This is a genomic window from Colwellia sp. BRX8-5, from assembly GCF_014077325.1.
GTDB lineage: Bacteria > Pseudomonadota > Gammaproteobacteria > Enterobacterales > Alteromonadaceae > Colwellia_A.
Genome location: NZ_JACGVR010000037.1, coordinates 1 through 42622 on the forward strand (window position 1 = coordinate 1; position 42622 = coordinate 42622).

The following is a 42622-nucleotide window of genomic DNA, read 5'->3' on the forward strand; positions in this document are numbered from 1 at the left end:
GATGTAGATAACTTATCAAAACAGCTCTTTCGTGGTTCGTTTTGACTGAACCCCTTGGAACTGGAGCGCATTCTAGACATTTCTCGCTGGGCGTCAACCCTTTTTTGTAATAACTTTGAAATAAACGTTTGTTCGCTTATTTATCGAACAATTTAGCTAATATACGCGCTAGCTTCGCTAATTTTATTGATACGGTCTGCTTTAATCGCCTCATTATCGCTATATTGATCAACAAGCAATATCCTACTTTTTATACCAGCACGCTCAGCAGCCTGCATATCTGATACTTTATCACCAATAAAAATACTCTTTGCCAAATCAATGTCATGCTTTTTAGCAGCTGATAAAATCATACCAGGTTCTGGTTTTCTACAATCACAGGCCACCTTGTATTCACCAACGCCTTTATCTGGATGATGAGGGCAATGATAGACATCTGCAATTACGATCCCTTTCGATTTAAATTGCTTTACCATCCACAGAGTCAGTTGATTAAATTGCTCAACAGTATATTTGCCTCTAGCAATACCCGATTGGTTAGTAATGACAAATATTTCATAACCTTTATTGTGCGCATCCAAACAAACAGTAAAGATATCTTCGACAAATTCAAATGCTTCTTTTTTATAAACGTAACCATGGTCAACATTGATAATGCCGTCCCTGTCTAAAAACAGTGCTTTTTTCATAGTTAATTTCTTTTGACTCAGCGGCTAATGATAGGTTTTTTGATAGATTAATTAATTAAGCCATCGCTCTTAAATATTTTGCTGCACGAATTAACAAATGATTTGCAGCATAGATATCTAAGAACGACATTTTGCTCAATATCTGCTGTTAATAAACAGCAGATAATTGTTACATGCAAAGACCGCCATCAATTTCTACGACACGGCCGGTAAAAAACTCATTTTCAAAAATATACTTTACGGTGTGAGCAATTTCATCTGCTTCACCTAAGCGGCCAACAGGTTTCATTTTTTCTAAACGGTCACGCATTTCTGGTTTCATCGCATCAGTCATTGCGGTGCGAATAACACCAGGGGCAATAGCACCAACGCGAATACCATGACGCCCTAACTCGCGCGCCCAAGTAACGGTCATCGCGACAACACCCGCTTTAGATGCAGCATAATTGGTTTGTCCCATATTACCGGCTCTTGCGATGGACGACATATTAATAATGACACCTTTACGTTTACCTTCAATCATGTGAACAGCAGCTTCGCGACCACATAAGAAAACACCCGTTAAATTAACATCGATGACTGATTGAAACTGATCCAATGACATTTTCTTAGCAACGACTCCATCTTTAGCTTTAACGAACATACCGTCACGTAAAATGCCGGCATTGTTAATTAAGCCGTCGATACCCGAAAAATCATCATTAATCTGGCTAAAAATAGCTTCTACTTCACTTTCATTGGTGACGTTGGCTAAATAATACTTTGCCGATGAACCTGCTGCTTCAATAAGTTTTACTGTTTCTTGTAGTAACGTTTCATTTAAATCGATTAACGCTAATTTAGCACCATTCGTTGCTAAGCTAATAGCCATAGAACGTCCTAGGCCTTGTCCACCGCCGGTGATGACGATAACTTTATCATTCAAATCCATTGTTTTTCCTTTATCTCTATTATATTTTTTCGTTGATAGCGCTAAAAAACCAATCAACTAATTTATGGTCAACATCACTAATATTTGAAAAAGCCCAATTTGGATTTTTGTCTTTATCGACTAATAATGCCCTAATACCTTCGCGAGCTTCAGTATACTGACAACAACGAAGGATTAAATTTAACTCTGAAGTAAAACATTCACTCAAACTTAGCGTTTTAGTCGTTTGTAACTGCCTATATATAATACAAGCACTCAATGGGCTACCCGCCAGTAATTTGTTTTTTGCCTTATTCAGCCAATTATTGTCTGTTTGTACATTTAAAATCGCTGTGTGTATATCAGCAATATTATCGAAAGCTAATAATTTTGCTATAGCCACTTCATTGTTTTTTACCTCATTGGGTAAATGGTGTTCAAAACGGTTCGAAAACTCGGTCAATGCTTGCTTTAGCAGAGAGTGATTTCGATTATTGTCTTGCCAGTCAACTGTTAGTAAGTGATCAAAAACACCATTTTTAGATGAACTATCAATAATATAATCCGACAAGCCAAGATAATTAGCATCTACGGCATTAAACACAGCACCGGTGATCCCTAAAAACAAACCAAGATCTTCTGGTGTTTTATTTAAAAACCAACTCGACCCTACATCAGGAAATAGCCCTATTGATACTTCTGGCATTGCCATCAAAGTGCGCTCTGTGGTTACACGATGACTGGCACCAGCAAATAAACCTATGCCGCCGCCCATGATATAACCATCTCCCCAGATCATAATGGGTTTATTAAAATTATGAATTAATTGGTCAAGTACATATTCTTCACTAAAAAATTCATTAGCGAAGCCTGATGTAATGACATCATCATCTATTGGTGTGTCTAGTTCGTGTAAATAGTGATACAGGCTAACAACATCTCCACCAGCACAAAACGCTTTTTCACCCGCGCCCTGTAAAATAACCATCGCGATATTGTCATCTTGCTGCCAAGACGACAGTTTTTTGGTTAACAGCTTAATCATCGAAAGATTTAATGCATTAAGCGATTTAGGCGCATTAAGTTCTGCTATAGCTATCAGTTTATTATTATTGCTGCTTAACTCTTTAAATATCACATCTGTCATTTAATTTAGCTCCGATTTTTTACGGGTTAATGTTCTCTTTGATAGCTATTTAAAGACTAGCATCAATCGCTACGACAGTTCGTCCGGTAACCGTGCCATCGACGTAAGCGTCAAATGCATTCCCTAAGTCTCGAAATTCAATGGTCGTAGGAGAAATCAGATCAAGTTTTGTTGGTTTTAAATCTGTTGCTAATCTTTTCCATCCTTGCGTGCGCACTGAAAGTGGCATTTCGACTGAGTTAATACCAAGTAGGCTCACGCCTCTTAATATAAAGGGCATAACAGTGGTCTCTAATTTGAAGCCACCGGCTAAACCAATTGAAGCAATATTTCCCCAAACATGAGTGGTGCGTGTTAACCAAGCTAACGTTTCACCGCCAACACTATCGACCGCCCCACCCCACTGTGCATTTTCTAGCGGTTTGCTGCCCATTTCAATATCATGACGACTAATAAGTTTAGCCGCACCGAGCGCTTTTAAATAATCTTCTTGTTCTGTTTTACCCGTAAAAGCAATCACTTCATAACCAATATTTGACAGCATATTAATAGCAAAACTACCAACACCACCGGTAGCGCCAGTGACGACAATAGGACCTCGCTCTGGAATTTGACCATTATCTTCCATACGCTGAATAGCAAGAGCGGCAGTATATCCTGCGGTACCGAGTGCCATCGCATCACGTAAACTCATGCCTGTTGGCAATGCCACGACTGAATCTGCTTTTACCCGCGCATACTCACTGTAACCACCATCATAGAGTTCAGATAATTGTGCGCCGCAAACCAGCACTTTATCGCCGGCTTCAAACCTGTCATCAACAGAGCTAACCACAACACCCGACAAATCAATACCGCCTACTAAGGGATAAGTACGTAAGATTCTTCCTTTCCCTGTGGCAGCTAGAGCATCTTTATAATTAATGTCTGAATAGGCGACTTTAATAACCACTTCACCTGCGGTTAAATCATCAATACCAACTTGCTCAAACCCACTGGTGATTTTTTTCTTATCACCCTCTTGTATTTGATGAATACGAAAAGCCGTAAATTTTTCTGGTACTTGCCTTAACTCCGTGATCAACGTTGACATAATTATTCCTATTCAATTATCTAAATAAAGGTGTATGAAGAATTAACATCAAAGCATAAGTAGTGCACAGGCACTACTTTACTCTAATCTAATAAACTGACTATCTACTAGTGTTACATATTGCGACGATATTGACCGCCTGCTTCAAATAACGAACTAACAATTTGCCCTAAAGAACAAACCTTACAAGCATCCATCATTAATTCAAAAATATTTTCATGATTAATGGCGGCTGTTTGTAAACGCTTAAGTAAGACTTCTACTTCTGCTGCATTAGCTTTGTTTAAACTCGCTAACATATCAATTTGATAAGTTTTTTCTTCTTCGGTAGCGCGAATAACTTCTTCAGGCACAATCGTTGGCGAGCCCGTTGAACTAAGGAAAGTATTTACACCTATAATAGGATATTCACCTGAGTGCTTTAAATGCTCGTAATACATACTTTCTTCTTGAATTTTACCACGCTGATACATAGTTTCCATGGCACCAAGTACACCACCACGTTCGTTAATACGATCAAATTCAGTTAATACCGCATCTTCAACTAAGTCAGTTAACTCTTCAATAATGAACGCGCCTTGAATAGGGTTTTCATTTTTAGAAAGTCCTAATTCACGGTTGATGATTAATTGAATCGCCATCGCACGACGAACACTGTCTTCGGTAGGCGTAGTAATAGCTTCATCATAAGCATTAGTATGCAAAGAGTTACAGTTATCGTTTATCGCATAAAGTGCTTGTAATGTGGTACGAATATCATTGAAATCAATTTCTTGAGCATGCAATGAACGACCTGATGTTTGAATATGATATTTCAACATTTGTGCACGAGCATTGGCACCATATTTATTCTTCATCGCTTTTGACCAAATACGACGAGCCACTCGGCCAATGACAGCGTATTCTGGGTCGATACCGTTTGAGAAGAAAAACGATAAGTTAGGACCAAATTCATTAATGTCCATACCGCGGCTTAAGTAATATTCAACAAAAGTAAAACCGTTTGCCAACGTTAACGCCAATTGAGTGATCGGATTCGCACCAGCTTCTGCTATATGATAGCCAGAAATAGACACTGAATAGAAATTACGCACACCTTTTTCAATAAAGTACTCTTGCACATCACCCATTAAACGTAGGGCAAATTCAGTGGAGAAAATACAGGTATTTTGCGCTTGATCTTCTTTTAAAATATCGGCTTGTACCGTGCCACGCACTAGCGTTAAGGTTTTAGCTTTTATCGCTTGATATACCGCTGGAGGTAAAACTTGATCGCCAGTAACACCAATTAACATCAAACCTAAACCGTCGTTGCCATCGGGTAATTCACCTTGATAGCTTGGACGTTCACAGCCTTTGTCTTTATAAATTTTAGCTATGGTTGCGGCTACTTCTTTTTCCAAACCATTTTCGGTAATAAAACGCTCACATTGTTGATCGATAGCGGTATTCAAGAAAAAACCTAACAACATCGGCGCAGGGCCATTAATGGTCATGGAAACTGACGTCATCGCATGGGCTAAGTCAAAACCAGAATACAGTTTCTTGGCATCATCTAAACAACAAATAGAAACGCCGGCATTACCTATTTTTCCATAAATATCAGGACGAATAGCTGGATCGTTACCGTATAGGGTCACTGAATCAAATGCTGTTGATAAGCGTTTAGCCGGCATACCTTTTGAAACATAATGAAAACGACGGTTGGTTCTTTCTGGGCCGCCTTCACCCGCGAACATACGTGTTGGGTCTTCGCCTTCACGCTTAAAGGGGAATAAACCAGCGGTATACGGAAATTCACCCGGTACATTTTCTTGTAAGTTCCACTTTAAGATATCGCCCCACCCCTGATATTTAGGCATACTAATTTTAGGGATATCGCTACCAGAAAGTGATTTTGAATGAGTGGCTATCGACAGTTCTTTGTCTCGTACTTTAAATTTAAATTCAGGGTCTTTATAACGCTGAACTTTAGTCGCCCATTGCTCGAGTAATAATTTGTTTTTAGGGTCTAAGTCTAATTCGACTTGAGTATAAAGCGCTTCAAGTTGCGTCACTAAATCAGCAGAAACCACCGTTTCAGTGTCTTTTGCCGTTTCAATCGCCTGATGAATACCATAAAGTTTTTGTGCAACCGTTGTTTGTTTTTCAACCCAAGCATCATAACCGCGATTACTTTCTGATATTTCAGATAAATAACGAATACGATTACCTGGGATCACGCTACTTTTATTGGCTAATGTGCCTTCGGTAGAGAGAATATCGCCAACAATTAAGCCCGCTTTAGTGTTTAATGCTGTGATCACCGCATTATATAATTCGGTCATACCACGGTCGTTAAATTGTGAAGCTATCGTGCCGTAAACGGGTACTTCATCATCACCGGCTTCAAACATGCCACGGTTACGTTTATATTGTTTTTTCACGTCACGCAAGGCATCTAAAGCGCCCCGTTTATCAAATTTATTGAGCGCAATAATATCAGCAAAATCGAGCATATCGATTTTTTCTAATTGTGTTGCCGCGCCGTACTCTGGCGTCATTACATATAAAGAAACATCGGAATGTTCTTCAATTTCGGTATCTGATTGACCAATACCCGAAGTTTCTAGAATAATTAAGTCGAAATCGGTCGCTTTTAAAATTTCTAAAGTGTCATTAACATAAACAGACAATGCCAAATTTGACTGACGTGTGGCTAACGAACGCATGTAAACGCGATCATTGTTTACCGCATTCATACGAATTCGGTCACCGAGTAATGCACCACCGGTTTTACGCTTAGACGGGTCAACCGAAACAATGGCAATTTTGCTGTCTGCTGTTGCCATTAAAAAGCGGCGAATTAATTCATCAACTAGCGAAGATTTACCTGCACCACCGGTACCGGTAATACCTAATACCGGTGTTTTACTTGCTGAAGCAATTTTACGAATTTTCTCTAAATCGGCTTTATTTTCTTTTGGCGCATTTTCAGCCGCTGAAATTAAACGCGCAATCGCTTGTTTGTCATTTTTCTTTAAATTAGCAACATCGTCTTTTTTAACATTGACGCCAGTTTTAAAATCACAGCGCTCTAACATGTCATCAATCATGCCTAATAAACCCAGTGCACGGCCGTCATCAGGAGAATAAATACGGGTAATACCATAATCTTGTAGCATTTTAATTTCGTCAGGTAGTATCACGCCACCGCCGCCGCCAACGATACGAATATGTTCACAACCTCGTTCTTTAAGTAAGTCGTACATATATTTAAAATATTCGTTATGCCCACCTTGATAAGAAGTCATCGCAATAGCATTAGCATCTTCTTGAATCGCGGTATTAACCACTTCTTCAACACTGCGGTCATGGCCCAAATGAATAACTTCAGCACCACTTGATTGTAAAATTCGGCGCATAATATTAATCGCAGCATCGTGCCCATCAAAAAGTGATGCGGCAGTGACAATTCTAATTTTATTCTTGAGTTGGTATCTTTCAGTTGTCATTTTGAATTCTCTTTTATTAACTTACTCACCATTATAGGTGTAATATTTGTAGGTGTAATTTTTGGTGCTGAATTGCTATTTAAATTTTTTATTAATAATATTAAATCATAAAGAAAATGGTATTAACATTGATTTTATTGCTAATTTGATGGACTATCTTGTTATGGAATAAAAACGCGTAGCTTATTAATTATGCTTCAACAATCAAAGTCAGCAAAGCCGATAAAAACAGCAACTATCATTGATGATATTCGTTTACTTATTCCCGTTTTTTTATTGAAAAAATTGCAAGTTCATCCGCTAACCTCCAGTCTTTATCCATTATCGCTTGGGAAGCATTCAGATATTTCTTATCAAATAAATAAAAAAAACAGTGACCATCACAGCTTACTTTATTGTCAATCAACTAGCGCAACTCTAGACTATAAAAACAAAGTTAGAGAAGTTAAATCGGGCGATCTTGTTATTATACCAGCCAATGCGAGTTTTAAATTTACCGCCATTAACAGAGAAAATAACAGTGAAATTAAAAACAAGTCAGGAAAAGTCTATTGGTTAAATTTTAAAGGCGATCTCGCCAGTAATTTTGCCGAACGTTTATTAATGAAAATGGATGATGGCCTCGCACACGTCGGGAATGTAGATGAAGTGATCCGAGATTTTGACAATTTATTAGCGCTAGGTCGCCGCGGCTATACCGCTACTAATGTTATTCACGCGGTACATATTTTACAGCAAACCTTAAGCTTTTTAGCATTACAGTTGCGTTTAACTGACTTTAATAAAAGTTCTACTTTTGATATTGATGCGGTCGAACGTTTAATGCGCAATAATCTTCATCAAGAATTGAGTTTGGATACATTAGCGCATTACAGCCAGCTATCTAAATTTCATTTTTCAAAGAAGTTTAAAGAACTCACCGATACATCACCAATACAGCACTTTATTAATATGAAAATTCAACGCGCCTGCTCTGAGCTTGATAATAGCTCACAGACTATTAAAGATATTAGTGAGGGCTTGGGATATAGCGACCCTTACTATTTTTCACGCCTGTTTAAAAAATCGCTAGGAATGTCACCAAAGCAATATCGTGACTCTCGTCACAGTGCTTAAAAAAATAACTAGCAGTACGAGTATTAGCAATTTATTTAGCCAATAGCTAACTGTTGACCACAATAGCAAAGCGTTAACTATAGTAGTCTAATTTTACTCACCTTCATTTATAACGGCGTTGATGATACCTTTATCATATAATTGCTCGTTAAAAGTAAATAATCATTGCCTGCTATACTCAAGGTTACGCGATAACATCATCTATACTTAACTTTTAACCCGCTATTTAATACTCACCACTTAATATCACTTAATCTATGCTATTTAATTTCACTGACTTGTCTAGCGTTAAAAAGGAAATCAATATGGATATCAATACGGCAAAATCGGTTTTACAAAATACCTTTGGTTACGCTGACTTTCGACATCAACAAGCGAAAATAATTAGTGAATTAATCAGTGGCGCAGATGTTTTTACGCTTATGCCAACCGGTGGTGGAAAGTCATTATGTTATCAAATACCAGCGATAGTCCGTGATGGCGTAGGCATAGTGGTGTCGCCACTAATAGCGTTAATGAAAGATCAAGTTGATGCGCTAAAACTACAAGGCGTAAAAGCAGAGTTTTTAAATTCGTCGCAGGACCATGAAGAACAAAATCGTGTCGAGCAGCTAATAAGATCAGGCAATGTCGACTTATTGTACGTTGCGCCAGAGCGACTATTGAGTGATTATTTTCTAAACCTTATTGATAATATTACCATTGCACTCTTTGCCTTTGATGAAGCACATTGTGTTTCACAATGGGGTCACGATTTCAGACCTGAATACCAACAACTGTCCATTATCAGCCAGCGATATCCCCACACGCCTAAAATTGCCTTAACAGCGACAGCGGATATGAAAACGCGAGATGAAATTGTTCAAGTATTAAATTTAACGGCTGCTAAAATCTTTGTTCATAGTTTTGACAGACCCAATATTCAGTATCGGATCAGTGAACAAAAAAATAACAAAGAACAGCTCCTTAAATTTATCAATACCGAACATAACAATGATGCTGGTATCGTTTATTGTCTTTCAAGAAAATCTGTTGAGGCCACAGCTCAATGGCTGAGTGAACAAGGAAAAGTTGCTTTGCCTTATCATGCAGGTTTGGCCAATAATATTAAAGATAGCAATCAACAACGTTTTCTCAGAGAAGACGGCATCATAATTGTTGCCACCATTGCCTTTGGTATGGGTATTGATAAGCCCGATGTTAGGTTTGTTGCCCATTTAAATTTACCTAAAAGTATTGAGGCCTACTACCAAGAAACTGGCCGAGCAGGCCGTGATGGTATGCCCGCCAATACTTGGTTAGCGTATGGCATGCAAGATGTTATTAAGCTAAAACAAATGACAAGTCAAAGTACTGGTAATGAACAGTTCAAGTTTATAACTCAACGTAAAATTGATGCCCTGCTTGGTTATTGCGAAGTGTGCTCTTGCCGCCGGCAAGTATTACTCAATTATTTTGGTGAAACGTTAGCTGAGCCTTGTGGGAATTGTGATAACTGTTTGAATCCCCCCATAACATGGGATGGCACTGCTGCCGCTAGAAAAGCACTTTCAACGGTTTATCGAACGGGCCAAAGATTTGGCGTAGGCCATCAAATTGATGTCTTGCTAGGTAAGCAAACCCCTAAAGTTATCCAGGTCAACCACCAACAACTTTCTACCTATGGTATTGGTAAAGAGCACAAAGCAGAGGAATGGCAAACGGTGTTTAGGCAACTCATTTCAATGGGATATTTAGCTGTAGAAATGGAATATGGCGCTTTAAAACTTACTGAAAAATCTCGACCTTTATTAAAAGGCGAACTGACCATACAACTCAAAGTAAAAGAATACGGTAAGGCGAAGCTTGCGCGAAAATCAAAACAACCTAATGCCAGCAATTTATCAGCACAAGAAGAAAGCGTATTTGAAAAGCTCAAGCAACAAAGAGCATTATGGGCAAAAGAGAGAAATGTACCATCATTCGTTATTTTTCATGACGCTACCTTAATGGATATAGCCAGAGCTAATCCCAAAAACTCAACGCAACTATTAAACGTTAATGGTATAGGTAAAACAAAACTTGAGCTTTATGGTGAAAAAATTATCGCACTACTCCACTAGCTAAAACCCTTGTCTTTGTTCAAAATACCTCTGTGCAATCAATTGAGCATTAATAAAAAAGCCGCAATGACTTAACATAGCGGCTTTAAAAATTTAATTTTTATCAGCATTACCTGAAAATAACAGCGAACTTAATGGTCTAAAACATTTCAACCGCAATCGCTGTAGCTTCACCACCACCAATACAAAGAGAGGCTAAACCTTTTGATAAACCTTTGTTTTTCAATGCATGGATTAACGTTACCATAATACGAGCACCACTAGCACCTAAAGGATGACCCAGTGCACAAGCGCCACCATTGACATTGACTTTTTCAACATCTAAGGCTAATTCTTTAATCGCTAACATGGTAACCATGGCAAATGCTTCATTAATTTCCCATAGATCAACATCTGCAGCCGTCCAGTTTGCTTTTGCTAAAACTTTATTCATTGCGCCAACGGGTGCTACCGTAAATTCTTCAGGTTTTTGTGCATGCGTTGCATGAGCAACAATTTTACATAAAGGGCGTAGACCACGTTTTTCTGCTTCTGACTGTTTCATCATCACTAATGCCGCAGCACCATCTGAAATAGAGCTAGAGTTTGCAGCCGTAATAGTCCCGTCTCTTTTAAAAGCGGCACGTAATGAAGGTATTTTATCAGGGCGGGCATTACCCGGCTGTTCATCTATTGCAAAGACAGAGTCGCCACGACGAGATTTAATCGTTACTGGCGATATTTCATTTTCGAAAGCACCAGCAGCAATCGCTGCATTGGCACGTGCTAATGAGCGAATAGCATATTCATCCATGTCTTCACGAGTAAACCCAGCATCATCGGCAGTTTCTTGTGCGAAACACCCCATAGCTATACCATCATAGGCATTTTCTAAACCATCAGTCATCATATGATCAAGAATTTGACCATGTCCCATTTTTATACCACTGCGACCTTTAGGTAAAAGGTGCGGTGCATTAGTCATGCTTTCCATACCACCGGCAACAGCAACATTAATAGAGCCAGCCATCAGTGAGTCATGTGCTTGCATTGCTGCTTTCATTCCAGAGCCACAGACTTTATTAATGGTGGTACAAACTGTTGATAATGCCAAATCAGCCGCCAAAGCTGCTTGACGAGCAGGCGCTTGTTTTAAACCTGCAGGCAATACACACCCCATGATTACTTCATCAACTTGATCGTTAGCAATATTTGCCGCAGCAAGTGCGCCGCGTATAGCCGTTGCGCCTAAGTCAGGTGAAGTTACAGCAGATAATCCGCCCATAAAACCACCCATAGGGGTTCTAGACGCTGAAACAATAACAATAGGATCTGTAGTAGACATGAAAGCTCTCCGAGATAAAAATAAAAAGGGATAAATTAATGATTAACACCATAACTTATATTTGACGTTTACGCCAACGTAAACTTTAATAGTAAGGACACAATTATAGCCAATTTATATAGTAACGATTTTAACTGAGCGGGTAAATTATTGACGGGATATTTATTAGCAGCTTGATGAAAAAAGCTCTTACTTTACGTTAACGTAAACTTCCTGTAAGGTGAGTGCATAACATAAATGTAGAGTTTTTCATGGCAGAATTAAAAGCACGGACTTTTTCAATCAGCGATCTTTCTAAAGAGTTCGATATTACGACTCGCAGTATTCGTTTTTACGAAGATCAAGGCTTGCTTGCCCCGACTCGCAAAGGACAAACTCGAATTTATAACCAAAGAGATAAAGTTCGACTAAAGTTAATTTTACGCGGTAAACGCTTGGGGTTTTCATTAGCCGAAACAGGTCGCATCTTTGAATTATACGATTTAGACAATACCAGCGCCAGCCAATTAAAACTGATGATGGATATTATTGAACAAAAAAAATCAGACTTACATCAACAACTCGACGATATAAAAGTGGTGTTGATGGAATTAACAAATTTAGAAGAAAGCTGTTTAGCTACTTTATCAGCTATCGACAATACAAAAACCTAACGCATAACTTTACGTAGCTAACTAAGCTAAGGAAATAACATGATTTCTACTTTTTCATCATTAAACTTTAATCTAGGCGAAACCGTTGAGATGATCCGCGAGTCAGTTAACGCTTTCTCTCGTGACGAAATTGCTCCACGTGCCGCACAAATAGATATTGATAACGAATTCCCAAATGATTTATGGCGCAAATTTGGTGATTTAGGCTTATTAGGCATGACCGTTGACGAAGAATATGGCGGTTCAGGCTTAGGCTATTTAGAACATATGGTGGCAATGCAAGAAATTTCACGTGCGTCTGCTTCTGTTGGTCTAAGTTACGGTGCTATGTCTAACCTTTGTTTAAATCAATTAAACAAAAACGGTTCGCATGAACAAAAAGCTAAATATTTACCAAAACTTTGTAGCGGTGAGCATATTGGCGCATTAGCGATGAGTGAACCTAATGCAGGTTCTGATGTAGTCAGCATGAAATTGCGCGCCGACAAAAAAGGCGACAAGTATATTTTAAATGGCAACAAAATGTGGATCACCAATGGTCCTGATGCCAACGTTTATGTTATTTACGCAAAGACTGATACTTCAGCGGGTTCAAAAGGCATTACTGCTTTTATCGTTGAGCGTGATTACCCAGGTTTTTCTCGTCATCAAAAATTAGACAAATTAGGTATGCGCGGTTCAAACACCTGTGAATTAGTTTTCCAAGACTGTGAAGTACCAGCAGAAAACATTTTAGGTGAAGAAGGTAAAGGCGTTCGAGTCTTAATGTCTGGCCTTGATTACGAGCGTATCGTATTAACCGGTGGACCTTTAGGTATTATGGATGCGTGTATGGACTTAGTTGTTCCTTATATTCATGACCGCAAACAGTTCGGTCAATCCATTGGTGAGTTCCAATTGATCCAAGGTAAAATTGCCGATATGTACACCCAAATGAATGCGGCTAAATCTTATGCTTATTTATGTGCACAAGCGGCCGACAGAGGTGAAACCACACGTAAAGATGCGGCCGGTGTTATCTTAGTTGCTGCAGAACTTGCGACAAAAATGGCCTTAGATGCTATTCAATTACTTGGCGGAAATGGTTACATCAATGAATTTCCAGCAGGTCGTTTGTTACGTGATGCTAAATTATATGAAATTGGCGCAGGTACTTCAGAAATTCGTCGTATGCTAATAGGTCGAGAGTTATTCGCCGAGTCTATATAAGGTTATAACTTGCTACAGCCTCTCGATTTAGAGAGGCTGATGAGAGCCACACTGCTCTTGTTTAGCGCGTAACATTAAAGCTAATGTTCTTACTGATAAAATTCCATAATAAAGGCAAATATCGTGGCTAAAATAATTTCAAAAATCAATGTACGCAGCCCAGAATTCATTGAAAACGCTGCTCATATGCAAGTTCAAGTAGACGATTTAAAAGTAAAGCTTGAGCAAATAAAATTAGGTGGCGGACAGCGCAGCCGTGATCGTCATTTATCTCGCGGTAAATTATTACCACGCGATCGCGTTAATGCCCTACTTGATGCTGGCTCACCATTTTTAGAATTATCTCAACTAGCCGCTTATGAAGTTTATGAAGCAGATGTTCCCGCTGCTGGTATTATCACCGGCATTGGCCGAGTTGGTGGACAAGAGTGTGTTATTGTCGCTAACGACGCTACCGTAAAAGGCGGAACCTATTTTCCGCTAACGGTAAAAAAACATCTTCGCGCACAAACGATTGCCCAAGAAAACAACTTACCCTGTATTTATTTAGTCGACTCTGGTGGCGCTAACTTGCCTAACCAAGACGAGGTTTTCCCTGATAGAGAACACTTTGGTCGCATATTCTTTAATCAAGCAAATATGTCAGCACAAGCCATACCGCAAATTGCTGTTGTTATGGGCTCTTGTACTGCAGGTGGCGCTTATGTACCCGCAATGGCCGATGAATCTATTATTGTTAAAGAACAAGGCACTATATTTTTAGCTGGACCGCCGTTAGTTAAAGCCGCGACTGGCGAAGTCGTTAGTGCTGAAGACTTAGGTGGCGCAGACATACATTGTCGTACCTCTGGTGTCGCCGATCATTACGCACAAAATGATCATCACGCTTTAGAAATTGCCCGCAGTATCGTTGGTAATTTAAATCGTGTTAAACCGGTAACCATGAATATTCAACCTATTGTTGAGCCCGCTTACGACGCACAAGAAATATACGGTGTGGTACCCAAAGATGCCCGCCAACCTTTTGATATTCGTGAAATTATCGCCCGTGTCGTTGATGGTAGTAATTTTGATGAATTTAAAGCCCTTTATGGCACGACTTTAGTCTGTGGTTTTGCACGGATATTTGGCTACCCCGTAGGCATTATCGCCAATAACGGCATTCTCTTTGGCGAATCAGCTCAAAAAGGTGCTCATTTTATTGAATTATGTGCACAACGAAAAATTCCTTTAGTCTTCTTACAAAACATCACCGGATTTATGGTCGGTAAGCAATACGAAGCAGGCGGTATAGCTAAGCATGGTGCAAAAATGGTCACCGCCGTTGCCACGGCACAAGTCCCCAAATTTACCGTGCTAATTGGTGGTAGTTTCGGCGCAGGTAACTATGGTATGTGTGGTCGTGCTTACGATCCACGCTTCTTATTTATGTGGCCAAATGCCCGTATTTCAGTGATGGGCGGTGAACAAGCGGCTGGCGTTTTAGCACAAGTTAAACGTGACCAAAAAGACAAACTCGGTGAACCGTGGAGCGAGCAAGAAGAAGCTGACTTTAAACAACCGATTATTGATACTTATGAGCATCAAGGCCACCCTTACTATGCTTCAGCTCGCTTATGGGATGATGGTATTATTGACCCTGCTGATACTCGTCAAATATTAGGTTTAGCCATTTCTGCTTCGTTGAATAAACCTATTGAGGATACCAAATTTGGTATCTTTAGAATGTAGGGCTGAACAAGATGACACCATTAAAAGAGATCAATACCGGTCAAGTATTATTTAACGTAGACCGTTACGGGGTAGCAACAGTTACCTTAAATAATCCTGACAAGCACAATGCTTTTGACGACAAAATTATCGCCCAATTAACGATGATATTTATCGAAATAGCCCAACGCGACGATATTCACCTGATGATACTCGCATCGACTGGCAAAAGTTTTTCTGCTGGGGCTGACTTAGCGTGGATGAAGCGCATGGCCAGTTACTCATATGAAGAAAACTTACGTGATGCTAACGCGCTTGCTCAGATGTTACATGCACTTAATTTTCTACCGCAAACCACTATTGCACAAATACAAGGTGCTGCTTTTGGCGGCGCAGTGGGTTTAGCCAGTTGTTGTGACATTGTTATCGCCAGCAATAAAGCCAGCTTTTGTCTCAGTGAAGTTAAATTAGGTTTAATTCCTGCGACCATCAGCCCTTATGTCGTCAATGCTATTGGCCAAAAAGCCAGTCGTCGATACTTTCAAACGGCAGAACGTTTCTTTGCAGACAAAGCGCAACAGTTAGGCTTAGTTGATGAGATTGTTTCGTTAGAAGCGTTAGAAAGCACCGTTATTGATATGGTGAGTACAATATTGAGCAACGGCCCGAAAGCCGTTCGTCAAGCAAAACAACTTGCTTTAGATGTCGCTTATCAAGAAATTAATCTTGAATTACTTAGCATGACCAGTGAACGCATCGCATCAATTCGCGTTTCTGCAGAAGGCCAAGAAGGCTTAACTGCTTTTTTTGAAAAACGACCAGCAAGCTGGCAAAAAGAACCGACGAGTGAAGGATAAAAACATGTCTCAACTAACAACTAAAACAGCTAAAATGTTTACTAAAATTCTTATTGCCAACCGTGGTGAAATCGCCTGTCGCGTAATTAAAACTGCTCGTAAAATGGGTATTTTAACCGTTGCCGTATATTCTGATGCTGATGCTGACTCGCTTCATGTCAACATGGCTGATGAAGCCATTTACCTTGGTCCATCGCCCTCTCGCGAAAGCTATTTATTATCAGAGAAAGTGATTGAAGCAGCAAAACGTACTGGCGCTCAAGCCATTCACCCTGGTTATGGTTTTCTCTCAGAAAATGCTGACTTTTGTCGTCGATGTAGCGATGAAAACATCGTTTTTATTGGTCCGCCCGTTGCGGCCATTGAAGCGATGGGGTCAAAGTCTGCCGCTAAAAACATTATGGAAAAAGCCAATGTTCCCTTAGTCCCTGGTTATCATGGTGATGATCAATCCGAAGCCATCATTAAAAAAGCGGCTGACGATATGGGCTATCCGGTATTGTTAAAAGCTACCGCCGGTGGTGGTGGTAAAGGCATGCGACAAGTGTGGAGCGAAGCTGAGTTTAGTGAAGGTTTTGCTGCCGCTAAACGTGAAGCAATGTCATCCTTTGGTGATGATAGAATGCTGGTTGAAAAGTATCTAACACAACCTCGCCATGTTGAAATTCAAGTATTTTGTGATAATCATCAACATGCCGTTTACTTATTTGAACGTGATTGTTCAGTGCAACGCCGTCATCAAAAAGTTATTGAAGAAGCGCCAGCCTTTAAAATGAGTGAAAAGCTACGTAAAGCGATGGGCGAATCTGCGATAAAATCTGCCCAGGCTATTGGTTATCAAGGCGCAGGCACGGTAGAATTTTTACTGGATGTTGACGGTTCATTCTACTTTATGGAAATGAACACTCGCTTACAAGTAGAGCACCCGGTGACTGAAATGATCAGTGGCCAAGATCTAGTCGAATGGCAATTAAGAGTTGCTGCTGGTGAAGTTTTACCAAAAGCACAAGAACAGTTAGTCATTAATGGCCACTCTTTTGAAGCGCGAATTTACGCTGAAGACCCAAATAATGATTTTTTACCCGCAACGGGCACGCTAGATTTTTTACAACCGCCAGCAGAAAGCGCACATGTTCGTGTTGATACCGGTGTTCGTCAAGGTGATGAGGTGAGTGTATTTTACGATCCTATGATAGCCAAGCTAATTGTCTGGGATGAAAATCGTGAAAAAGCACTGCAACGCTTAACAAAAGCCTTGTCGGAATATCGTATTAAAGGTGTTACCACCAATATTGATTTTCTTTATAACTTAGCGACATCAAAACCGTTTATTAATGAAGAAATAGATACCAGCTTTATCGAGAAATACGACAGTGAAATATTTCATGATAACAAACAAGCGTTAGCCGACGAATTACCGATGGCAGCTTTGTATTTAGTGCTTTCACTGGCTGAACAAGCGAAACAAAAAGCAGCAACGACCAAAGATCCTTTTTCTCCTTGGAATAATACCTCGGCGTGGCGCTCTAACGAAGCGCATAATCACCGAGTAGTTCTTGCTCATAATGATATTGAATATCCAGTGACTGTTGAACAGAAACGTCAAGGTAATCGTAGTTACTATTTAATTTCAGTTGCAGGACGAACAGTTGATTGCCAAGGTCGAATTGCCGGTGACACACTCCATGTCAGTATTGATGGCTATCGCAGTCAAGCCACTATCGCCCACAACATTGACAGTTCAGGTGATCAAATTAGCTTATATCGTCAAAATGGCGTTTTTAACTTTATTCATATTAAACCTGATTGTGGTGACAACAATGCTGATGATAATCATGGCGGCCTATTAGCACCGATGAACGGTACTATGGTCAGCGTGTTAGTCAAAGCCGGCGATAGTGTGACTAAGGACCAACCCTTAATGATCATGGAAGCGATGAAAATGGAGCACACCATTCGAGCACCTGAAGACGGTACCATTGATACCTTATTCTACGCCGAAGGTGACATGGTTGATGGCGGCAGCGAATTACTTGCTTTTACGCCACAGGAATCATAATGAGCTCCCTTGCTAATAATACCTTACCTAAAAAAGTAAAAATCGTTGAGGTTGGCCCGCGTGATGGCCTACAAAATGAAAAACAACAAATCAGTGCCGAAGATAAAATTGCCTTAATTAATCTGCTCAGTGATGCCGGAGTCACTTACATTGAGAGTGGCAGCTTTGTTTCTCCGAAATGGGTGCCTCAAATGGCAACATCGACTGATGTTTTCAATGGAATAGCACGTAAAAAAGGGGTCACTTACGCTGCCCTCACGCCAAATATGAAAGGTTTTGAAGCGGCTGTAGCGGTTAATGCCAGCGAAGTTGCCATTTTTGGCGCGGCCTCTGAAGCGTTTAGTCAAAAAAACATTAACTGTTCAATTGCTGAAAGCCTTGAGCGATTTGAACCGATAATGGCTGCAGCCAAAAAATTAAACATTCCGGTACGAGGCTATGTTTCTTGTGTTGTCGGTTGTCCTTACGAGGGTGAAGTATCACCAGAAAAAGTGGCTGAAGTGGCTGAAAAACTTTACCAAATGGGCTGTTATGAAATATCGCTTGGCGATACGGTTGGTGTAGGCACACCTGTTAATGTACAGAAGATGTTACAAGCGGTTAGTGCCCGTGTACCTAAGGCTAAACTAGCGGTTCATTTTCATGATACCTATGGTCAGGCGTTAACTAACATTTACACCGCTTTACAAAATGGTATTGCCGTTATTGATAGTGCCATTGCTGGATCGGGTGGTTGCCCTTATGCTAAGGGCGCTTCAGGTAATGTTGCCACTGAAGATGTGGTTTATTTACTCAATGGTTTAGGTATTAATAGCGGTATTAATTTAGATAAATTAGTCCATGCCGGTTGGTTTATCAGTGATAAATTAGGTAAAACCCCGGCATCTAAAGTTTCTAATGCCTACCGTGCACAGTAATAAATATAATAATAAATGACGATGTATGATAAATACTCTATAGAAATAAATGTAATGAGGATTAAATAATGGCCGGATTTGACAAAGTAGTAGCAAGCTATGAAGAAGCGATGGCAGGACTTGAAGACGGCATGACCGTTATCTCGGGTGGCTTTGGTTTATGTGGTATCCCAGAAAATCTAATTAGTGAAATAAAGCGCAAAGGCACTAAAGCATTAACGATGGTTTCAAATAACTGTGGTGTCGATGATTTCGGTTTAGGTGTGTTACTGCAAGACCGTCAAATCAAAAAAATTGTTGCATCATATGTTGGTGAAAACGCTGAATTTGAACGTCAAATGATGAATGGTGAATTAGAAGTAGAACTCACACCACAAGGCACTTTAGCTGAAAAAATGCGAGCTGGTGGTGCTGGTATACCTGCTTTTTTTACGGCAACAGGTTATGGAACACCGGTAGCAGAAGGTAAAGAAGAGCGTGAAATAGACGGTAGAATGTATATCCTTGAGCCCGCAATTAAAGGTGACTTTGCAATTGTTAAAGCCTGGAAAGCCGACCGTTACGGTAATTTGGTTTTTAGAAAAACAGCACGTAACTTTAATCCTATGGCAGCAACGGCAGGCAAAATTACCGTCGTTGAAGTTGAAGAGATAGTTGAACCTGGCGAGCTAGACCCAGACCAAATCCATACACCAGGTATCTATGTTAATCGATTGATTTTAGGTACATTTGAAAAACGCATTGAACAACGAACTGTTCGTACTGCTCAGTCATAAATAATTCCGGAGACTAAACAATGGCTTTAACAAGAGAACAGCTAGCACAACGTGTAGCACAAGAATTACAAGACGGTTATTACGTTAACTTAGGTATAGGTATTCCAACGTTAGTTGCTAACTATATTCCTGCGGGAATAGAAGTGATGCTTCAATCTGAAAATGGTTTACTTGGCATGGGACAGTTTCCCACCGAAGACGAAATTGATGCAGATTTAATTAATGCCGGTAAACAAACGGTCACGATGGCAAAAGGTGCCTCTATCTTTGATAGTGCCGAGTCATTCGCAATGATACGTGGCGGACATGTCGACTTAACAGTACTAGGTGCCTTTGAGGTCGATGTAAACGGTAACATTGCTTCATATATGATCCCAGGCAAGCTGATTAAAGGTATGGGCGGTGCTATGGATTTAGTTGCGGGTGCTGACAATATTATTGTTACTATGACTCACGCTTCTAAACATGGTGTTTCAAAACTTTTATCTAACTGCACTTTACCGTTAACAGGTAAGGGTTGTATTAAAAGAGTACTCACTGATTTAGCCTTTATCGAAATTAAAGATGGCAAGTTTCATTTATTAGAGCGAGCACCAGGGGTCAGTATTGAGGAAATAATAAAACTCACTGAAGGTGAATTAATTGTTCCTGAGCATGTCCCTGAAATGAAATTTTAATAACCTAGCGGCATATTAATCATACGATTAAATAAAAAAAGAGCTTTAGCTCTTTTTTTTTACTCTATATTTTAACATTACATTAAAGTTCACTTAATGGTTTTGATAGTCACCATTCGATTAAGCACATGTTCTATTTGAAAAAAAATTGATAAAAGTGTTTTTTTTATTAAATTTCTTTACGCATGTCACTAGCGTATTACACATTTTTCTTGCATTTATTGGCTCAATTCGCAATACTAAAAGGGACAAAGAAAAGGCAAAACACGTGAAATCGTGTTACGCAAAACCACCGGTCTAAGGGATTTATGTTTTATATATAAATTCTATGACAGCGGAGTCACCTCGTTATACAAGGTACATCCCGTGGTTTTTTCCTTTACTAACTAAATTAATTACAAGGTTACTAAAATGAAAAAATTATTACTAGCTTCTACCATCACTATTTTAACATTAACGTCTGTTGTATCGGCGCCGAAAGCACAAGCTGCTGACATCGCTCAAAGCGTTTGCCAGTATGTAGCTGCAGACGACAAGAAACGCATGCGTTCGTTCTTAAAAACGAATAGATTAAAAATTCGCACTATCTTTCATGGTATTGAGTGTAATGGACAGAATCTGTTGGCGTTTGCATCGTCTAATGGTTCAGTTAAAACAGGTTCTTTGATGATTTCAAAGTTACCAAAGAAAGTTGTTTCTGAAAACTTAGCTATTTTGCAAACCGGATCGCAACCATTGATAGACGCAGCTAACGAACGCGTTAGCAGCTAAACTTATTTTTTAGTAGATGTTATTTGTTCAATCAAGTGTACTGTTTTACTAGATAATAATTCTATGTCATTTTAAAAAGCCTGCTTCTGCAGGCTTTTTTTTGCCTTAGTCATTTCAATCTATTTTTTGACTCGTTAAGCTAGCACCAGGTTAAAAAACTGATTACACTTAAGTTATACGAAGAAGACTGCGATATACATGTTGAATAAAAGAAGTTATAAAGACAGTAAGAATGCTTTAGTACTTACTGGCGGTGGCGCTCGAGCGGCTTATCAAGTAGGTGTGCTTTCTGCCATATCAAAATTTGTCCCTAGAAATCATGGCATCCCCTTTCCCATTATATGTGGCACCTCTGCTGGTGCTATAAATACCACAGCGCTAGCCTGTTATTCTTCATGCTTTCATTTGGGGGTAAAAAAATTAGAATGGGTTTGGAAGAATATTAATACCAGTCGAATATACCATAGTGATGGTATTCGGGTTTTCTCACATTTGGCGAAAGGTATGCTGGCAAGTTTCCAAGCAGATTATGCCAATAAAAGTGCGCGTAGTTTACTAAACAACGCGCCACTTCGTGACTTACTGAATATGGTGGTCGACTTTAAACGTATCGACACCAATATTTTACGTGGCTATTTATCTGCAGTTTCTATTACTGCATCAAGTTACAGTAATGGCGATTCAATTAGTTTTTATCAATCTGATGAGTCTATTTCTCCTTGGTTTCGCGCTAAACGTCGTGGTGAGCCTTGCCAAATTAATAGTGAGCACTTAATGGCTTCTGCCGCTATTCCCCTTGTGTTTCCTTCAATCAAAATTCGCCAAGAGCATTATGGTGATGGGTCTATACATCAACTTTCACCGTTAAGCCCTGCGATACACTTAGGTGGAGAAAATTTGTTTATTGTTGGTGTTGATCAACCTAAAGCACCACTTCATAGTAAAGTGAATAATCCTCATCCTCCGACAACCTCTACTGTTGCCGGTCATTTACTTGATACTATTTTCTCAGATACATTACACAGCGATATTGAACGTCTAGAACGAATTAATGAAACAATAAAACTTATACCACCAGAACTTAGAAAAGAAAAAGATGGTTTAAAACCGATATCATCATTTCTCCTTAATCCCAGTCATGACTTTAATGCCATGGCCGTAGAGTATTTTTCAGACCTACCACTATCGATACGTTTATTATTACGCAGCGTAGGTATCTCTAATGACTCTGAATCAAGTATTGTTAGTTATTTATTATTTGAAAAAAATTATTGTCGGCAGTTAATTAAACTGGGATTTGAAGATGCTATGGAGCAAGAGACTGCGATTAGAAAATTTTTATCTCTTGAATAGCGATCCATTGCTAAAGTAATAAAGTAAACGCCTTGTTGAACAAGGCGTTTATTGGCTTAGTACACTGCGGACAACCAAGAAAAAATTCCCCCTCTCTTGGATGAAATGTCCTGCTCGTTATACTCATCTAGACCTAACAACACTGCGGACAACCAAGAAATAAGTTACCCCTCTCTTGGATAAAATGTCCTGCTCGTTATACTAATCTAGACCTAACAACACTGCGGACATCCAAGAAAAAGTTACCCTCTCTTGGATGAAATGTCCTGCTCGTTATACTCATCTAGACCTAACAACACTGCGGCAATCAAGAAAAAACTCCCCCCTCTCTTGGATGAAATGTCCTGCTCGTTATACTCATCTAGACCTAACAACACTGCGGACAGTCAAAGGAAAAGCTAAACCCCCTTTTGAACAAAGCGCTCTGCTCGTTCTACTCGTCGAGGCTTTCCGCGTACAATCAGGGTATCCTGAGCTTGAAGAATAGTGGCTTCATCGGGTTGCTCTGATTCAATATTGTTACGGCGAAGCGCAACCACCGTGACCCGTTTTGCCGATAAATTCAGTGACGCTATAGAATGCCCATTAGCATAAGAGTTTTCCGTTAATATAATCCCATTAGCGAATTCAATGCGATCCATAGCATCAGGGCTCATGTCAGTATGCTCACCCTGAAAAAACCCATGCAAATGGCTGTAGTGGTCTTTACGTTCTTTTTGTACACGGCGAATAATACGAGAGAAAGGCACTCCGGTTAAAGATAACACTTGAGAGACCAGCATTAAGCTGCCCTCTAAACTCTCTGGTACCACTTGATTAGCACCCGCTTCTTGCAATGCTTGTAGTTGATCGTCATTTCGAGTGCGGACAAGGATAGGAACATCGGGTGATAATGATCTAACTTTTTGAATAACCTCAAGTGATTGTTTGTCCTCACCAAAAGCAATAACAACAAGCTTAGCTTTCGACAAGTGAGCTGCTTGTAATAATTCAGTTTGTCTTGATGAGCCAAAAAGCACATTTTCTCCTGCTTCACGCGCTTTTGTTGCCCTAAGTGGGTCAATATCGATAGCAACAAACTTAATCGACTCTTGCTTTAAAAAGCGACTCACCGTTTGGCCAATTCGACCAAAACCACAAATAATGACATGGTCACTTAACTCTGTTTGCTCGGGAAGTTCAGCTAAATGATCGGTATCTATGGGCTTTTCGTTACTCAACATCAACGACCAACGACGAGCATTGTTAATCATATAAGGTGTTATCGCCATACTCAATACACCTGCGCCTAACAAGATAGAAGCAGTTTCAACCGGTAACAATTTAACCTGATTGGCTAAAGCGATAAGCACAAAACCAAATTCACCCATCTGTGCCAACATAATACCTGCAGCCCAAGCATCTTTAGCCGCTTCTCCTGCGCGTTTTGCTAAGAAGGCGATAATGAGTATCTTAACCACCATAAAGCTGACCATAACGCCGATAATAACCAATGGTGAGGAATAAACGATGCCGATGTCGAGTTTCATACCGACCGTTACAAAAAATAAACCTAGCAAGATATCACGATAAGGCCGAATATCGGCTTCAAGCTGATACTTGTACTGGCTTTCACCTAACATCATACCTGCGAGAAAAGCCCCTAAAGCCATAGATAAGCCAAACCATTGCGTCAATGATGATGCGACTAAGGTAACTAATAAGGTTGTTAAAACAAATAATTCATCGGTTCTAACTTGCGCCACTAAATTAAATAAACGTGGTAGCAACCATTTTCCGGCAAACATTAACAAGGTAACGACAAAGACGCCTTTAACTAGAGCAATCAGTAGCTCAACAACCATTGAACTATCAGACTCTTGGGCAAACATCGGGATGATAATTAATAAGGGAACAACGGCTACATCCTGAAAAAGTAAGATAGCAACAGAGAGCTGCCCAGACTTTCTTTTCATTGCGCCCGTTTCACTCAATTGCCGAATAACGATGGCTGTTGAAGAAAGCGCTATAATACCACCAATAATCAAAGCACTAGCAAATGTCTGACCAAACAACAAAGCAATGCCCATAAAAAAAGCTAGCGAAATACCTACTTGAAGACTACCAACCGCTAAGACCAGATGGCGCATGGCGATTAATTTAGGTAATGAAAATTCTAAGCCTAGGGTAAAAAGTAAAAAGACGATACCTAACTCAGCAAAGTGATCGTAATCCACTTGGTCTTGAACCAAAGATAAACCATGATCACCAACCAGCATACCTGCCACTAAGTAGGCTAAAATTGCCGGTAAGTGTAAACGGCGAAATAACCAAACAATAAGTACAGCACTTGATAGAATAGCTAAGAGTTCAAAATGACCTGTCACAAAAAATCCTTATTTTATCATTCGCATCGGTATTAAATTTATAAAAATAGAGTGAGCACTACTGAGTCTAAAGCAATTATCGGTAGTTTGACAGCGGCAACTCCTTGCCATTAATGAATTGTCAAAAATTCGTCAAAGATTTTATTAATATAAACTCATTTAATATCAATACTATAAAAATAACCACTTTAAAATAAATTTAGGTATAAAAATTGCTTAATCATATCTGATAAAATAATCAGGTGATGATATGCAGACATTAAATTTAGTAGATAATCAGGCTTTTCAATATAACGCTTTTAAAGTGTTTGATAGTCCTGACCATGAAAAATCTAATAGAAAATTAGCGTTAATGGAACAACTCCAAACATCGCTAGAGCTTGATCGTTTACTCAATATTTTTGCAATGGAAGCAGCTAAGTATGTCGATTTTTCAGGTCTATATTTCAAGAAAGGTGATATGACCGCTTCGATTAGAGGGAGTAGACAAGGTAAAAATGAACGTAGTTTTGAATTAAAACTAAACCAAAAGTTTGTTGGTATTTTGACCTACGCCATTAATTCACCAATAAGCATTACTAATTATAAGATACTTAACGAGTTACACCAGTATTTAATTCACCCATTAAATAATGCTTTACAGTATCAGGAAGCTTTGCTGTTAGCGATGCAAGATGGATTAACCTCTTTAAATAACCGTCGATGTTTTGATGAGCAGTTAAAGCGTGCTATGCACCATGCAAACCGCCAAAATAGTAAAGTCGGTTTAATCGTCTGCGACCTCGATAAGTTTAAATTAATTAACGACAGTCATGGCCACAATTTAGGTGATGATGTCTTGATTCAGTTTTCTTTGGCGCTTAAAGAAAGTGTCCGAGATTCTGATAGTTTATTTCGATTTGGTGGTGATGAGTTTTCAATCATTGTTGAAAATGCCACGCTAGATTCTCTACTCGTTATTGAACAGCGGATATACAGCGCAATGACTCGTGATCCTTTATTATCAAAACATCAAGTCAGTTGTAGTTTAGGGCATACTTTTATGGACAGGATGGATACGCAAGCAAGTTTTTTTAAACGCGCCGACAAAGCGCTATATCAAAGAAAAATATTTAAAGACCGTAAGCTAAGTTTAGTCTAGTGAGATTAACTTAGCTTAATTTTTCGTCTTCTGCAAAATAGCGAAGCGCTAATTTTTGTTGCTCTGGCGTTCTGCCAATAAGCAGGCGGCAAAACCTTACCGCTTTGCCAAATTTGTCAATGCCGACAATTGATAGTGCTTTTTTAAAGTTTTCAGCCGACAAGTCATAGGTTTCAATAAAGTGCTCAATAGCAAGATCAACACTTGGATAAGTTACCCCATCAAAAGTAAACTCGGTGCCAATATAATCAACATCGAGTTCGACGCCCTCAAGCGACAATAACCAACCTTGATAATTTAAGCGTTGTTTGGCTATTTCATACATCATCCAAGCACTTTTTTGAAAGCCAATAAAATTTCCGCTTTCAAACTCACTATCAGCAAGCTCTTCTTTCGTCCAATTGATACCTATCGCTAAATCTTTTTGATAGGTTTGTGCTAAAAAGTGCTTAACATTATTGGCAACAGCCCAAATAGAATGCTGCTTTGCCTTTCTCGCTAAAGAAGTACATTCACGACAACTAGGTACAGATAATGGTGGATGTGAGCAATCAAAAACTAGAAAATATTGATGCGGAAAGCCAAATGTTAATTCAGATGGCTCGCCACAAAACCAGCACTGATGGCGTTGTTCAAAGGGTATATCAACTAAGGTGTGTGCCATAAGTACTGTTCAACAATAAATTATCTACGTTTGCCGGTAGGCGCTGGTTTGGCTTTTTTGGCCACTTTTGCACGTCGTTTAGCCGCAGGCGTACTATCTGCCTTTTTACGGGCTATTAATTGGTTTTTCTCTTGTGTCGCTTTGTAGCGGCTTTTCTTTAGAGGTTTATCTTCTTTTTCAGCATATTGTGCTGGTAAAGCACGTTCTAGTTCATATCCAGGGACAATTGTTCGTTCAAAAGTTCGACCAATTAATGCTTCGATATTTTCTAAAAACTGTTCATCTTTAGGGCTAACTAGTGAAATTGCCGTACCAGACTTTCCTGCTCGGCCTGTACGGCCAATACGGTGCACATAATCTTCAGCAAGATAAGGCAAGTGAAAGTTAACAACGTAAGGTAAATCAGGAATATCTAATCCTCGAGCTGCAACATCGGTAGCAACAAGCACGCGAACTTTTCCTTCCGTAAATTGTTCAAGGGCTTTGTTTCTTGCGCCTTGTGTTTTATCACCATGACACAACGCCGACTTAATTCCGTCAAGCTTAAGTTCTTTAGCGAGTATATTTGCACTTTCTTTGGTACCTGCAAAAACAAGTACTTGCTGCCAATTATTAATACCAATCAATTCTGATAATAATTCACATTTACGTGTTTCTGATACCCAATAAACTGATTGTTTAACCTTGCCTGATGTTGAATTTTGGCGTGAAACTTCTAAGGTTTTTGGCGTATGCAAGACTTGTTTAGCTAACGTTTTCACTTTATTTGAAAATGTTGCTGAAAACATCAATGTTTGATGTTTTTGCTTAATAACACTGATTAATTGCTGAATGTCATTTAAAAAACCCATATCTAGCATACGGTCAGCTTCATCTAAAACAAGAAATTTAACTTGTGATAAATCTACATTTCTCGCCACTACATGCTCAAGTAGACGCCCAGGTGTAGCAACAAGTACATCAACACCTTGCTTTAACATTCTAGTTTGTGGTGGCATATTTACACCACCATAAACAGCACCGCAGCTTAATGGTAAAAATTCACTATAGCTTTCGATATTACGGGCAACTTGTTGAGTAAGCTCACGCGTTGGCGTTAAAATAAGTGCGCGAATAGTTTTTGATGAATTATTATCACTTGGAATTTTAGCTAAAGCCTCTAGTATAGGTAAACTAAAAGCGGCTGTTTTACCGGTACCTGTTTGCGCACTTGCCAGTAGATCAACCCCAGACCGAATAAGCGGTATAGCTTGCTGCTGAACAGGCGTCAACGTTTTATAACCACAGGCTTTAACTGCCTTTAATAGTTCAGCCGACAACCCTATTGCATCAACACTCATATATCACCACTTATCAAAAAAAAACGAAACCCAAAATTAAGGCGCGCATTCTAGCATAGTTTAAACATTATTCATCAGACTATTTTTGCCAGATCCCTTTCGTCAAATTAAAACGATTATGCTCGCTTTCACTTGGCTTATAGCTCGGCAATTTTCCTTGGTTATGTTGCTGATGATAGTCTTGAGTAATACTCACCACAACTTTAGACAAGAGTAATAAAGCCGTGACATTAACTACCGTCATAAGCCCTGTAGATAAATCAGCTAAAGCAATAACTTGAGGTAAACTCGCTACTGAACCAAAAATCAACATCGCCAAAAATCCACAACGTAAAAACCAATGTCCAAGTGGATTATCCATATTTAAATACTTCAAATTATTTTCAGCATAAGCAAAGTTGGCAACAATTGAGGTGAAACCAAACAGTAATATAGCGATAGTAATAAAATCGCTACCCCATGCGCCCACTTGATAAGCTAACGCTTGCTGAGTTAATTGTATCCCTTGTGCATCGCTACCTGTTTCTTTGAATAATAAAATAAGAAAAGCGGTACAAGAACAAATAACAATAGTGTCAAAAAACACAGCAAGCATTTGTATATAACCTTGTGAAACAGGATGAGGAGGATAAGGTACTGCGGCGGCAGCGGCATTGGGTGAGCTCCCCATCCCCGCTTCATTAGAATAGAGTCCACGTTTTATGCCTTGGACTATTGCCGCACCAACTAAGCCGCTGCCCGCTTCTTTTAAACCAAAAGCAGAAGCAAATATATCGCTAATAATGGCAGGGATTTTTTCAATATTTAAAAAGATGACCGCTAGACAGACTAATAAATAAGCAAGCCCCATAAAAGGTACCGTTATTTCTGCAAAACGAGCGATGTTTTTCAAACCACCAAAAACAATAAAGGCCGTTGCTATAGTAATGACAATGCCGGTAAATAACGGGTTAATACCAAAAGAGCCGTCAAAAGCACTGGTAATTGAATGGGCTTGCACTGAGCTAAAAACAAAACCATATCCGAAAAATAAACACAGCGAAAAAGTCACCGCAAGTTTTCTACTTTTTAAGCCTTTGCTCATGTAATAAGCAGGACCACCACGAAAGTTTCCGTTGGCATCTTTTTCTTTATAGAGTTGGCCTAATGCACTTTCAGCAAAGGCAGTTGCCATACCAACAAGAGCAATAAGCCACATCCAAAAAACAGCACCAGCGCCACCTAAGGTAATAGCGACAGCTACCCCCATTAAATTTCCGGTGCCGACACGGGCGGCAAGCGAAGTACATAATGCTTGAAAAGAAGAGATGCCTTGGCTGTCTGTTTTACGACTTAATTTAAGTAACGTAAACATGTGAGTAAAGTGAGTTATTTGCAGGCACTTTAATCGCCAAGTAAACCAAATACCACAACCGGTCAGTAAATAGATAAGCACACTGCCCCATAAATAACCATTGATCGTACCTATCCATTGTTCTATCAAAATATCTTTCTCACCTTTTTAGATTATTACTAATTATCATAACAAACAAAGTACTACCAGCGTTAGACCCTATTAGTGTTAAGAAAACAAATAGTGCTAAGCAAAAAAAACCAGTGAACGATCACTGGTTTTTATTACTCAATGTAAAGTTAATTACAGTGCTTTAAATATTTTTTCAACAGAGTCTTTAGCATCACCAAATAACATCTGAGTATTTTCTTTAAAGAATAATGGGTTTTGAACCCCAGCATAACCGGTACTCATTGAACGTTTAAAGACAATGACTTGTTTAGCATTCCATACTTCTAGCACTGGCATACCGGCAATAGGGCTGGTTGGATCTTCTGCAGCTGCAGGATTTACCGTGTCATTTGCCCCAATCACCAAAACAACATCGGTTGTAGGGAAGTCATCATTAATTTCATCCATACTAAAAACAATATCATATGGAACTTTTGCTTCCGCTAATAAAACATTCATATGTCCAGGCAAGCGCCCTGCAACCGGATGAATAGCAAAACGCACATCGATCCCTTTCGCTTTTAACGCTTGAGTCATTTCATAAACAGGATATTGAGCTTGCGCTACAGCCATACCATAACCTGGCGTAATAATAACGGATTTAGCTCCGCGCAACAGATCAGCAACAGCCTCGGCATTTATTTCAATGTGATCGCCATAATCAGTATCGTTATCAATAACAACATCGGTACCAAAACCTCCAGCAATAACACTAATAAAAGAACGATTCATCGCCTTACACATAATGTATGACAGTATTGCCCCTGATGACCCCACCAAAGCGCCGGTTACAATTAACAAATCGTTGTTAAGCATAAAACCTGCGGCTGCGGCTGCCCATCCAGAATATGAATTGAGCATAGAGACAACAACAGGCATATCAGCACCGCCAATTGAAGCGACTAAATGCCAACCAAAGACAAGTGCAATAAAGGTCATCATGTATAGTGGATTAATAGCGCCATCACTTTGAACAAAGCTAATAAGTAAAACTAAAGTAACAATACCTGCTACTAAATTTAACTTATGGCGATGTGGCAACATCAATGCTGAAGAGCTAATAACACCGCGTAATTTAGCAAAAGCGACAATTGAACCGGTAAAGGTTACCGCGCCAATAAAAACACCTAAGAATACTTCAACTAAATGAATGTTGGTCTCCATTTGTTGGGTGTCGGTTAGGTTAAACGCTAAAGAGTGGTCCATTTCAAAATAACTGTTAAAGCCAACAAGTACCGCCGCTAGGCCAACAAAACTATGTAAAATAGCGACCAACTCTGGCATCTGCGTCATTTCAACTTTTTTGGCTAAATGTAAACCAATAAAAGCGCCAACTGACATGGTAATAAATATCACTAAAACATTATCGACACGTGGGTCGGCAATGGTTGCGATTAAAGCAACGGCCATACCCGTGATGCCATACCAATTACCTGTTTCAGCCGTTTCTTGCTTACTTAACCCTGAAAGACTAAAAATAAATAATAATGCAGCAACAATATAAGCTGCGCTAATTAACCCTTGAGAAAATTCCATCAATGCGCCCCTTATCTTCTAAACATTTTTAACATACGTTTGGTCACTACAAAGCCACCAACAATATTTATTGTGGCAATGAGCACCGCAATCCCCGCAAGTATTTGTATCAATATATTGTCTTGCCCTATTTGTAACAAAGCGCCAACAATAATAATGCCCGAAATGGCATTAGTAACACTCATTAAAGGCGTATGCAGCGAATGACTGACATTCCACACCACGTTGTAACCAATAACACAAGAAAGCACAAAAACAGTGAAATGAGAGAGAAAATCCGCGGGAGCAACACTGGCCACCCAAGCAAACAATAACGCGCCTATTGCCATAAACAGATGCTTTTTAGTTTGTGATGCGGGTTCTTCTTTCACATCGACTGCTTTAATTTTTACTGGAGCAGGTTTAGTGGGTGCCGCACTGACTTGAATTGGTGGTGGCGGAAAGGTAATTTCATCATGATTAACGACGGTCATATTTCGAACCACTTGATCTTCAAAATCAACCGTAATGGTACCGTCTTTATTTGGACACACTAATTTAGTTAAATTAACCAAATTATTTGAATAGAGCTGTGATGCTTGATTGGGTAAACGAGAAACTAAATCTGTGTAACCAATAATTTTAACACCACCAACATTAGCAACTTTACCCGGAACGGTTAAGGCACAATTACCACCACCCGCGGCCGCTAAATCAACAATAATTGAACCGGGTTTCATTGAATGAACCATGGCTTCTGTAATTAACTTAGGCGCTGGTTTGCCCGGGATCATCGCTGTGGTAATAATAATATCAACATCTTTGGCTTGTTCTGCAAAGAGTGCCATTTCAGCATCAATGAATGCTTTACTCATTTCTTTTGCATAACCATCGCCTGATCCCGTATCTTCGGGTTCTTCGTAGTCAAGCTCAAGAAACTCTGCGCCCATACTTTCAATTTGTTCCTTTACTTCGGGGCGCGTATCAAAAGCGCGAACCACAGCGCCTAAACTTCCAGCGGTACCAATAGCAGCAAGACCTGCAACCCCCGCACCAATGATCATTACTTTTGCAGGAGGCATTTTACCCGCAGCTGTAATTTGTCCTGTTAAGAAGCGTCCAAAAAGATGGGTTGCTTCAATAACAGCGCGATAGCCGGCAATATTTGCCATTGAACTTAGTGCATCCATTGACTGAGAGCGAGTCATACGTGGCACCATTTCCATGGCAAAGGTCGTAATTGATTTTTCGCGTAAGGCTTCGAGTAACTCTGGACTTTGCGCTGGTGCAATAAAACTGACTAAATGTGCGCCATCTTTCATTTGTGCAACTTCATCAAGTGAAGGTGCATTTACTTTAAAAATAATATCTGACTGCCAGCATATTTTTTTAGTGACTAATGAAGCTTCTGCGTCGGCAAACTCTTCATCAGTAAAACTGGCTTTTGTGCCAGCTCCTTTTTGTACTTGGACACTAAAGCCAAGCTTAAGTAGAGCAACTACCGAGCTTGGCGATGCTGCTACTCGGTTTTCCCCTGTTAGTGTTTCTTTAGGTATTCCAATATTCATAAGCCACCTTTTTTAAAAGGTCGCAACTTCAACGTAAATTAAGATAAAGCTGCAACATATTACTTTTCTTATGGGTTTTATAATTAATGTTTTACCATCAATTGAATGAATTTCATACACCTAAAAATAATAACGGCTATTTTCATAATAAATATAGCCAGCTCCCCCTGAACTAACTTTTTATCCGTCAAGGGGATGTTCGAAGAGGAGAATAAGGTAAAACTACGGAATAATTAATTTAACATCGCCAAATTTTGCTTAGTAACTTGCTCTTTTTTAACATACTGAAACCATTGTTTAGCTGTTTTAGCCGAACTTTTAATTTTTTTAGCTTGTTCAAAGGCAGATAAAGATTCGCCAAATTTTTGCAGATTAAATTCCGCCATACCTTTGGCTAAATACATATTACCTAGACTAACTTCTGAAGCTAAGTCACCACGACTTAGTGCTTCATTAGCTGAATTAATAGCAAGTTGCCATTTTTCTAAGTTTAAATAAGCTTGTGCTAAAGCAGCATCAAACTTACCTGTTTCAGAAATTTCTGCTGCTTTAATTAATACCGGAATTGATTTTTCATCATCTTTTGCCGCTATGTATGCATTAGCCAGCATCTCTAAATATTTTTCTTGGGCGATAACTTGACCACTGTCTATTGCTTCAGCGAGTAGGTTTGCCGCTTTAATTGGCACGTTATGAAAGCGATACAGCTGCACTAAGGTGATAATGTCAGTTGACTGAGTCACATAGCCCGCTTGCCAAGCGCTTTCCATCACCGCAAGCTGCTTATCTTCTTGGCCAATTTCACCATACATTGCTGAAAGCTGTAACCAATATTTAGGTTTATTGTAATAACGAACCAGATTTTCTATCACAGCGGTTACTTCAATTGGCTGCTTTAATTCAAAGTAATTTGCACGTTGTAAAATCAACCAATTTTCTTTAGGATTTTCATTGGCTGCGATACTTTGTTCAATAGCCTGTGAAACATAGTGCAGAGACTGCTGATATTGTTTATTTTGATAATGAACTTGGGCAAATAAGACTTGTTGAGTATCGGTAATGGCTTTGTCGTTAGTTGCTTGCCACAAAACTAAAAACTTTAAAGATTGTGGAAAGTTTTGCATTTGCATTGATAATTGCGCTAAAGAGTAAAGTGTCGACAGCCTTAATGTTTCAGGGATCGCCTTTTCATCGATAACTTTTTCAAAGCTATCAATGGCTGAAGCGACATCGTCATTACCGTAATACATAAAGCCATAAAAATTCCATAACATCGCACGTTCGTAACTGTTTAAACTATCAATGCGGTCTTGCACTTCATCAAGTACATCAAAGCCCTCTAAACCGTTACCCTCATCAGCAAGTTTTTGTGCTCTTGCCAATTGCGTATAAACACGGTTACGCATCGCGGGTACTTTCACTGAGGTTGTTTCTTTACCCAACTGTGCTGATGATTGCGCATTTGCAATACTGCCACCCATATTTTGGTTAAGTATTACCGGAGCGCTAAAGAGAAGCGCGATTGAAAGGCAAGATAGCGCTTTTCTTTTTAATGTTGTCATTTTAGTCATCCCCGACTCCTTAACCTTCTATTTGGAAAGAAATTTTATTCTGCACGCCAGCAACTTCCATAGCGACACCATCAACTACCCGTGGTTTGTACTTAAATTTTAATGCTGCCGCCATTGCCGCTTGATCAAAAATCCCTTCAGGTTTAGCTTCAACAACTATAGCGTCTCGCACTGAACCATTTTTAGTGACAATAAATTCAACAATAACATACCCTTCAATGCCCCGAGATTGAGCACGACGTGGGTAAATAGGTGAGACTTTCACTATGGGCAAATAGTCGCCATCACCGCCACTTAAACTTAATCCCCCAGCTAAACTTAAATCGGTTTGAATATCAGCACCAAACCCGCTAGCAGTGCTTAATGCATTGGGATTAGCTTGCTGCATTTGTGGTTGCTGCATTTGCGGTGGAGGTGCTTTAGGTGCTGGTGGTTTTTGCGGTTTACGTTCTTTTTTTGTAAGTTGCTGCTCTTTTTTCAATCTAATAAAATCGAGTACATTACCGCGAGGCGCTTCAGTTAAGGCATTATTACCACCAGAAATAAGCGCTTGCATCCCCCATAAAAGAAAGAAAGTCATCACCACAGCAAGTAATAAACCTATGCTGTAACGGGCAGGAGTGTTCATCACTGTTGCCATGACTTAGCCCTCTTGAGCAGCAATTGAAACATCAAAAACACCCGCTGAACGAGCAGCATCCATCACTTTAATTAACGTATCAGTTGTCGATGCTTTATCGGCTTGAATAACAACAGTACCCTGTGGGTTTTCTGCCTTTAAGCGCTCAATATTGGCTTGTACGGCTCGAATATCAATACGACGCTTATTGATCCAAATATCGCCTTTATCACTAATTGCAACTAAGATATTGGCTCGTTCCTTTTTAACGGCAGTAGCCGCTTCTGGTCGATTCACTTCAATACCCGCTTCTTTAACAAACGAGGCGGTAACAATAAAAAATATCAATAAAATGAAGACCACGTCTAACATAGGCGTCATGTTAATTTCTTCGGCTTCTTCTTGTTCTTGTAAAATATTTGATAGTTGAGAACGCATAGCGTTACTCCTTAATTAAACTGCTAATTATTGGTGAGCCATCGGAAGACTGTCTTCCATTTGCTCAGTTCTACGTTTCGTTTTACGCTGTAACCATGTCACCATAAATACACCAGACAAAGAGCCGACCATGCCAGCCATTGTTGGAATAGTCGCGCGCGAAACGCCTGAAGCCATTGACCGTGCATTACCACTGCCCGAAATTGCCATAACGTCAAACACTTCAATCATACCGGTTACCGTGCCCATCAAACCAAGCAGTGGACACAAGACAACTAAACATTGAATTAAGGTAACGTTAGTTTTAAGCATTTCAGTGGCTCTTGATATATGAGCAATTCTTATATGCTGGGCATTCCACGAATGTCGTTCTGGGCGTTTAAACCAACTTTTAATGATGTTTTCTTTCACCGTTTTATAACTGTGCAAGTAAAAAAATAATCGTTCAAAAATAAGTAACCACATTAAACAAATAACCGCGGCGATAACGCTTAACACTAGCCCCCCCGTATCCAAAAATTCTTGGATACGATTCATCATTTCGATGAAGAGGATCATGGTTTATGCTCCTTGCTTTGATGTCAGCGGTTTTTCAGAGCTTTCTGAGCGTTCAGCTAAAATCCCTGCACTTTGTTGTTGTAAAATATTAATAATACCGCGACTTCGGGTGTTGAGCAGTGTAGAAATAAAGACCATGGGAATAGCAACAACTAAGCCCAGTACCGTTGTTACTAACGCTTGAGAAATACCACCTGCCATTAGTTTAGGGTCACCTGTGCCAAATAAGGTAATCGCTTGAAAGGTATTGATCATCCCTGTAACTGTGCCTAACAAACCAATTAAAGGCGCAACTACTGAAATGATTTTGATGAAAGTGAGCCTAGTTGTTAATACAGGGACTTCTTTTAAAATACTTTCAGAGAGCTTTAACTCTAAGGTTTCAACGTTATCAAGGGGATTTTTATCTTGGACTAACATAACCCGACCCAGTGGATTGTCATTTGATGCTTGATCGCTCTTTAATTGACGATTGACTTTACTGCCAATGAAAAAGAGTGTGATAAAACGTTCAATCGCAATCAGTAAACCAATGAGACCAATCGCTAAAATAACATAACCAACCGCACCACCTTGTTCAACGCGTTCTTGTAAGTCAGGTGCTTGTACTAATAATCCTAGGATTGAACCACCTGTTGGGTCTAAAGCAAAAGGAACGACTTGATTAGTGCTTGAAGTGAGTGCATTAGCACTTGATAAATAACGACTCGATGGTTGTCTCATTAATTGTGCAACAGAAGCTGTTTCATCAATATATTCAAGATACTTTCCTTGTGAAACTAGATTAAAACCACCAACACGCACCACATCTGCTTGGCTTTTCTCACCGTTTGCTAACACAATTTCTCGGCTAAATTTATGTACTTTTCCACTTTGTGTCATTTCACGTTGTAATTCAAACCACAAACGTTCAATTTCTTCAATCGAGGCTAATTTTGATGAGGAGCCCATACTTTGCGCAAACTCATCAAGAAACTGACCTCGACCAGGAATTTGTGCCGAAATAACAGAAGTTTGAAATTTACTGCGCGTATCACCAGCGACTTGTTGTAATACACCAAACAATTCTTTTAATTCACCCATACGCTTATTGAGCGCATCGGTATTATTACCTAAGGTTACATCGTTATCTTGAAAGTTTTTTTCAAGTTGTGTACTTAAGTTAATCGCTTGATCTCGCTGCTGTCTTGCTTGGTTTAATAATTGGGTTTGTTGGCTTTTTTTCGCATTGAACTCTGCTTCTCTATCTTGATTTTGCTTACTTTGTGCAATTTTTCCTTGCGCTAATTGTGACAGTAAGTCATCTAAACTCGTTGCTTGTTGCGCGATGGCATTGCCACTGAATACTGAAACAGCTGACAAAGTTATTGCCGATATTAATAGAAGTAATTTTTTCATGGGTTATTCCTTATTCGGCCGAGTTTTGCGTTACGGGGACAATAATTAAATCGGGGGCAAGTTGTTTACGAGCAATGCGTAAACCTTTATTAATATCTAAACGATATTGCGCTGAAAGAGGCTGCCATGATTTAGAAGCGTTATCCCACAAACCTAACTTTTGACCATCACGTGTTTGATACACTAGACTTACGCGGCCAATTCTGAGGAAATCAACATTTTGTTCACTACCGTCAATATCAATTAAGCCAGAATACGCCTCTATTGTTCGACCATAATCAACTTCAATTTGATAAGCGGCGAGTACTCGGCGAAACTTTTCAGAAATAGCAACATCAGCGCGTTCCATCATACTGTGTAAATCAGCAATACGTTTATTACGCTCGGTTGTTAAAAATTGCACATCCAAGGTAATAAAGTTTGCTAAGGTTTCAATCATACGCGCCATTAACGGTGAAACTTGTCGTTCTATAATACTCACTTGTTCCATTGACACGGCTATTTGGTCAAGCTCTTTCAATTGGTTCGCCACTTGGGTTTTCATTTGCTGGTTATAAACAGTTAAGCCATCAATTTCCTTGTTAATGGTTTTAAAATGTTGTGACTTCGTTTGTATTTGCTCGTTAATAGCATTAACGCGCTGTTGAGACTGACTGGCCGATTGGTTGATTTCTTTACCAGCATCAACGACTTGGCTGAGCTGTTTATCATTATCCGCTAGTGTGGGTGTTGCATCGCTAATTAAGCTAGTTGTGCTTAAGCTCAGTAATAAACAAGCTTGTGCAATTTTCGAAAGAGTCATAAAAACCTTTTGCCTTTGTTTGAGCTAATCAGATCTTATTTGATTACCCCTAAAATTAATGTCGATAATATTAATGGCTAAATATGACAATTAAGTTTCAGGAATATTGCCGATTTATTAAATGACAAGGTTGTGACATTTTTCTTACTGTGGAAATTCAGATTGATATTAATAATTTATCTTGAGGGAATGCGGAGGAGTCATTAAAATTAAAATCGTGTCAATAAATCAGAATTTTATCATTGCACACGATGCTTGAGTTAATGACTGCTTCAAGATAATAGCTGGCGTTGGTACTTGTCATTTAAACGACAACCTTGCGCGAGCAGCGGACGATTAAGCAGGCAAGCGTACGGTTATTATTACCTCAACTGGGGTCATTAACTCTTGTTGGTTAAAGTTGATTCGATTCAGGTTTTGCATCGCTATTTTGTCGCACTTCAACCTTGATACTAAGTAATTGTTACTTTAAAAATTACTCTACATTATCTTTAGCATCGACAATAGCTTGAATAAGATAGTTTGGCTGATTCGTTCCTAACCTAATAAATGAACCTCCCTTTAGTTCAATTTCTATACCTAAAAGCCCCGAAACATTATAAATCCAACCAGTTCCAAATGAGTGTATACCGAATCCCATCCATATTGGATTTTTCACATTATTGCAGTTCGCAATCTCTTCCAGTGCTATTTGTTTTTTAAATACTCCCGGACCAAAATACCAACTGACTTCACTTTCATTAACTTCAATTGTCATAGAGCTAAATATAATAGCAACTATAGTTAGCACACCGAAAATAATCCCTAGAGCTTCCGATGGTAAAAATTTATACCCATCATTTATTCCTAGTATTGCAGCCGCTAAAATAAATATAGCGGTGAATGTAACAATTCCCCATTGCTTGTGCTTATATGCTTGGTAACACCCATCACGCCAGACAAGAGTAGCGGCATCTACTTCAAAAACAGATGCTAGTGACATGATTGTTTCGGATGAACAACTTCCGCGAGACTCCAACCTTTGAATAGTCCTTAAGCCAAGCCCACTTACTTTTGATAAATGCTCTTGCGACCAGAGTCTTTCCGTTCTGTATTTTCTAATAAGTGATGATTTTACTTTCATATCCATAATTCATAACCTCAGTTAAATAGAGGAATGAAACTACCCTAATATTATCAATTTCTGTTACGCCACTTCACCGTCAATACCCCGCCTACTTCACTATCTAACTGATAATTAGTAATAATCGAATATTGAGTGGTGTATCTGACATAACGCTCCATTAAGCCGGTAAAAAGGGTTGGCTATAATCGCGAAGCGATAGCCAACTGTTATTATCCGTTTAAGCAACTTGTTATTTGCAGCCATATCCGTATTAAACACCATAGAGCAAAGCTCGTTATTTAATTTTATAAAGTCTAAACCTTTCAGCTACCAATAAACCACTGACATTATCAGCTTGATCCCGATGGAATACAAACGGGTTCATTTCAGATTAAACATTAATAAATGTCACCTTATTGGAAGGTATTAGTCGTGAAAACAGCGCTTCATGTTTTTCTTTAACTTTAGGCAGCCCATCAATAATTTTGACCTCCACAATGAAGCCACCAGTTATCAGTTTCTACTCTCCTATAAAGCCCTTGAGATTGTTCATAAATAAAGTTAACGGTTCTATGCTCTTTCGTGAGTGAAAGCCCATTTTATAATATTTGGAGATAGCGATCATAATTTTTTGATTAATTTGCCGCGCATTATCACCATTACTCATTACTACCATCCCTTCGCCTCTATTCACGAAGGCTTTAAATTCATTAGTAAAACCAAGGTTTTTTCCAGAATGAGAAAAAACAAGTTGATTGTTAACTTCACTCATCGCCGGCCCTAGCCCCCAATTTCCTTGATGCTTACTGAACATAGCTGTTACTGTCGATTTATTTACTATTCCGTCATTCTTTCCTGCCATTATTGCTTGCATATGAATAGCATAAATCGCTAAGTCTGACGGGGTAGTCCATAATCCCGCTGCGGCCTTCTCTGCGTAGTCATTGTATATTGCTGGATACATTTCACCATTAGAGTCATAAGCTGCACTGGTATGTTGTTTTAATTTTTTGGGTAACACATGTTGAAAGGTACTATTGAACATGCCCATAGGTTTAAGAATTTGATTGTCAGCATATTCAGAAAATGGCATTCCTGTGACATCTTCTACTATTTTTTGCATTATAGTATAGCCACCACCTGAATACCGCCATTTACTTCCCGGCGCTTCATTGACCTCAACTTTATCGGTATTTCCTTTACCACTTAGCACATCAGTTGTACTTGGTATTTCACTACCTGTTGCATATCCGGGAAAGCCGTGAACACTAATACCGCCAGTGTGGGTAAGAAGGTGACGTAAAGTAACAGGATTTTCTTTAGTTAATAAGTCTCCCTTAACCTTCCAGCCTTTTAGATATTGATTAACATCAACATCAAGATCTAACTCTCCTTGTTTAACCAATTTTAGCGCAGCAAGGGCTGCAACGGGTTTACTAATTGAACCCGCTTGAAATAAAGTATTAGAGTCTACTTTCCTTGTGCCATTAGCAATACCGTAACCTTTTGACCAATCAATTTTTCCTTTATGAATTACCGCAATACTAAGGCCTGGTACATTTAACTGCTTCATAAGATTTACGATTGAATCACTCGAGTCGGTTTTGCCGTTAATCTTTATATTACTTTTTAAATTATTCTCAATGATCTCAATGGATTCACTGCTCGCATAAACTGCACTTGTAAATATTAATAGAGTGAGTGAAATAAGCGAAGAAAAGATAAAATCGGTGGTTTTAGTTTTATATTTCAATGATAGTTCCTTTATTAAATAATATTATGTATTGTAAAAACAATTCCATTTTAGCTACTCTGAATGAAGGTTTTTTTCAACTCATTCATCCGACTAGTTTCCCCGCGAGCCTCATGCCGAGAACAACCAAGTAAAACAATAAAAAATTAATTATCAATACGATAAACATCAGGTAATAAACATAGACTTCGTCATATTACTTAGGCTTAAACCTGCATATAACGCTTTGCTAAGCGGCTAAAAATGGCTGGCTATAATACCGAAGTACGAGCATAGCCAGCTGCTTGTGTCCGTTTAAGCAGCTGGCTATATTTTATTTTACACTTATCTCATTTATTTTTAGGATTTTTTTAAAAGCTGAACTAATAGCTTAAAAATATTGATGTTTTAAATAATCTTTAGCAATGTAGGCGTGACCATCGTAACCATACTTGATAATCAAATTGCTAGGTATCCCTTGCCTACCTTCGGTAAAGTACACTTCGGTAATCTCTGAAAATTTAAGATCGATGACTTTTAAAGAATCACCCAACTCAGTAAAAATCATAGATTTAACATTAATAGTAATTACACGTTTATGACCATGTAATCTAAAATATGTTTTAATACCGCAATCAAGCCACCCATAATAACTTGTTTGTTTTTTCAACAATAAACTACACTTAATTTACCCTCTTATAAGTGTGGTGATTGTTATGCCCAAGCCTCGTTCACAACAAATTAGTTTATCTGATACGCCGTATTATCATATTTGCAGTCAAACCGTTCGAAAAGCCTTTTTATGTGGTATTGATTACCGCAATCAAGCCACCCATAATAACTTGTTTATTTTTTCAACAATAAACTACACTTAATTCACCTCTTATAAGTGTGGTGATTGTTATGCCTAAGCCTCGTTCACAACAAATTAGTTTATCTGATACGCCGTATTATCATATTTGCAGTCAAACCGTTCGCAAAGCTTTTTTATGTGGTGTTGATAAAGAAACCGGTGTCAGTTATGAGCACAGGCGTCATTGGATTGAACAGCGCATTTTTACATTATCTCAGGTGTTTGCTATTGATATTTGTGCTCACGCTGTCATGAATAATCACTTACATTTAGTCCTTCATGTTGATAGTGAAAAAGCTAACAACTGGACGACGCTCGAGGTACTGTCCCGTTGGCATAAGTTGTTCAAAGGCACCCTATTAACCCGTCAATATCAGCAAGAGCAATCATTAACTACATTCGAAATGGAAATGGTTGAAGAAACAGCACAGGTCTATAAACAGCGCTTAATCGATATCAGTTGGTTTATGCGGGCATTAAACGAGCCTATTGCTCGACAAGCCAATAAAGAAGATAAATGCACGGGGCACTTTTGGGAAGGACGCTTTAAATCACAAGCCCTGCTCGATGAAGGGGCATTACTTGCTTGTA

Annotated in this window: 34 protein-coding genes, 1 pseudogene and 1 riboswitch; of the genes and pseudogenes, 14 read left to right on the forward strand and 21 right to left on the reverse strand. The window is 39.2% G+C overall.

The features are described 5' to 3' along the window. Positions 1 to 152: 152 nt before the first annotated feature. From gmhB to H4J62_RS17355, 5 genes are all read right to left on the reverse strand, one after another. Positions 153 to 689, reverse strand: coding sequence for a D-glycero-beta-D-manno-heptose 1,7-bisphosphate 7-phosphatase (gene gmhB / locus H4J62_RS17335; protein WP_182217466.1), 537 nt, complete (start codon positions 687 to 689; stop codon positions 153 to 155). A gap of 169 nt (positions 690 to 858) precedes the next feature. Next, positions 859 to 1620 carry an SDR family oxidoreductase gene (locus H4J62_RS17340; RefSeq protein ID WP_182217464.1) on the reverse strand — a complete coding sequence of 254 codons (762 nt, stop codon included), beginning with the start codon at positions 1618 to 1620 and terminating at the stop codon, positions 859 to 861. Positions 1621 to 1639: 19 nt separating this feature from the next. Then, positions 1640 to 2746, reverse strand: coding sequence for an enoyl-CoA hydratase/isomerase family protein (locus H4J62_RS17345; RefSeq protein ID WP_182217462.1), 1107 nt, complete (start codon positions 2744 to 2746; stop codon positions 1640 to 1642). A 49-nt stretch (positions 2747 to 2795) separates the two neighbouring features. Beyond that, positions 2796 to 3839, reverse strand: coding sequence for an oxidoreductase (locus H4J62_RS17350; protein ID WP_182217460.1), 1044 nt, complete (start codon positions 3837 to 3839; stop codon positions 2796 to 2798). A gap of 113 nt (positions 3840 to 3952) precedes the next feature. After that, the gene (locus tag H4J62_RS17355; RefSeq protein WP_182217459.1) at positions 3953 to 7333 is read right to left on the reverse strand and encodes a methylmalonyl-CoA mutase family protein; all 3381 of its coding nucleotides are present in this window, start codon (positions 7331 to 7333) and stop codon (positions 3953 to 3955) included. A gap of 192 nt (positions 7334 to 7525) precedes the next feature. On the opposite strand from H4J62_RS17355, the gene H4J62_RS17360 reads away from it, so the two are divergent. Further along, a complete protein-coding gene (locus tag H4J62_RS17360) occupies positions 7526 to 8449 on the forward strand; it encodes an AraC family transcriptional regulator (protein ID WP_182217457.1) in 924 nt (307 codons plus the stop codon). 305 nt (positions 8450 to 8754) lie between these two features. After that, on the forward strand, positions 8755 to 10551 hold the full coding sequence (recQ, locus tag H4J62_RS17365) for a DNA helicase RecQ (RefSeq protein WP_182217455.1): 1797 nt from the start codon (positions 8755 to 8757) through the stop codon (positions 10549 to 10551). A 139-nt stretch (positions 10552 to 10690) separates the two neighbouring features. On the opposite strand, the gene H4J62_RS17370 is transcribed toward recQ, so the two are convergent. Further along, positions 10691 to 11875, reverse strand: coding sequence for an acetyl-CoA C-acyltransferase (locus tag H4J62_RS17370; protein WP_182217453.1), 1185 nt, complete (start codon positions 11873 to 11875; stop codon positions 10691 to 10693). Positions 11876 to 12126: 251 nt separating this feature from the next. Between H4J62_RS17370 and H4J62_RS17375 the strand changes: the two genes are divergently transcribed. The 10 genes from H4J62_RS17375 (at position 12127) to H4J62_RS17420 (ending at position 22857) form a co-directional block, all read left to right on the forward strand. Next, positions 12127 to 12528 (forward strand): MerR family DNA-binding transcriptional regulator, encoded by a 402-nt coding sequence (locus tag H4J62_RS17375; protein ID WP_070376356.1) that lies wholly within the window; start codon positions 12127 to 12129, stop codon positions 12526 to 12528. Between the two features lie 39 nt (positions 12529 to 12567). Further along, positions 12568 to 13737, forward strand: coding sequence for an isovaleryl-CoA dehydrogenase (locus H4J62_RS17380; RefSeq protein ID WP_182217451.1), 1170 nt, complete (start codon positions 12568 to 12570; stop codon positions 13735 to 13737). Positions 13738 to 13860: 123 nt separating this feature from the next. After that, positions 13861 to 15468: a carboxyl transferase domain-containing protein gene (locus H4J62_RS17385; RefSeq protein WP_182217449.1), complete on the forward strand. Its 1608-nt coding sequence runs from the start codon at positions 13861 to 13863 to the stop codon at positions 15466 to 15468. Between the two features lie 11 nt (positions 15469 to 15479). Beyond that, positions 15480 to 16304 (forward strand): enoyl-CoA hydratase/isomerase family protein, encoded by an 825-nt coding sequence (locus H4J62_RS17390; protein WP_182217447.1) that lies wholly within the window; start codon positions 15480 to 15482, stop codon positions 16302 to 16304. Between the two features lie 34 nt (positions 16305 to 16338). Further along, complete coding sequence (locus H4J62_RS17395; RefSeq protein WP_182217470.1) at positions 16339 to 18363, forward strand: acetyl/propionyl/methylcrotonyl-CoA carboxylase subunit alpha; 2025 nt, start codon at positions 16339 to 16341, stop codon at positions 18361 to 18363. Further along, positions 18363 to 19280, forward strand: coding sequence for a hydroxymethylglutaryl-CoA lyase (locus H4J62_RS17400; RefSeq protein ID WP_182217445.1), 918 nt, complete (start codon positions 18363 to 18365; stop codon positions 19278 to 19280). Before H4J62_RS17395 ends, H4J62_RS17400 begins: the two co-directional genes overlap by 1 nt. A 68-nt stretch (positions 19281 to 19348) precedes the next feature. Continuing rightward, entirely contained in the window at positions 19349 to 20056 is a 708-nt protein-coding gene (locus H4J62_RS17405) for a CoA transferase subunit A (protein ID WP_182217443.1), read from the forward strand. A 20-nt stretch (positions 20057 to 20076) separates the two neighbouring features. Beyond that, complete coding sequence (locus H4J62_RS17410) at positions 20077 to 20733, forward strand: 3-oxoacid CoA-transferase subunit B (protein ID WP_182217441.1); 657 nt, start codon at positions 20077 to 20079, stop codon at positions 20731 to 20733. A 248-nt stretch (positions 20734 to 20981) separates the two neighbouring features. Beyond that, positions 20982 to 21081, forward strand: a riboswitch (cyclic di-GMP riboswitch). A gap of 63 nt (positions 21082 to 21144) precedes the next feature. Further along, positions 21145 to 21504, forward strand: a complete 360-nt coding sequence (locus H4J62_RS17415; protein ID WP_070376350.1) for a DUF3718 domain-containing protein — start codon at positions 21145 to 21147, stop codon at positions 21502 to 21504. A gap of 198 nt (positions 21505 to 21702) precedes the next feature. Further along, positions 21703 to 22857 (forward strand): patatin-like phospholipase family protein, encoded by a 1155-nt coding sequence (locus H4J62_RS17420; RefSeq protein ID WP_182217439.1) that lies wholly within the window; start codon positions 21703 to 21705, stop codon positions 22855 to 22857. 398 nt (positions 22858 to 23255) lie between these two features. Here the strand turns inward: H4J62_RS17420 and H4J62_RS17425 are convergent, their stop codons facing one another. Then, a complete protein-coding gene (locus H4J62_RS17425; protein ID WP_182217437.1) occupies positions 23256 to 25223 on the reverse strand; it encodes a monovalent cation:proton antiporter family protein in 1968 nt (655 codons plus the stop codon). A gap of 250 nt (positions 25224 to 25473) precedes the next feature. On the opposite strand from H4J62_RS17425, the gene H4J62_RS17430 reads away from it, so the two are divergent. After that, entirely contained in the window at positions 25474 to 26364 is an 891-nt protein-coding gene (locus H4J62_RS17430) for a GGDEF domain-containing protein (protein ID WP_182217435.1), read from the forward strand. 10 nt (positions 26365 to 26374) lie between these two features. Here H4J62_RS17430 and H4J62_RS17435 read toward each other — a convergent pair whose 3' ends face one another. From H4J62_RS17435 to H4J62_RS17500, 14 genes are all read right to left on the reverse strand, one after another. Continuing rightward, positions 26375 to 27028, reverse strand: a complete 654-nt coding sequence (locus tag H4J62_RS17435; protein ID WP_182217433.1) for a hypothetical protein — start codon at positions 27026 to 27028, stop codon at positions 26375 to 26377. A gap of 20 nt (positions 27029 to 27048) precedes the next feature. Then, positions 27049 to 28368 (reverse strand): DEAD/DEAH box helicase, encoded by a 1320-nt coding sequence (locus H4J62_RS17440; protein WP_182217431.1) that lies wholly within the window; start codon positions 28366 to 28368, stop codon positions 27049 to 27051. Between the two features lie 79 nt (positions 28369 to 28447). Further along, positions 28448 to 29851, reverse strand: a complete 1404-nt coding sequence (locus H4J62_RS17445) for a sodium:alanine symporter family protein (RefSeq protein ID WP_220465352.1) — start codon at positions 29849 to 29851, stop codon at positions 28448 to 28450. Between the two features lie 153 nt (positions 29852 to 30004). Beyond that, the gene (gene pntB / locus H4J62_RS17450) at positions 30005 to 31408 is read right to left on the reverse strand and encodes a Re/Si-specific NAD(P)(+) transhydrogenase subunit beta (RefSeq protein ID WP_182217430.1); all 1404 of its coding nucleotides are present in this window, start codon (positions 31406 to 31408) and stop codon (positions 30005 to 30007) included. Between the two features lie 11 nt (positions 31409 to 31419). Beyond that, positions 31420 to 32955, reverse strand: coding sequence for a Re/Si-specific NAD(P)(+) transhydrogenase subunit alpha (locus H4J62_RS17455; RefSeq protein WP_182217428.1), 1536 nt, complete (start codon positions 32953 to 32955; stop codon positions 31420 to 31422). A 233-nt stretch (positions 32956 to 33188) separates the two neighbouring features. After that, on the reverse strand, positions 33189 to 34526 hold the full coding sequence (locus H4J62_RS17460; protein ID WP_182217426.1) for a lipopolysaccharide assembly protein LapB: 1338 nt from the start codon (positions 34524 to 34526) through the stop codon (positions 33189 to 33191). 10 nt (positions 34527 to 34536) lie between these two features. Next, complete coding sequence (locus H4J62_RS17465) at positions 34537 to 35154, reverse strand: energy transducer TonB (protein WP_070377222.1); 618 nt, start codon at positions 35152 to 35154, stop codon at positions 34537 to 34539. A 15-nt stretch (positions 35155 to 35169) separates the two neighbouring features. Continuing rightward, the gene (locus H4J62_RS17470; protein ID WP_070376341.1) at positions 35170 to 35583 is read right to left on the reverse strand and encodes a biopolymer transporter ExbD; all 414 of its coding nucleotides are present in this window, start codon (positions 35581 to 35583) and stop codon (positions 35170 to 35172) included. A gap of 27 nt (positions 35584 to 35610) precedes the next feature. Next, entirely contained in the window at positions 35611 to 36141 is a 531-nt protein-coding gene (locus H4J62_RS17475) for a MotA/TolQ/ExbB proton channel family protein (RefSeq protein WP_070376340.1), read from the reverse strand. 3 nt (positions 36142 to 36144) lie between these two features. Beyond that, complete coding sequence (locus tag H4J62_RS17480) at positions 36145 to 37539, reverse strand: MotA/TolQ/ExbB proton channel family protein (RefSeq protein ID WP_182217424.1); 1395 nt, start codon at positions 37537 to 37539, stop codon at positions 36145 to 36147. Between the two features lie 10 nt (positions 37540 to 37549). Next, on the reverse strand, positions 37550 to 38341 hold the full coding sequence (locus H4J62_RS17485) for a DUF3450 domain-containing protein (RefSeq protein ID WP_182217422.1): 792 nt from the start codon (positions 38339 to 38341) through the stop codon (positions 37550 to 37552). A 475-nt stretch (positions 38342 to 38816) separates the two neighbouring features. Further along, positions 38817 to 39470, reverse strand: a complete 654-nt coding sequence (locus H4J62_RS17490) for a helix-turn-helix domain-containing protein (protein ID WP_182217420.1) — start codon at positions 39468 to 39470, stop codon at positions 38817 to 38819. Between the two features lie 496 nt (positions 39471 to 39966). After that, on the reverse strand, positions 39967 to 41199 hold the full coding sequence (locus H4J62_RS17495) for a serine hydrolase (protein WP_182217419.1): 1233 nt from the start codon (positions 41197 to 41199) through the stop codon (positions 39967 to 39969). Positions 41200 to 41569: 370 nt separating this feature from the next. Continuing rightward, the gene (locus H4J62_RS17500; protein WP_182217417.1) at positions 41570 to 41851 is read right to left on the reverse strand and encodes a hypothetical protein; all 282 of its coding nucleotides are present in this window, start codon (positions 41849 to 41851) and stop codon (positions 41570 to 41572) included. A 230-nt stretch (positions 41852 to 42081) separates the two neighbouring features. Between H4J62_RS17500 and H4J62_RS17505 the strand changes: the two are divergent. After that, positions 42082 to 42622, forward strand: a pseudogene (locus H4J62_RS17505) (transposase); the annotation flags it as partial.

Excerpts from the sequence above, each read along its gene's own strand:
- gmhB (WP_182217466.1), bottom strand. The coding sequence starts at position 689 with ATGAAAAAAGCACTGTTTTTAGACAGGGACGGCATTATCAATGTTGAC.
- H4J62_RS17340 (WP_182217464.1), bottom strand. The coding sequence starts at position 1,620 with ATGGATTTGAATGATAAAGTTATCGTCATCACCGGCGGTGGACAAGGC.
- H4J62_RS17345 (WP_182217462.1), bottom strand. The coding sequence starts at position 2,746 with ATGACAGATGTGATATTTAAAGAGTTAAGCAGCAATAATAATAAACTG.
- H4J62_RS17350 (WP_182217460.1), bottom strand. The coding sequence starts at position 3,839 with ATGTCAACGTTGATCACGGAGTTAAGGCAAGTACCAGAAAAATTTACG.
- H4J62_RS17355 (WP_182217459.1), bottom strand. The coding sequence starts at position 7,333 with ATGACAACTGAAAGATACCAACTCAAGAATAAAATTAGAATTGTCACT.
- H4J62_RS17360 (WP_182217457.1), top strand. The coding sequence starts at position 7,526 with ATGCTTCAACAATCAAAGTCAGCAAAGCCGATAAAAACAGCAACTATC.
- recQ (WP_182217455.1), top strand. The coding sequence starts at position 8,755 with ATGGATATCAATACGGCAAAATCGGTTTTACAAAATACCTTTGGTTAC.
- H4J62_RS17370 (WP_182217453.1), bottom strand. The coding sequence starts at position 11,875 with ATGTCTACTACAGATCCTATTGTTATTGTTTCAGCGTCTAGAACCCCT.
- H4J62_RS17375 (WP_070376356.1), top strand. The coding sequence starts at position 12,127 with ATGGCAGAATTAAAAGCACGGACTTTTTCAATCAGCGATCTTTCTAAA.
- H4J62_RS17380 (WP_182217451.1), top strand. The coding sequence starts at position 12,568 with ATGATTTCTACTTTTTCATCATTAAACTTTAATCTAGGCGAAACCGTT.
- H4J62_RS17390 (WP_182217447.1), top strand. The coding sequence starts at position 15,480 with ATGACACCATTAAAAGAGATCAATACCGGTCAAGTATTATTTAACGTA.
- H4J62_RS17395 (WP_182217470.1), top strand. The coding sequence starts at position 16,339 with ATGTTTACTAAAATTCTTATTGCCAACCGTGGTGAAATCGCCTGTCGC.
- H4J62_RS17400 (WP_182217445.1), top strand. The coding sequence starts at position 18,363 with ATGAGCTCCCTTGCTAATAATACCTTACCTAAAAAAGTAAAAATCGTT.
- H4J62_RS17405 (WP_182217443.1), top strand. The coding sequence starts at position 19,349 with ATGGCCGGATTTGACAAAGTAGTAGCAAGCTATGAAGAAGCGATGGCA.
- H4J62_RS17410 (WP_182217441.1), top strand. The coding sequence starts at position 20,077 with ATGGCTTTAACAAGAGAACAGCTAGCACAACGTGTAGCACAAGAATTA.
- H4J62_RS17415 (WP_070376350.1), top strand. The coding sequence starts at position 21,145 with ATGAAAAAATTATTACTAGCTTCTACCATCACTATTTTAACATTAACG.
- H4J62_RS17420 (WP_182217439.1), top strand. The coding sequence starts at position 21,703 with ATGTTGAATAAAAGAAGTTATAAAGACAGTAAGAATGCTTTAGTACTT.
- H4J62_RS17430 (WP_182217435.1), top strand. The coding sequence starts at position 25,474 with ATGCAGACATTAAATTTAGTAGATAATCAGGCTTTTCAATATAACGCT.
- H4J62_RS17435 (WP_182217433.1), bottom strand. The coding sequence starts at position 27,028 with ATGGCACACACCTTAGTTGATATACCCTTTGAACAACGCCATCAGTGC.
- H4J62_RS17440 (WP_182217431.1), bottom strand. The coding sequence starts at position 28,368 with ATGAGTGTTGATGCAATAGGGTTGTCGGCTGAACTATTAAAGGCAGTT.
- pntB (WP_182217430.1), bottom strand. The coding sequence starts at position 31,408 with ATGGAATTTTCTCAAGGGTTAATTAGCGCAGCTTATATTGTTGCTGCA.
- H4J62_RS17455 (WP_182217428.1), bottom strand. The coding sequence starts at position 32,955 with ATGAATATTGGAATACCTAAAGAAACACTAACAGGGGAAAACCGAGTA.
- H4J62_RS17460 (WP_182217426.1), bottom strand. The coding sequence starts at position 34,526 with ATGACTAAAATGACAACATTAAAAAGAAAAGCGCTATCTTGCCTTTCA.
- H4J62_RS17465 (WP_070377222.1), bottom strand. The coding sequence starts at position 35,154 with ATGAACACTCCTGCCCGTTACAGCATAGGTTTATTACTTGCTGTGGTG.
- H4J62_RS17470 (WP_070376341.1), bottom strand. The coding sequence starts at position 35,583 with ATGCGTTCTCAACTATCAAATATTTTACAAGAACAAGAAGAAGCCGAA.
- H4J62_RS17475 (WP_070376340.1), bottom strand. The coding sequence starts at position 36,141 with ATGATCCTCTTCATCGAAATGATGAATCGTATCCAAGAATTTTTGGAT.
- H4J62_RS17480 (WP_182217424.1), bottom strand. The coding sequence starts at position 37,539 with ATGAAAAAATTACTTCTATTAATATCGGCAATAACTTTGTCAGCTGTT.
- H4J62_RS17485 (WP_182217422.1), bottom strand. The coding sequence starts at position 38,341 with ATGACTCTTTCGAAAATTGCACAAGCTTGTTTATTACTGAGCTTAAGC.
- H4J62_RS17490 (WP_182217420.1), bottom strand. The coding sequence starts at position 39,470 with ATGGATATGAAAGTAAAATCATCACTTATTAGAAAATACAGAACGGAA.